Origin of the sequence: Legionella erythra (assembly GCF_001467615.1) — a bacterium.
In the GTDB taxonomy this organism is placed as follows: Bacteria; Pseudomonadota; Gammaproteobacteria; order Legionellales; family Legionellaceae; genus Legionella_C; species Legionella_C erythra.
On the sequence record NZ_LNYA01000018.1, the window covers coordinates 57,672 to 115,342 of the forward strand.

Genomic DNA, 57,671 nt, shown 5'->3' on the forward strand with positions numbered 1-57,671 from the left:
AGGCAGCTGCAATAGATTGTCGTGATGCAATTCAATGTTAATCCCGATAGAGGCTAAATGCGGGTAATTGGGGGAGTCGAAGGCATCAAAGCTTTGTGCACTGATTTTTCGCGAACGATTACCGCGCAGCAGGCGTTGGTTGAAGTAAATGCACACTTCATTGATGGGCTGATGCGCACAAAGCCAGAGTGATGTGACCACATTGTCCAGCGCGTCATTGCGCACTTCGGCTAAGGGAATTTGCGATCCGGTAATGATCACGGGTTTGGCTAAGTTTTCCAGCATAAACGATAAAGCGGATGCGGTATAGGCCATGGTATCGGTGCCATGAAAGACGACAAAGCCATCGTAATCATCGTATTCGCGGGCGATATCCTGCGCAATTAAATTCCAATGATTGAGCGTCATGTTGGAAGAATCAAGCAGCGGCTTGTATTCCTTAATGGTATAAGACGGCATTTCCTGATGACGCAAGGCCGGAACCAATGCCAGGGCGGCAGAAACATAGCCTTCCGCCGGTTCGTAACCGTGCTCGGTTTTTACGGAGCTGATGGTGCCTCCGGTATTAATGATAAGTATTCTTTTTTTCATGATGAGGACTGATTCATTCTTTCCTAATTATAGCGTTCATTGCCTTCTGTCTTCCAGAATGACGTGGTGTTTACGCAAAAATAATAATCGCCTTGACAGGCTTCGATGCGTAGTGATGAAATTACCGCCAGGGATGATGTGAAGGAGAGCGTGATGGCAAAAAGTAAACTGGAAGAATTGCACGACAAAATGGACAAGGTATCTTCACCGCTGGACCTGCGGAGAGAGAACTACTTAAACACCCTTAAAAAATTAAGGTTGCAACTCTGTGGCTATTTTTTTAATGACAAAAGCCAGGGTTTATTGGAAAGGGCGGCTAACGGGCAGCAATGGTTTGACTGGGAGAGTATGAAACCCCGTCTGGAAAACTGTCTGCCAGAAGAGCAATTGCTCGCTGAGCGTGCCGATGAATTGCAATCGCAATCGCCTACCCGAATCAGCATTACCGAGGCGCTGGATTACCAGATTGCCGAGAGCAAATTATCCCTCAACCCGGTAAAAATGGGGTATGCATTTCAACCGGAAAAACCCTATACCCCCAAGGCTCAGCTTTTTATGCAGCAATTTGCCGGTGCGTTGAGCATTTATCGGGTGTATCTAGGTATCTATGAAATTTACTGTCGTAATTATCCTTTTTTAAAGGTAGATGCGCACAAAGACTGCCTGGAAAAGGCAAAGGCTATGCAGAAGGAAATGCAGAAGGCCCAATACGATGCCGCTTTGCTTTTTCATGAGGCCAAAGCCAATGCCCGTGACATTAAAATGTTGCTGGCAGCTATTCGAGAGGGGCAAGACGACTTTGATCATGCCATGAAACTGCAGGCCGCTCACATGGCCAATCAATTTGAATCGGCTGCGCGGGCCATTGAGGATTGTTATAAACAACATCCCAACAATTCTCTGTTGTTCTTTGCGATGGATTCCGAATGGCAGCGTTTACTCAAAGGCATAGCAGCTGACTTATTCGATAATCAATACACCTATTCGTCATTAGCCGGGACACTGACCATTCTGCCGAAATTCATGGAGACGGTCATTGCCGAAATTACCCATTTTTATATGGCGGTTTGTGAAAATCAGATTCCTTATCGGGCGGAAATATTGCGGAATGCCTTGAGCCTAACGTCAGAGGTGATGACCAAACTGAGAGTAGACGCAGCCATACAGGATGTTTCTCTCGAGCTTGAGACGATCACCCCGACGCCTGCAGTCCAACCGTTAAACTTCCCCTCCTTGTATGCTCTGTATGGTGGTGGTCTGTACCGTAATTCAACAGGAATAGATGTTCCAGAGGGGACCTCGCATGCGTGGGATTCGGCCCCTTATCCGTCGAGTCAACAATAAAGCGCAGATTTATTTGCCAAGGTCTTGCAGTTTATGGAAAAATTGTGGCATTAGTGATTTAGTCTAAGCAGTGATGAGATGGTGATTGATCGTGCCGGGTATCGGCTGAATGTTGGGATCATCCTGGTTAATGACTCTGGGCGGGTTTTTTGGGGGCGGCGGCACGGTCACGATGCCTGGCAATTTCCGCAGGGCGGCCTGGCGCAGGGGGAAACGGCGCTGGATGCCATGTTCCGTGAATTGCGTGAAGAAGTAGGGCTTGATAAGGAAGACATTGAAGTCTTGGGCTCCACCCGCCGCTGGCTTAAGTACCGGCTCCCCAAACAATATTTGCGTCATGGCAGCGCACCCTTGGTCATTGGTCAAAAACAAAAATGGTACCTGTTACGGTTAGTTGCCAGTGAGCAAAAAGTCCGTCTGGATTTAAGCGATTCACCCGAGTTTGACAGCTGGCGCTGGATTGATTACAACGAGCCGCCGGCACAGGTTATTTTTTTTAAACGGCAAGTGTATGCTCAGGCCATGAAAGAGCTTGAGTATTTGTTAAAAAAACGCCGTAACCCGTTCAGCCACCGCCGCAAGCGAGGTAATCATAATCGATAAATGTTAAAAATTCTCAAGCGCATCGTACAGGACGTCACGACAGCCAACCATTTGACGGAGGCTTTGGATATATTGGTACAACGGGTTCGAAAGGCTGTTGATACTGATGCGGTCTCTGTTTATCTGATTGACAGCAAGCATACCGAATATGTCTTGATTGCGACTGACGGATTAAACAAGCAGGCCCAATTTCGGGTACGGGTGGGTTTAGACAGCGGGATCATCGGTTTGGTTGGCCGCCGTGAGGAGCCCATCAATGTCGAGGATGCGCCTAATCACCCTGATTTTCATCACGACCCCTTGCTGGAAGAAGAACAATTTAAAGCGTTCCTTGGCGTTCCCATTATTCAGCATCGTAAATTATACGGCGTGATCACGGTTCAGCAGTCCGAACGACGTTGTTTCGACGACGCCGAAGAAGCGTTTTTAATTACACTCGCAGCACAGCTTGGCGGCATCATTGCTCATGCCGAGGCAACCGGGGAGCTTGCAGAACTCACCCAACCCAAACCGATAGGCGCGCAGAAAGCCGATGTTGTGCAGACCTCGCTAAGCGGGATAGGCAGTGTCCCGGGCATCGGCATCGGCAGTGCCGTGGTTGTTTATCCACCGGCCGACATTGACGCTGTGCCGCGTATTCCGGTTGAGGGAGAGGACGTTGATGACGAAGTAACGGCCTTTTTTGATGCCCTGCAGATTGCGCGCGAAGACATGCAGCGTTTAAGCCGGCGCATGAAAAGCAATGTGGCGGAAGAAGAACACGCGTTATTTGATGTATATGTTCGCATACTCGATGATGAAAGCCTGGGTGCTGAAGTAGAGGACGTGATTCGCCAGGAAAAATTAAGTGCTCAGGCGGCTTTGTCTGTGGTGATTAAGAAACACGTGCAACAATTTGAAAGCATGGAGGACGAGTACCTGCGCGAGCGAGCCAGCGATTTTCGTGATCTTGGCCGGCGGGTGTTGGCTGAACTGCAGCGTTGCCAACGTGAAGAAATTACCTATCCCCGCCGTACGGTGCTCATCGGTGAAGAAATTCCCGCTTCCGCCTTAGCCGAAGTGCCGAAAGGCCAGTTAGTGGGGGTGGTGTCGGCGCGGGGTGCGAATAATTCCCATGTTGCCATTTTAGCACGGGCATTGGATGTACCGACGGTGATGGGTGTCAGGGGCTTAAAAGTCGAGCAGTTAAGCGGCCGTGCCGTGATTGTCGACGGCTTCCTTGGGCATATTTATCTGTCACCATCCAAATCAGTCCTGGCTGAGTTTAAAAAGCTGGCTAAAGAAGAAGAGGCTTTGAATCAGAGTCTGGTCAGCCTGCGCGACAAGCCGGCTGAAACCCTGGATAATTATCGTATTTCCTTGCAAGTCAATACCGGTTTGGCCATGGATGCGGGTCTATCCATGAGCGTGGGTGCGGAAGGAGTCGGTCTTTACCGGTCTGAAATTCCGTTTATGAGCCGCGACCGTTTTCCTTCCGAAGACGAGCAATACATTATTTATCGCCAAATTCTTAAAGCCTTCGCTCCACGTTGTGTCACCATGCGTACCCTTGATATCGGCGGTGATAAAACCCTGCCTTATTTTCCGGTGGAAGAGGATAACCCGTATCTGGGCTGGCGGGGCATTCGCATCACCCTGGATCATCCTGATGTGTTTTTGATGCAAATCCGCGCCATGATGCGCGCCAGCGAAGAGTTAAACAACCTTAAAATCATGTTGCCCATGGTGACGACCCTGGGTGAGGTGGAAGAAGCCACCTTACTGGTCGAGCAGGCTTACCGTGAATTGCTGGAAGAGGGGTGCAACATTGAAAAACCGCGCCTGGGCGTGATGGTGGAGGTGCCGGCTGCCGTTTATCTGGCAAGGGAGTTGGCTAAGCGGGTCGATTTTCTTTCTGTCGGCAGCAATGACTTAACACAGTACTTGTTGGCCGTCGATCGCAACAATGCTAGAGTGGCCGGCCTTTATGATTCGTTCCATCCGGCCATGCTGCAGACACTGATGAAAGTGGTGGAGGGGGGGCATGCCGCCGGGGTTGAGGTCAGCATTTGCGGCGAGATGGCAAGCGATCCCCTGGCGGTTATTTTATTGATGGCGATGGGTTTTGATATTTTAAGCATGAATTCGGTCAGTTTGCCCCGCGTGAAATGGGTGATTCGCAATTTCTCATTAGCCAACGCACGTAAAATCCTGGCTGAGGTGCTTGAGTTTGAGCATCCAGAGGCTATCCGCCTGCATCTGCAACGCGCGCTGGAAGCGGAAGGCTTGGGCGGCTTGATTCGTGCCGGACGGTCCTAGATGCAGGATTTTTGGTTAATCGTGCTTATTTATGTGGCCGCTGGTGTGTTTGCCGGTTTAATGTCTGGCATTTTAGGCATCGGTGGCGGGCTTGTTGTGGTGCCGGCGCTGCTTTACATCTTTCAGCATGATGCGCTGATTCCGCTGAAATTAAGCATGCATTTTGCTGCCGGCACGTCCCTGGCGGTGATGATTTTTACTTCACAAGCCTCTATCTATTCTCACCTTAAACTGGGTGATATTTTATGGCGGATTTATCATCGTTTATGGCCAGGGATTTTTGTTGGTGTGTTGGTTGGTTCTGTATCGGCCTATTTTATTCCAACACGGGTGCTTGAGATTATTTTTGGTCTTTTTTTATTGGTGGTTGGTTTTAAAATGCTCTGGGGTGAGGATGTGACGACGCCTCGTCAGTTTCCTGCCGGGTGGATAAATGCCCTGGTGACGTTTATCATCGGCTTCAAATCGGGGCTATTAGGTGTCGGCGGCGGTGTGCTGGTTATCCCCTACCTCACTTATTGCGGTATAGAGGCAAGAAAAATTGCAGCGGTATCCTCCCTGTGTACGTTGACCGTGGCTGTTTTGGGAACCCTCATTTTTATGCTAACCGGCCGTTGGGAGTCGGGACTTCCGGCTTATGCCACAGGCTTTATCTATTGGCCGGCGGTGATTGCTGTTGCTATCCCCAGCGTCCTGTTCGCACCCCTGGGGGCTAAGTTGAATTATATTTTGCCGGTCAAACAATTGCGATACGGCTTTGTGGTCATTTTATTTTTTACAGCATGGCATCTGCTGTTCTGATAATCAATAACGGAGGTCATTATGTTGACATTTCCCGCCATCAATCCGGTTGCTTTTTCTATTGGCCCTGTGCAGGTTCATTGGTATGGACTGATGTATCTTTTGGGCTTTGTCATGGCCTGGTTACTGGCGCACTGGCGGGCCAGACATTATCAACTGGATTGGAGCAGTGAACAAATCAGCGACTTGATTTTTTATGCGGCCATTGGGGTTATTTTAGGCGGTCGTTTAGGCTACATGTTATTTTATGGCACTCAGCAACTCCTGGCAAACCCCTTATCCCTGTTTAAATTATGGGAAGGCGGCATGTCATTTCATGGCGGATTGCTGGGGGTTATGCTGGCCTTGGCTTTGTTTGCCCGTAAAACCAAAAAAACCTTTCTTGAGGTGGGGGATTTTATTGCCCCCCTGGTGCCTTTGGGCTTGGCCGCTGGCCGGGCAGGCAATTTTATCAATGGCGAGCTGTGGGGGCGAACGGCCGATGTTCCCTGGGCCATGGTATTTCCTCATTCCGATGGCTTGCCGCGGCATCCATCGCAACTATATGAACTGGGTCTTGAAGGGATAGGTCTATTTATTCTGCTCTGGTGGTATGCTTCAACGCCGCGTCCGGCAGGGCGGGTATCGGCTTTGTTTTTAATCGGGTATGCTATTAGCCGGATGTTTGTCGAATTTTTCCGGGTGCCTGACGTCCAATTGGGCTATCTGGCATTGGGTTGGTTAACCATGGGGCAGCTTTTATCAATCCCCATGCTCATTTTAGGAATCTGGTTGTGGTGGCGGGCTGAATCATGAAAACATATCTTGAATTATTACAACATGTACTGGATTACGGGGTGAAGAAAGCGGATCGAACAGGCACTGGTACGCTGTCGGTGTTTGGTTATCAGATGCGTTTTAATTTAAAAGAAGGCTTTCCCTTAGTCACAACAAAAAAATTGCACACCCGAAGCATTATTCATGAATTGCTGTGGTTTTTAAAGGGAGATACCAACATTGCCTACCTCCATGAAAACGGCGTGACCATCTGGGATGAGTGGGCAGACAGTGAAGGAAATCTCGGGCCTGTGTACGGACAGCAGTGGCGGTCCTGGCCGACAGCGGATGGCCGTACGATTGATCAATTGAGCGATGTGCTTCAGCAGATTAAAAATAACCCTGATTCAAGACGACTGATTGTCAGTGCCTGGAATGTTGGTGAACTGGATAAAATGGCGTTAATGCCCTGCCATGCGCTTTTTCAATTTTATGTCGCCAATGGCCAGTTATCCTGCCAATTGTATCAACGCTCCGCCGATATCTTCCTTGGCGTACCGTTTAATATCGCCTCCTATGCCCTGCTGACTCACATGGTCGCACAACAGTGCAAGCTTGATGTCGGCGAATTTATTTGGACTGGTGGAGACTGTCATCTGTACTTAAACCACCTGGAGCAGGCGCACACCCAATTGGCACGCGAACCGCTGGCTTTACCGCAACTGCGCATGGCTCGCTGCCCTGACAGCCTGTTTGACTACCGATTCGACGATTTTATTATCGAAAATTATCAATGCCACGCAGCCATTAAAGCGCCCGTTGCCGTTTAATTGGCTACCTGCACGCATTCCATGCTATCAGCCTGAAAGACTTACCGCGGCAAGCCGCGGTATCCTGCTTTCAATAGGGGTTTAGCGAAAGCGTGGTTAAATCGACGGGTAAGGGTTCACGGGCTGAGCCGGTGTATCGACTTGACGGTACAACACACCGGTGGTTATAAAAAGTTGCGCCAGGTAGTAGGTAAGCATCACGGCCAAAGGCATCCAGCGTGAGGGAATCACAAACAGGCCAAGCCCCAGCAGGCTGTCTGATACCAGGAAAAGACAGGCGCCAGAAATAATCATGGCAGCCTGTTGTTTCACCTGAAACGCGGAAAAAACCATGGTGAGCAGGGCAATGAGGTAAACTAAAATGGGGATGGCCAGCTGCCCAAACGCGGTATGGAAATAACTGTAGCCGGCGACGGCTAAGCTTAAGGGAATTAAAAAAATCAGCAGACGATTGCGGTTAAAATGAAAATCGCGCAAAAAAAGATTAATGTACACGCAATGGGCCAATAGAAAACAAACCATGCCGATCATGAAGGCCAACTGGCTCGAATGCGTTAATACGACATCGCCGGCCAGAGAAAAACCCAAGGCCAGGCCGAGCAGGCCTTTTATTATGGATGCCTGCGGCATGATCTTCACCAGAATCAACAGGCAAATAATGGGCAAAGGCTTTAAAATGGTGGTCAGCGGGTAAGCAATAAAAGGCAGCAGTAAAAGATAAAGAAAGGAAAAGAATAAAAAGAGGTTTAAAATCCGTTTGGGCAGCTCGTGGGGCATTATAACCATCCAGTTTGGTATGATGGTCTTCATTTTAACGATTTCGTGGCCATGAAGATATCCCCTTCCTTCCATGAATAATGCTTAATATTTTGTCAATTGCGTCAAATTATGATTTAATATTGCCCGTGTTGTTTTACTATGGATCGTTATATGAAAAAAACAATCGTTCTGATCATCATGAGCCTTGTGTTTACTTCAGTCTATGCCAGCAAGCTCAGCCATTATTTTAAAAAAATGGAAGAGGAAGATCGCGCCAATCAACAGCGTGAATTACAACAAGACATGAATTTTGCTGATTTTGCTTTCCGTCTTGATAAACGCTACACCGATGAAAACGGTGAGCGCTGCCGCGATTATGTGTTCCGTTCCCGCAGCAACCCTTATCGTCACGGTTATTTTACCGTCTGTGACGAGCGATAATCCGAAACCCGGGTTGGGGTGTCATGCTGAAACCACAACCCGGAAAATCACCCCTCTTGTTTTAATTTCCGGGTAATTTACCGCTACTGGTGATAAGAAGTGGCGTCCCTGGATTGACTTCCATTGCCTGCTTAACCAGTACACCCCCATTGAGGGGCGTTCCAGCCCAATCGGCAATTAAAGTGGGGAAATCGGGTTTACCATCCTCTACCCACCAGGCCCAGGCGGTATAGTGAATCTGGTGATCACCAATGTATTTCAGAATGGCTGTGTAGGATTGTTTATAAGTATCCGGGATGGTATCTTTTGAGGTGGCCGGGAAGTGAGCCCGGATGTTATCGCCAAATTCAGTAAAAATGACGGGGTATTTGTTGATGACACCCTGTAAGCTTGCGCTGATTTGCTCATAGGACCGCTGATAAGGATGGGCGCCATAAACAATGTTTTCTCCCTTAATCGCATAATGGTAATTGTCGCTGGCATTCACAAAATCCAAATTAAACCCCCATTCCGTGCCATTCACAATGCAGATATTGTTTGCGCCGGTAGCCCGGATAGCGTCTACCAGTTCCTGATAGCCAACGTAGGTGGCGTTGCCTTTAAGCCACACGTCCTTATCAATGACGGGTTCATTAAATAATTCGAACATGACGGTGCCGTAATCTTTGTATTGACGGGCGACGTCTTGCCAGAATTGCACAGACGATCGTTTAAAAGCCATGTTGTCCTGGCCGTCTTTATCCAGCCAATGCAAATCGATAATTACCGCCATGCCGTTTTGGGTGGCGTGGTAAATGAGCGCATCAACGATTTGTTTGTAGGAGCCTTTGACATCCACCGATTCCGATTCAAGCCAGCTTTTTTGCTTAAGCGATAGTCGAATGGTGTTGGCTCCCCATTTTTTCATGTTCAAAAGGTCGTCTTCACTGAGAAACTGACCTTGCTTGTTCCATTCCAGCGATGGTCTGGCCATGCCTCTGATCATGATGACGTTGCCCTCATTATCGACAATTTGATTGCCTTTCACCGTTAAGATGTAAGGTTTGCCCGTATTCAGGGCATACACAGCCGGTGTGGCTCGCGGGGTATTGGCAAAGGGGCCTGCATCCGCTGGTTTATCCGGCGTGACAATTTTGCCCTTGTCTGATACGCGAATTATCCACTGATTGGGGTTGTGAGGTTCCTGTTTAACATCAAGACCATCAATGTAGTAACCGGTTTTCGCCTCATTGCTGTATTGTTCAAAACGGACGTTCGAACCATTGTTCAAGAGGGTCAGTGTGCCGTAATAGTTATTATTTTCATCATAGATATTCCAAACGCTCCATTGTTTATCTGCTTGTGGATGCGTGGGAATCCCGGCGCCTGCATCCGTTTGGCAGTTGCCATAACCGGCACGGTAGTGTCCCCAGGAATTTCCACCGTTGGCCTGCAATTGAAGGGTTAAATTGGGTTGCGAGCCTGTACCTAAATAATTACACAAGGATTGTTGAGCGGCGTAAGCAGTGGAACTTAACCAAAGTGTGAGTGCACTGACGAGTCGAAGGGTAATCTGCATGAGGTTTGGCATGGTTTGCATGATTGATGATGGTCCTTTTGATCAAATAATAATCTGTTTTCGAATAAGGTATAGCCAATCGACCCTGTTTGTTCATTGGTCTTGCTTGAGCTAAAAGGCTCATATTGTATCATTTTAATACTGTATTATCCAATTTTGTGGCGGGTTTTCTCTTAATAGCGTAAGAGTTACGCTTGCGTTGACCCAGTAAATTTGTTATTTTGGATGATGTTTGTATAAAAAACAGACATTGCTTGTTTGAGCAAGAACTGGCTAGATAGCCCGTATTTTTAGTAATTAACGAAGGATGTTATATGTCTTCTCATGATGTAGGGGTGGTAACAGCGGAGACTTCACTCAAAGTTTCTGAGTGGCAGAAGCAGGATACAATCTGGATGCTTGGCTTGTATGGAACAGCCATCGGCGCAGGCGTTCTTTTCCTGCCTATTGATGCCGGAATGAATGGTATTTGGCCGTTATTGATCATGGCCGTGCTGGCATTCCCAATGACGTATTTTTCCCACCGCGCCCTTTGCCGGTTTGTGTTATCCGGCTCAAAACCCAAAGCCGATATCACCGCGGTTGTCGATGAACATTTTGGGCCGCTGGCAGGCAAAATCTTAACGTTTCTCTATTTCTTTGCCATTTACCCTCTTTTGTTAATGTACAGTGTCGCTATCACCAACACAACGCAAAGTTTTTTAATTAATCAGTTGGGCATTACACCGCCGTCACGGGCTGTATTATCCATTGCGCTCATTCTGGCGTTAATGGCCATTATCCGGGTAGGTCAGCAATTTGTGGTTAAGGCCATGAGTGTTCTGGTTTATCCGTTTATCACCATGCTGATGCTGTTGGCGCTTTACTTAATCCCACACTGGAATGGAGCCATTTTACATCAGTCTGCCGCGATTGGGTCTAACGGGCATGGTTTACTGATGTGCCTGTGGCTGATTATTCCGGTCATGGTGTTTTCATTTAATCATTCGCCGATTATTTCTTCATTCGCGGTCCACCAGAAACAACAGTATGGCCATAATGCGGATCGCCGCAGTAACCAAATCCTGCGTTACAGCCACCTGATGATGGTGGTGACTGTGCTGTTTTTTGTATTCAGTTGCGTGTTCAGTTTATCGCCACAGGACTTGGCCGAAGCCAAGCGGCAGAATATTACCATCCTGTCTTATCTGGCGAATCATTTTAACAACCCGCTGATTGCCTATGCGGCGCCGTGTATTGCGTTTATTGCCATTTCCAAATCATTCCTGGGGCATTACCTGGGAGCCAGTGAAGGGATGCATGGCTTATTGATCAAATCCATGGGCAAGCGTAACGCGGCTGATGGCAAACGCTATCAATTATACCTGGCTATTGATATTTTCATCATTATCACTTGTTGGATCGTGGCGACCATTAATCCCAGTATTCTGCGGATGATTGAAACCCTGGGCGGCCCGGTGATTGCGATGATCCTGTTCTTATTGCCCATGTATGCGCTGTTAAAGGTTCCGGCAATGAAACCTTATCGTCACAGGATTACTGATGGATTTATCACCGTGATTGGTTTGATTGCTATTTCCGCCATTATTTATGGGTTGGTGACCTGGTAAACACCATGCTCTTTCATAAAAAAGGCGGTCATCCCGCCTTTTTTATTTAGTGTGCTTCATCCCAGTTGGCGCCTACACCGACTGAGACTTGCAAGGGAACAGACAGCTGAACGACATTTTCCATCAACGACGGGATGGCTTGCCGACACAGCTCAACCGCTTCTTCGCGTACTTCAAACACCAATTCATCATGAACCTGCATGATCATTCGGGCTAAAGGTTCCTTTTGCTGACTTTGCCAATCCGCTACCGACAACATGGCTTTCTTAATGATGTCGGCTGCGGTTCCCTGCATAGGCGCATTGATGGCTGCCCGCTCAGCCGCTTTCTGACGCATCAGGTTACGGGTATTGATTTCAGGAAGATGCAGCCGGCGTCCAAACAGGGTTTCTACATACCCCAATTGATGGGCTTGCCGACGGGTACGTTCCATGTAATCAAGGACCCCCGGGTAACGCTTAAAATAGGTATCCATGTAATATTGGGCATCCTGGCGTTCAATGCCTAGCTGTTTAGCAAGCCCAAAAGCCGACATGCCGTAAATTAGACCGAAATTGATCGCTTTGGCACGGCGGCGGTGTTCGTGGGTAATGTTATCAAGACTAACCTGAAAAATTTCGCTGGCGGTGGCTGCGTGAATATCCCAGCCCTGTGCAAAGGCCTTAAGCAAATTGGGATCCTGTGACAGATGCGCCATGATGCGCAACTCAATCTGAGAATAGTCCGCGGCCATGATACGATGATGGGGTGGAGCAATAAACGCTTTGCGGATAAGGCGACCCTCTTCTGTACGGATCGGAATGTTCTGCAAATTGGGATCGCTGGACGACAGGCGACCCGTTGCAGCCACGGCCTGATTGTAACAGGTATGGACCCGGTGGGTGCGTGCATTCAGGCGTTTGGGCAAGGCATCAATATAGGTTGATACCAGTTTGCTTAAACTGCGGTATTCAAGAATGACAGCAGGCAGGCGGTAATCAAAAGCCAGTTCCTGCAGAACTGATTCTGCAGTGGATGGTTGCCCTGTGGGCGTTTTGCTAAAAACCGGTAATTTCAGTTCATCAAACAGAATTTCCTGTAATTGTTTGGGGGAATTCAGATTAAAGGACCGTCCCGCCAATTGCACGGCCTCCATTTCCAGTGCAGCCATTCGTTCTTTCAAACGCTGTCCATGATGGCTTAATGCATTTTCATCGATAAGAACCCCGTGTTTTTCAATGTCTGCAAGCACCGTGATGAGCGGTATTTCAATGTCGTTTAAAACATGTTTTAGCGATTCACTGAGCTTGGGGTAAAGTGTTTGATGCAGTTGAAGCGCAACGGCCGCCGCTTCGGCGGCATAAGGTGCGGCTATTGTGATCGGGATTTGGTCAAAGGGTAATTGTTTACTGCCCTTGCCGGCAATTTCGTCAAAGTGTATGGTTTTGTGGCCCAAGTATTTCAACGAAAGGGAATCAAGATCGTGGCCAGTGTTGCTGCTGTTTAAAACATAGGATTCCAGCATGGTGTCATAGGCTAAGCCGCGAAGGGTGATGCCATGATTTTTAAGAATACAATAGTCGTACTTCAGGTTTTTGCCAATTTTACCAATGGCTGGGTTTTCAAAAATCGGCTTTAAGGCACTTAAGACCACATCCACAGCCAGTTGTTCACAGTGTTCGGTATGACGCAATGGAATATAGGCCACTTGTTCAGCATCAATAGCCAGAGCAATCCCCACCAGTTTCCCATCCACGGGATCAAAATGGGTAGTCAGGGTATCGAGGCTGAATTGGCTGCAGGCATGCAGTTGGGTCACCCACCCATCCAGGCTGGCTGTGGTCGTAATCAGATCATACTGGATGACAGAGGGTTGTTCTTCAAGTAGGTCAATTTGCAATTGTTGCTGGGGTTCTTTTACGCTGAGTAATTCTTTAAGCCACCCCTTAAATTCCAATTCCCGCACCAGTTCAATGAGCTGTTGTTGCTCAGGCGCCTGAATGACCAATTCCTCCAGGGTCATGGGCAGCTCAACATCGGTTTTGATGGTGACTAATCGTTTGGAAAGCGGCAAATCCTGTAAGGCTTCCCGCAGATTCTCTCCGATTTTGCCGCTGATGGCATGGGCATTAGCGACCAGGTTATCGAGCGTTTGATATTGCTCCAGCCATTTAGCGGCCGTTTTAGGGCCGCATTTGTTCACGCCGCGGATGTTATCGACGCTGTCCCCAATTAAGGTCAGGTAATCAATGATTTGGTCCGGCTTCACGCCAAATTTCTGATAAACCCCCTGGCTGTCTAATAATTGGTTGCTCATGGTGTTAATGAGGGTTACTTGCGGATTGACCAGCTGGGCCATGTCCTTGTCACCCGTGGAAATAACGACTTGGCGGCCCTGGGCGGTGGCCAGCACGGTCAGGGTGCCGATGACATCGTCAGCCTCTACACCATCAACAATCAGCAGCGGTAAGCCCATGGCTTTTAATAAGGTCAGCAAGGGTTCAAACTGGCAACTTAAATCATCAGGCATGGGTGCGCGATGGGCTTTGTACTCCGGATACCAGTCATCACGAAACGTTTTACCTTTGGCATCAAATACGACAGCCAGTTGCTGCGGTTTATAATCCTTGATGAGCCGCTTGATCATGTTGGCCACGCCATAAATGGCGCCCGTGGGTTTCCCTTTGGAATTGGTTAAAGGCGGCAACGCATGGAAAGCCCGAAAAAAATAGGATGAACCGTCAACCAGAATGAAAGGGGATGTCATTATTCACTCGCTTCATATTGAGCCAAACGCTCACTTAAGGCATTGACCTTCTCGCTTAAGGCTTTTAAATTTTTCCGCATCAACGGGATGCGTGTCACGGAAAGCTCCTGTTCAATGGCCTTGTCGCGCGGACGTGCCGGATTGCCCAGATAAATATTGCCTTCCAGCAAATGTTTTTTAGGTGGTACACCTGCCCGTGCGGCTAAAATGACGCCGTCATCGATGCGCACGTGGTCACTGACCCCGACATTGGCGGCGAAAATGACATGGTTACCGCTGGTGCTGCTGCCGGCGATGCCTGTAAAGGCACAGAGAATGTTATGCTGCCCCAGTTTAACGGAGTGCGCCACCTGAACCAGATTATCGATTTTCGTTCCTGCCCCGATAACGGTAGAGCCCAGTGTGGCCCTGTCAATCACCGTATTGGCGCCTATCTCCACATCATCTTCGATGACGACATTGCCAAGATGTGGCATTTTGAGGTGTTGTCCATCAACAAAAGTATAGCCGAATCCGTCCGAACCGATGACGGTGGCTGCATGAATGCATACGCGTTGACCGAGACGGCAGCCATCATAAATGGTGACATTTGGATGCAGGGTGGTGCCTGCCCCAATCGTGACCTGTTCACCAATGTGGACATGTCCTTTAATGATGCAATTATCGCCAATGACGGTGTGCGCACCGATAACCACATAGGGACCAATGAAAACGTGGTGACCAATGACAGCATCGGGGGCAATAACAGCGGTAGGATGAATCCCGGGGACGGGCAGTGGCTGCGGATAAAAATGATTGAGCAACTGGATAAACGCTTTAATGGGATTTTTAACCTGGATAACAGGTTTGATGCTGCTGGTGACAGACAGATTCACTAAAACAGCGGCAGCTTCCGATTGCTCGGCAATCTTTAAATTATCATTCCCGTCCGCAAAAACCAGCGAGCCGGGGAGGATATTATCAATAGGCGATATGCACTCGATAAGTAACTGGTTATCACCTACCACCGTGCCCTGGACCCGCTCTGCAATTTCAAATAAAGATGCCTTCATCAACTAACCTATATAAACCATGCAAAATAGCACGATTATACCGCGATGCGGGATTAGTTGCGAATCATGTTTTATCAATAAGCACTACCCTGATGATTAATCAGTTAAGAAGCGCTCCTCAGTAACAAGGCGGCATTGGCTCCGCCGAAAGCAAAATGTTGCGACAAGGCAATGTCGACTGGCTTTTTACGTGCTTCATTGGCGACATAATCCAGATCGCAGGCAGGATCCGGCTCGCTGAGATTAATCGTGGGCAGTAACAGATCCTCCTTTAGGCTTAACGCCGTGGCAATGATTTCCATGGCGCCCGCCGCGCCAATAGGATGACCGGTCATGGCTTTTTGCGCCGTAATGGGTATGTCATAGGCCCGCTCGCCAAACACACGCTTGATGGTTTCAGTTTCCGTGATATCGTTTAGTTCGGTACCGGTGCCATGGGCATTGATGTATTGCACGTCATTTAAGCTGAGACGGGCATCATCGAGTGCTGCCTGAATGGCCCGAATCTGCCCCTCCGAATCAGGTGCGGTGACATGGTAGGCGTCGCAACTGGCGCCAAAGCCAATGATTTCGCCCCAAATCAGTGCACCCCGGGCTCGGGCGTGGTGATACTCTTCGAGGATCAGTACCCCTGCGCCATCCGCCATGACCATGCCGCTGCGGTTTTTATCAAAGGGGCGGCAGGCTAATGCAGGATGTTCGTTTTGAGTTGACATGACTCGCAACTTGCACCAGGCGGCCATGATGGTTTCCCACAACAGGGATTCTGTGCCGCCGCAGAGTGCGACACTGAGTCGGCCGCTGGCAATTTGCTGATAGGCATTGCCAATGGCTTCTGCGGAGGAAACGCAGGCGTTGGAAATGGTGGAATTAGGACCGCCCAGACCAAAGGCGATGGCAATGTGATTGGCAACGGAATTCGGCATGCCACGGATGACGCTCAACGGCGGTATTTTTTTCCATCCTTCATTAAAAAAAGCCTGATAGGCGGATTCAAGCTCAGGGGTGCCTCCCAAGCTCGTGCCAATGTAGGTGCCGGCTTTGGCCAGTTCAGCCTTGTTTAAGCCCGCGCGTTCAATGGCATGGTGACTGCAATAAAGGGCGTATTGAGTCGCCCGTGGGTAGCGCTTGCTTTTATCGAATTCGGGAAGATGGGCTAAAGAAAAGTCGTGAATTTCACCCGCAATCCGGGTGGGGTAGGGGCTAGGGTCATAATTTTGAATGGGTTTTATACCGCATTGGCCTTTCACTGCTGCCGCCCAAAAATTTTCCAATCCGTTACCGATGGACGACACGATCTCCATGCCGGTGATCACCACGCGCTTTTTCATTCCATACCCTTAGGGCTTTCCGTAAGCAATAAAAAGCAATACTAAAGGGGGGCAAGAAAATCTGTCAAGCCGAATTGATAAATCTTTCGCAGGGGTTAGCCTGCCTAACGCAGGCCTTTGTTTTAATAATAATTACTGTTGGCCACGCGCCATGCTCGAAACCAGCATAATACGCAATGAATTGACCGGGATAAACCAGTAATCGTGCTCATAAAGGACGTTAAAGCCATGACGGAGATACAGATCAAGCGCGCCGCGGTTGGTTGTTTCAACATCCAGTTCCTGCCGGTCTTTCCCCAGGGTTAAGGCATGATTGATGCAATAAGCGAGCAATTCGCTGCCTAAGCCCTGACGTTGATAGGCCGGGAGAATGGCGATGTCGGAAAATAATGCAAGGGTTTCCTGCCAGCGGATGTGGGCCTTTCCAACCGGTTTCTCATCAATCAGGGCAATAAAAATGGTGTAGTCATTGTCATCAAGCAGGGTGATGAATCGCGACGGCATGCTCACCTGCCCGTCTTTAAAGCAGGCATCGTCGATAGCGCACAGCGTCTCGACGTCCTCGAATATGGCTTTCCTGACGGTCAAGCGGGGCTGGTTAAGAAGAATCGGCTTATACCCATTGCGCTGCATATGGTATTCCGTTTGCTGATAATTAAAACCCAAATTGGCAAGCCAGGATGAGTTTAAGTTCGACGGCATGGAAAAAATAACAAAATCCACCTGTTTGGCAGTTAACAGCGGAAATACCGTTTCCAGCAACAAGCGGGATAATCCCTGCCGGCGGTGGGAGGGCGCAACCAGCAGACTGATTTCACAGGCATTGGAATAGAAAAAATAAACACTTAAAAACGCAACCAGTTTGTCTTTCTCATAATAAAGTACATTGCTTTCCGTGTCTCTTTTCTGGGTGAGAATATGACGGTAAAAGGCCGGCAACCCGCCGTCAGCCTGCCTGCACACGTCAAGCAGGCCATCAAAGTCATTCAGTTGTTGTCCGGTGATTTGGCGGTTGCAAATTAGCATAGGAAATCTTGTTAAAATAAAATAATTATTGCACAAATTAAGGTCGTTTTGTGACGCACCTGCACAATGGCGGGCGGTGAAACGGGTGATTTCTTTCTTAACCCCCGGTAAATTAACATATTCCTATTCAAATGTATCGTCATTGGCCGCTTTTAAAGAAGACGATTTATTGAGCCAGTATTTATAAAAAACAGGCAACAGGATAATTAATCCCAGGCAAAGCAGCGGTAAAAAAATGTGAGGATGAAAAATGATGGTCAGATCGGGCGCTTTATTGCGAGCAAATAAATAATTTAAACTGCTGCCGACGCTTGCATAAATCAGGGTGCCGGGAAGAATGCCGATAATGGTAGCGGCAATGTAGGTTTTAACCGGGACATTCAGCAAGGCGGGTACAATATTGACCAGCCAGAAAGGAAATAGCGGGATGATGCGTAAAACCAGCAGGTAGGTAAAGGCATTTTGTTGAAATCCCTGACGCATTAAAGCCAGTTTTCCGCCAGCTTTTTTATTCATTAAATCCATAAAAGCAAAACGCACGGCAAAATAAAGCAGCACCGCACCGGCCGTGGCACTGAAGGCGACATAAACACTGCCGAGAAAGGTGCCAAACAAAAGCCCCCCCGTCAATGTCAGTAACAAGGCGCCCGGAATGGAGATGGCAACGGTGACAATGTAGGTTGCCATAAACAGCAGCGTGACCGCGGCATAATGGGAGGAAGTCCAACGCTGCAGCGTTTGATGATGGCGCTGTAACTGCTCAAAGCTTAAGTATTGATATAAACCCAGGCTTAAAAAAAGGCCTGCTGCAAGAAGGAGCAGGAACAGGGGTAACAACCGGTATAGCCAGGTTTTAATGATTGAATAAGTAGAGGTATTGTCCATATCCCTCCTTTTCCATGTCCTGCTTTGGAATAAAGCGCAAGGCGGCAGAATTCATACAGTAACGTTGTTTAGTCGGTTCCGGTCCGTCGTCAAAGACATGGCCTAAATGCGAATCGCCATACCTTGAGCGCACTTCGGTGCGCTGAAAAAATAACCAGGAACGCTCTTTTTTTAAGATCACGGCATTGGCAGTAATGGGCCGGGTAAAGCTCGGCCATCCTGTTCCAGAATCGTATTTGTCGGTGGAACTGAATAAGGGTTCACCGGAAACCACATCCACATAAATTCCTTCCGCCTTGTTATCCCAGTAGGGATTATCAAAGGCTTTTTCGGTCGCGTTTTTCTGAGTCACCTGGTATTGCAGGGGCGTTAACTGCTTAAGGCGGCTGGCTTTATCGAATGACGGCGCCGCCAGGGCGAGACTGCTTGAAAGCAAGAGCAAGAGCAGCGATTGCATAGTCCTCATTTGTTCCATACCTCATCAATACGTGCATCGCGTCCGCAGCGGTAACGATAATATTTGTAGCGCCAGTTATGTTTCAGATAATAATTCTGGTGATAATCATCGGCTGCATAAAACTGGGTTGACGGGACGACCTCGGTGTACACGTGTTTAAACCGTTTTTCCATGGCCTTTTTACTGGCTAAGGCAATTTTTTTCTGTTCTTCATTTAAATAAAAAATCGCGCTGCGGTATTGTCGGCCATGATCGCAGAACTGGGCATCCTTGACAGTTGGGTCAATGTGGTGCCAGAAAAAATCAACCAGTTGCCTGTAACTGACCACATCGGGATTATACATGACTCTCACTGCTTCGGCATAGCCGGTTCCCCCGGCGGATACCTGTTCATAGGTTGGGTCTTTACTGCTGCCGCCGTCAAAGCCGGCGACGGTGCCAAGCACACCCTTCACTTTATCGAAATCGGCCTCCACGCACCAGAAACACCCTCCTGCAAAAATAGCTTCTTCCACCTTGGCATAGGCTAAATTAAAAATAAGCATCAACGCACACACGAACCCTTTGTACATGGGAGCCTCTTTGTATACTTTATAACAACAAGTCTAGCAGCTTTAGGGCAGGGGATTGGTTTGCGAACGAAATAAAGCCTCGTGGCGAGCAAACTGGACGAGGCGAATGACGGCGGTCAGGCAAACCAGCGTGGTGAAAACGGCAGCCAAACCATTGAACCATTGCGGCAGCAACACCATGGCAATAAAAAAACAGAAGGCTTCCGCCCTTTCCATCAACCCCGGGCTGTAATGAAAACTTTTATGGGATTCATTCTGGCTGAAAATGCCAACCACGAGAAAGCTGGTGATGCACAAAAGCATACTGCCCAACATCAGGATAATGGCGAAGGCCCGCTCCGGATTTATCCAATACAGAGCAAAAACCACCGCGAACTCAACCAGCCTATCCATCATGATATCCAGCACTGAACCAAGGGGCGACGCCTGGTTTTGATGGCGTGCCAGGGAGCCATCCAGCGTATCGCAATAACCGGAAATCAGCAAAAGAAAAATCGCCAGTTTGTCATAGCCCCCGCACAGCGCGGGGATAAAGGCCAAGCCAAAAAAACCCGACAGCCAGGTAATGGCCTGTGGCGTGATGCGTCGATCCAGGACCCTCACTAAAGGATCAACGAGCCGTTTTTGATAATGATGACGCAGCGTTTGTTCGAGCATGATATCCCTTAAGCCGCAAGAATACCGTAGTGTAATTAAAAATAACCAGAAAAACACACATGAATAATGGTTAGACAACATGTACAATACTATTCTTTTTTTGTGCAGCAACTCATGCAAAGAAAAGACAATTCATTAATCAATGCCTGGAATCCCAGCCAACAGGACACCTGGAAGGTGTTGAAACAGGAGGCTATGACCAAGGCCAAAATGTTATTTATCAAAGAAAAGCCATCGTTTCTGACCTTGTATCGTTTTCTTGCTGATGCAAGACACCAAATAGCGGTCTCCCTGAAGCAGGAGTCACTTGAATACCTGGGTATTCTTCGCGATGAGCACTGCGAATACATTGATACGCCTATAACCTTGTTGCATCCCGACCAAGGCCGATATGCCAGTTTCTTCCCTTGTTTGGCAGACCGTTACCAGTCATTAAGCCAATGCTTGCCCTTAAATCAGGAGAGCGTCGGGCTTGCGTATCTACTGTTGGGAGCAAAGCAAGAACAGGATATTCAGGGGGTCGATTATTTAAACCTTGAACACAATGCGCTGCAGTTAACCTGTTTTTATACCGTCAGGGGTATGAAAGGCAAAAATCCCATCGCCTGGTATGCGCTGGTGCACACCCCGCGGACTCAACTGCAGGCTATTTTTGAGCGATTAGAAGCGCTCTACCAACAGCTTGACATAGATAACTCGGCGGGTAACGGCAAGGTTTTAAAAGAAATAATCTGGTATTTAGCTCATGCCATGCCTTGTGTTCGCGGCAGCGCGGCTATTCTTGAAATGATGATTGGCCTGCTTGCGGAAACATTCGCCATTGATTTTGATTACCCCGAGCACGCAGTTCCTATTGATTTAATTGCATTGTTTACTCCCTCACCCGACGCATTCAATGCCTGCTTTCATTTAACTCCGATGGCCGACTTAAAAAAAGAATTGCGTCAAATTCTTGAGGAATGTAAACACAGCGCTTTCTTTTGCAACCAGAATCCTCAGTTAGCTGCCGCCAGAAAATTACTGAACTGGATTAATGGCTCGACAGACCCATTTAGCCCGGAAGAAATGACCTGCATAAACACCCCGGGTTCCGCATTAAACGAGCGGGTCAGGCATTACCAGTTAAACGGCAGTTTACCGCTGCTTACGCGATCAAACGGCACGGCATTGACATCCCCAGGTCTTTAAGCCGGAGACTTGTCCGCCCGCCACTGCCAAAGGATAACCGCTAAGGTCACCGCTGCGAGCAGGCTTAAATACACACCCGGCATGATTAAAACACCGGTGTAATGCACCAGCGTGGTGGCCACGAATGCACTCGTGCCGCCAAACAGGGCATTGGCCAGGTTATAGGTCAGCGACAGGCCGGTGTAGCGAAGGGCTGGCGGGAACAGGGCCATCAGCACTGCGGGAATAACGGCATAACTTAACGTCACCATCACAGCAAAAAGAATCTGGGTGATAACGATAGCATGTGTCGTGGTGCGGCCAAGCCAGTAATAAAGCGGGGTGGACAGCAGCATGAAGGCCAGCGCCCCTATCATCAACACCCGGTAACGGCCAATTTTATCCGCTGAATAACCGATGAGGGGGCAGCACAGGATGATAACGGCCAGCGTGACAGTGTTGATGGTCAACGTATGCGGCAATTGAATATGATAAAAATGATGCAGGTAAGTCGCTAAATAAAGGAAGGACAGATAAAAACCAGTCGATGGCAGCATGACTAGCCCAATGGCTTTGATCATGGTGGTGAGATGATGATTAAACAAATGCGAGAAGGTTACGCCACGGGCTTTTTTATCGGCCAGCAGGTCGGCAAAGACGGGTGATTCCGGCATATGATGCCGCAGATACAAGCCAATTACGCCCAGAAACAGGCTGAAAAGAAAGGGAACCCGCCAAGCCCAGGGGACGGTAAAGTAATCGGTCACGGCGGCTGTGGCTGAGCCGAGCAGCAGGCCGAAAAAAGCCGAGGCCATGGCGAGTGATCCATAATAAGTGGCTTTATCCGCAGGCGCATGCTCCAGTAAATACACAATCGAACCAGTGAATTCACCGCCGACAGCGAGGCCTTGCAACAGTCGGCACAGGATTAACAGCAAGGGTGCCGCCAGGCCGATTTGGTGATAATCCGGCAAAAGGCCGATGAAAGTAGTGGGAATGGCCATCAACAGAATGGCTGAAGACAAAGCGGTTTTTCGCCCGTAATTATCACCGATGTAGCCAAAAATGACTGCACCCAGCGGCCGCATGATAAAGCCGACAGCAAAGACCGCATAGGTCGTCAGTAAAGCCAGCGTCGCATTGTCATTGGGAAAAAACAGCGGCGTAATAGTCGCGGCAAAATAGCCGTACAGGGCAAAGTCATACCATTCCAGAATATTGCCAAGCAGTCCGGGTACGACAATGCGATGCAGAGAAATCGGTTTGTTCATGGCGTTTGGCGGCAAGAATCAATGATAGTATGATGCTGGTATTTCTCCTGGTGGGTCAATAAAAACATGTCAAAGGCTTTAATCTGGTTTCGAAGGGACTTACGCTGCCGTGATAACCCAGCTTTGGTCAAGGCTTGCCAACAGCATGATTGTCTCCTGCCCCTGTATCTTTTCGATGAACAATGCCCTGATTTGGGTGCTGCACAGCACTGGTGGCTGCACCACAGTTTGTTGTCGCTTGAGCAGCAATTGCAGCAGCAGGGTTTAAGTTTACACCTTCGGCGCGGTGATCCTCTGACCTTGCTGCAACAGATAATCCGTGACTTTCAAATTGACAGTGTGTATTGGAACCGCTGTTACGAGCCCGCAGCCATCGAGCGTGATCAGCGGATCAAAGCAGCCTTGCAGGCCATGGGCGTTCACGTGGAGAGCAGTAATGGCAGTTTGTTCAATGAGCCCTGGACGGTAAAAAATCAAAGCGGTGATTACTTTAAAGTCTTCACCCCCTACTGGAAGCAGAGTTTAAAACAAATCACCCTGCCCCCGCCGGTAACCGTCAGCCGCTGGCCAAAGCCGGTTACCGGAGTGAGCAGTGAGACGCTTGACAGCTGGCAATTACTCCCTTCAAAACCCAATTGGGCTTCGGCATTCAGCGATTTCTGGCAGCCAGGTGAAGAAGGGGCTTTGCAAAAACTGGAACGCTTCGTTCACCAGGGATTGCAAGGCTATAAAGAGAAGCGCAACCAGCCGGCACTCACTGCGTCGACGTCCCGACTTTCCCCCCACCTTCATTTTGGCGAAATTAGTCCCTGGCAGATTGCACGGGCCATTGAGCAGGCACGGCAAACCCCCGCCTGTGATCACGAGGCAGCGGATCATTTTTTGTCGGAATTGGGTTGGCGTGAATTTTCCTATCACCTGCTCTACCATTTTCCCGAGTTACCCAACCGTAACGTCAAAGCGGCGTTTGACGCGTTTGCCTGGCAGAATGAAGAACGCTTGCTGCACGCCTGGCAACGGGGTAAAACCGGGTATCCCATTGTCGATGCCGGCATGAGGGAGTTGTGGCAGACGGGGTATATGCACAATCGGGTGCGTATGATCGCGGCGTCCTTTTTGACCAAGCATTTACTGATTGATTGGCGCCTGGGCGCCTCCTGGTTCTGGACGACGCTCCTGGATGCCGATTTGGCTAACAACTCCGCGAGTTGGCAATGGGTGGCGGGCAGCGGTGCGGATGCCGCTCCTTATTTTCGTATTTTTAACCCGGTGCTGCAGGGTGAGAAATTTGATGCCAAGGGAGAGTATGTACGCCGTTGGTTGCCGGAATTGCGTGGCCTCGATAACAAATGGATTCATCAACCCTGGCGTGCCCCCGCTTCGGCCCTGAACCTGACGCTTGGCATGGATTACCCTGTCCCGCTGGTGGATCACGACCACGCCCGGACAAGGGCGCTTGCCCACTATCACCAGTTGAACGCTTAACTGATAATAAAAAACACCACAAAAATAAGGGTCAGGAGAATGACCCAGGCATTGATTGCCTGCCGGGTGATTAATTTTAGCAGCGTGTACAAAATGATGCCGCTGCCAATCCCGTCAGCAATCGATGAGGTGAATGGAATCATCATGATAGTAAACATGCAAGGGGCTGTTTCGGTCATGTCTGTGAGTTTTAATTCACTGACATGTTTCATCATGCAGCACGCCACGTACAACAAGGCGGGACCCACGGCATAGCTGGGAATCATTTGAGCTAACGGGAAGAAAAACAGCATCAACAGAAAACCGGCGGCAATGACCAGGGCCGTAAGCCCCGTGCGCCCGCCGCTCTCAATGCCGGCGGCCGATTCGATATAAGGCGAGGTGCTGGCGGAGCCCAAAACACCGGCTAAGGTCGAGGCGGCTGCATCGGCCGTCAGGCTGCGGCTTAAGCGCTGTGGGTAATCTTTTTCATGTTTAAACAGTGATTGATTCAGTAAACCTATCAGCGTACCGGTCGCATCAAAGACGGCGATAAGGAAAAAGGTAAAGGTCGCTTTGATGGCGGCAATCGAGGAAAGGCCAGAAAAATCGAGCGCTAGAAATGTCGCCTGCATGGAGGGCGGTAATGCCACAATGCCTTGCCAATGCGTCAAACCAGCAATCAGGCTTAAAAGGCTGATGCTGAGGATGCTGATGATAATCGCCGCCGGTACTTTAAAATAATCGAGGATGAGAATGAACAGAAAGCCAAGAAAAAAAAGCAGGCTTTCAATGCGTGTGATGTCGCCGAGGCGCATCATGGTGTGTGCATCGCTGACAATAATCTGGCTGCTCTTTAAAGCAATCAGTGCAATGAGCAGGCTGATGCCGATGAGGATGGCGATTTGCAGATTTTGTGGAATGGCTTCAAGCAGCAAACGCCTGAGGGGTGTTAAGCTGACGATAAAAAACAGCAGACCGGAAATGAATACCATGGCCAGGGCATGCGGCCAGTCAATGCCCATGCTAAGCACGACGCTGTAGGTGAAATAGATGTTTAACGCCATGCCTGGCGCGACGCCAATGGGGGTGTTGGCCCACCAGCCGGTGAGTGCGCAGGCAAAGGCCGTCACCAGGCAGGTGGCGGTAAATACAGCACCCTGATCCATGCCGGCTTCATGGAGAATGGCCGGGTTGACAAAGGCAATGTAGACCATGGTCAGAAAGGTGGTTATGCCGGCGATAATTTCTTGAGTGATTGAAACCGAAGCAACATCCTTTTTGGCTTTTTCCATGGTTCTAAGGGTACTTGGGGTAAAACGCAATCGTACACAACGAACACCGGGCTTGGCAATCTCAGATGTGGAGATTTAATACGCTGAAAATGATTTCAATGGTAATTAAAACAATAATGATCACTTCCAAACCATGAGAGTGGCGATTTTCCAGGTAACTGTTAAACATGTCAAAAATTTCGTTTAAGGTGTCTAAGCGATGGTTCAGGGCATTTACCCGGCGCTGGATATGAAGGTAGCGCTCCAGCATCGTGTAGTATTCTTCAAGCGTTGGATGCTGCCAGAAATATTTGGGATGGTAGAGGAAATTACTGATTAAATTCATTTCAGTAATGGTCCCTAAAATTTCGCCGATAACCTGCCTTATCTGATTGCGGGTGATTCGCATCTGGCCTTTATTGGAGATGCTTTGGATCATGGGGGTGTATTTTTCAATCAAGGCTTCAATGACCGTTTCAAAATACTGCAGTTTGACTGATTGCGAAAAACCATAAGAAAGGCTCAATTTCAGTTCTTCATTATCGCCTTCGATGATGAGGCAATCCACATCAAAAAAATCATGGGGCTCAATGGCGGTACGATCACCGATTTGATAGCTGAACTCATCACGAACACGGAAGGGGACCGGTTTGTCGACAAACAGGCGAATGGTATCAAGGTAATTGCGTATGCGGTGGCGTTTAATCCCCCAGGAGACCACTGTCCCGTTTTTAAAAACAAACAGGGTATAGGTATTGGCGTCAATGGGGCTTAGTTTTAATACATCGCGGGAACGAACGGATGAATAGCCAACCAGCGCTGTTTTAAAATGATGATCCAGACGGGTCAGATCAATGGTATTACCGATACAATAACTTAGGCATTCCATAATAGGTTCTCAAAATGGCAATAGCACCCATGAGCACTGTGCACATGGGTTTGCCTGCAAGTATACCGCAAACGCTTAAAAACTACTCGGTCTCCGCCGTTTCTTTACCAGAATATGCTTTTTTGCGATCGGTCACACCACTGAGCCATTGTGGACAAACTTCAAGAATTTCAGCGATCTTGTCCAATTGCTCCGGTGACGGCAGCAAATGGCCAAAGAGCATGGCATTGGCCAAATGGCGGGTGACACCGAAAACCTTGGCCACGGCCTTGGTCTTTTCTGTAATATCTTCTGGGAAATCCAACAACGCCAATTCACGATTGAAACGTTGTGAGAATACTTTATTATTCATTCTTCACTCCATGAAATCGTCCTGCCAGCATCTACGGATGCTGTCCACTCGCCTGTCAATCCTTGATACAGGGTTAATCTGTTATAACTTATTTTTTTTACGAGGCAAAGTGTTTTTGCCTGAAGATGGCATTTTTTTCAATATTATCCAGATGTTGTGTCAAGTCATGCGGACTTAATCCAGTAATTGCATCACGTGATTGGAATATTCAATGCCATCGAGGTAAGCAGAAATGAAGCTGTCGGGTGGGAAATTAAAGTCCCTCAGTTTTTCAAATTCTCCCCGTTCATAAAATTCGACCGCCGACAGGATGTGCCCTATACCGCCTTTACGATGCAGCAGGGCTTTATTTAATTCCTCACTTAAAGAAATTTTGGCGAGCAGGGTCGGCATGGGTTCATTTAAAACAGCGTCCAGGGTCGATAACATCCCCACCGTGTAAGCCTGATGCGGCGGGGCAATTCCGGTTTGCCGAGCCAGGGATTGGCACATTTTGGCACGAATCAAGGTTTGTTCAAGCACGCTGTGGGCGACATCATCGAGGCTTGAAACCAGTAAAAGGCTTATCCAGTCGCGGATTTGAATCAGCCCCAGTTGTTGAATGGCATCCATGAGGCTATCAATTTTTTTCCCTGCGTATAAGGCGGCTGAATTGGCCAGCCTTAAAATACGGTAACTTAATTTGGGAATCTGCAGAATAATTTCTTCCACACGCTCCATGTGGATATCGGGATTATGCAACTCCGTGAGCAGTCGCAGTAAATGGGTTTTATTTTCTGAAATTTTTTCACCGCGGATTAAATCGGGGCGATTAAAAAAATAACCCTGAAAAAGATGAAATCCCAATTCCTGGCAGCGGGTAAAATGCGGCCTGGTTTCGATTTTTTCAGCAAGGAGTTTGCCTTTAAATTTAAGGTTTTTTAACAGTGCCAGTTGCTCAATGACCTCGGCTTCCGATAAATTCAACACATCGATTTTGATGACATCGGCAATCGCGATTAGAGGCAGTAACTCGTCTTTGTAGACAAAGTCATCAAGTGCAAATTTATACCCGCGCTTGGCCAGCGCGTGAACAACCCCAATCAGTTCGTCATCCACATAGGTGTCTTCCAGAATTTCAATGACGATTTTATTGCTGGGTAATAATTTGGGGATTTGTTCAATCAGGTGCTTGCGGGTGAAATTAATGTAAGCGGGGTAACTGCCAATAATTAATTCCAGATCAAGATGGGCAAATAAATGCGAAATGACGAAGGAGGTGGCTTTATCCCCTTCGAAGGAATTGGCGGGACTAAGATTGGCCTGTAAGCTGTCGCCATCACGATACAGCAATTCATAAGCGCATACCGTGCCGGAACTATTAAAAATCTCTTGTCGCGCAAATAAAGTTCCCAGAACTGGCTCCATCAATTTCTTACCGCGTCTAAGCTAAGTATAATCGACAAATAACGACTTTCTATTGGTTTTCAATAAAAAGATTGCACCGCCGGGAATTAATTTTCCCGGCCGTAAAAATTCAAATCCAGCTCGCGCGCGGCCCGGACATCATCGAGACGTTTAACCGGCATGGTATGCGGTGCGTTCTGAACAAGCTCTGGATTTTTCTGCGCCTCCTCCCGAATGGCCTGCATGGCCGCAATAAAACGGTCGAGCTCAGCCCGACATTCGGTTTCGGTGGGTTCGATTAACAGGCATTCCGGCACCAACAGCGGGAAATAAGTTGTGGGCGCATGGAAGCCGTAGTCGAGCAGGCGTTTAGCGAGATCCATGGCGGTAATGCCAAAATTTTTCTTGTCCTGACTTAAGGTTAAGATGAATTCATGGCTCGCGCGTCGTCCGGGATAGGCCGCATGAAATCCTGCTTTGGTTAAAGAGGCCAATAAATAATTGGCGTTCAAGGTGGCCAGGTCAGCCACTTCCGACAAACCTTCTTTACCCAATACACGGATATAAAAGTAGGCGCGCAACAGAATGCCGGCATTGCCCATGAACGTTGAGAGACGGCCGATGCTTTGCGGGTAATCGGCGCGGGCTGCCCAACGGTACTGATCCTGCTCTTTAATCACAATGGGCAAGGGTAAATAGGGCAGCAGGCGGTTGCCGACTGCAACAGGGCCTGCACCCGGACCTCCGCCGCCATGTGGGGTGGCGAATGTTTTATGCAGGTTTAAGTGCATGACGTCAAAGCCCATGTCGCCCGGACGCACTTTACCCAGGATGGCATTAAGATTGGCGCCATCATAGTAGAGTAATCCACCGGCCTGATGGACAATCGTCGCGATGTCTTTAATCTGACGCATGAACAGACCCAGTGTGGAGGGATTGGTTAACATAATCCCCGCGGTTCTCGGTCCGACTTTGCTTTTCAGCACATCCAAATCGATATCGCCGTCTTTCGATGTTTCAATTTCAACCACCTTAAAACCGCACATGGCTGCGGAAGCGGGATTTGTACCATGGGCCGCTTCGGGGATGAGAATTTCATCCCTGGCCGTATCGCCACGGGATTGATGATAGGCTTTAATCATGGCTACCCCGGCAAATTCTCCCTGGGAGCCTGCCATCGGTGTTAAGGAGACGCCGGGCATGCCCGTTATTTCGGCAATATACGTTTGCAACTCATAGAGCGCCTGTAAAAATCCCTGGCTGTTTTCGGCGGGCGTCAGCGGATGGCGATTGTTGAAGCCTTCAAGCATGGCGGCCTTGTGGACACCACGGGGATTGTATTTCATGGTGCAGGATCCGAGGGGATAGAAATGGGTGTCGATGGAGAAGTTTTTTTGCGACAAACGCGTGTAGTGCCTGACCACCTGTAACTCAGAACAGGATGGCAGACGCGGTGGATTTTTACGTAAAAATCGCGCCGGGATATCCTGAGAGGGGCGCTGCGGCCCCGGGGCTTGCGCGGTGGCTTGCCGATGCGTTTGCGAACGCTCAAAAATCAACATAATTTTCCCTCCGAATTTTGAATGATCGCCTTTAATTCGTCACGGTGCTTCACAGGCGTAAATTCAATGATGTGATAGTCGGCAATTTCAGCCAGGTAATAGGGATCCTGTTTCAGCACGTCTTCCAGATGTGCCTTGTTTTTGGTGGTAGCGATGATGATGCCGCCGGTGCGGGGTACCATGGGACCTGAAGCCAGCAGCAGCCCCTGCTTGTAGTGATAGTCAAGAAATTCACGATGCGCCTGCAGGTATTTGTCGACTTCGCTAATCGGGGTTTTATACGTTAATTGCACAATAAACATCAGCTGCCTCGCTTACTCAGAATGTGGGTTAACGCCTCTTCATACTGCTTGATGTCCTCTTGAGTACGCATTTCGGTGGCGCAGATTAACAGGGTGTCTTGCAAGGCCGGGTAATGGTTTGCGGCCGGATAACCGCCTGCAATCCCCCGTTCAGCTAACGCATGAAGCACATGATCGACCGGTTGATTGACTTTCAACAACACTTCATGAAAAAACGGTGCGGCAAAAACACGCTCCACCCCGGGGATACGGCACAAGGCGTCTGCCAGTTCCTGCGTATTCTGATGACAGCTTGATGCCACCTGATAAAGTCCGTCTGGACCAAGCAGACTCATATGGATGGTGGCGGCGGTGACCAACAAACCTTGGTTGGTGCAAATATTAGACATCGCTTTGCCGCGGCGGATGTGCTGCTCACGGGCCTGCAGGGTCAAAGTAAAGCCCGTTTTTCCGTCTTTATCGACTGTTCTGCCGATAAGGCGTCCAGGCATTTGCCGTACATATGCCATGCGAGTGCTGAAAAAACCGAAATAAGGGCCGCCTGAGGCCATGGGCGATCCCATCGGCTGGCCTTCGCCGCAAACGATATCAACCCCGTTGGTTCCCCATTCGCCAGGTGGCTTTAATAAGCCTAAAGAAACCGGATTGACGCAGGCAATGCTGATAACCTGATGCTGAGCGGCCCAGTCACACAAGCCGTCGACCTCTTCAAGACAACCAAAAAAATTGGGTTGGCTTATCACCAGTGCCGTGATGTCTTCCTTGTTGTATTTTTCAACGGCTGCAAGCGGCGTAATCCCTTGCTTGTCATCAAAAGGCAGGGTAATGACTTCAATGTGCTGATTGCGAACGATGGTTTCCAATGTTTCACGGTAAAAAGGATGAACCGTACCAGCAACCAGAATGCGGTTGGCTTTGCTGTGCTTGTTAATCCGTACGGCCATGAGTACGGCTTCAGCCAGGGCTGTTGCTCCATCGTACATGGAGGCGTTGGCTACCTCCATGCCGGTTAACTCGGCAATCATGGTTTGATATTCATACAATAACTGCAGCGTACCCTGGCTGGCTTCGGCCTGATAAGGCGTATAGGCCGTTAAAAACTCACCGCGTGAGGTAATGTCCCAAACGGCTGCGGGGATATGATGCTCATAACAACCCGCACCGATAAAACAGCAAGCATTGCTGTTTTTAGACGCGAAGTCTCGAGCCTGCCGCAGCATGGCCATCTCGTTCATGGCCGCAGGGATATTTTTTAATTCCTGATAGCGAAGATCGGCAGGAATTTCGTCAAACAGGTTCTCAATACCGGTGTCGCCGATGGTTTTAAGCATCGCCTGGATGTCATCTTGCGTATGCGGTGTGTAAGGCATGTTAATGATCCTCTGCTATCTCTTGCTGGTATTGCTCGGCGTTGAGCAGGTTCTCCAGCTCTGCCAGATTATGAGCCTTCATTTTGACCAGCCAGCCTGCTCCGTAAGGATCGGCATTCACCAGCGCAGGATTGCTGTTCACCTCCTCATTCACGGCAATGACCGTGCCGCTTAAGGGGGCATAAAAATCCGAAGCAGCTTTGACGGATTCAACCACGCCAAGCTCATCCCCGGCATTGACTTCATCCCCTACTTCGGGCAACTCGACAAAGACCATGTCGCCGAGCAACTGCTGGGCATGATCAGTAATGCCCACAATCATTTCCCCGTCACCTTGCTTTAACCATTCATGGGTTTGGGTAAATTTTAAATCGTTCATTCTTTTTCCTTTTTTTGATACAAGCGTTGCCCATGCCCTCAGATTGGTTTGCCCTGCTTGATAAAGCGGGGTTTCGTGACCTGGGCGGGAATCAGTTTGCCGCGAATATCCACCGTGACCTCCTCGCCGGTTTCCACAGGCACGCGGGCCAAAGCAATGGACTGTGCCAGGGTAGGGGAGTAAGTGCCGCTGGTGATTACGCCGTCTGCATGACCATTGACGACCACCCGTTGACCGGGTCGCATAATGCCTTTGTCCTTGAGGATAAGGCCCACCATTTTGCGTTTAATTCCTTGCTGCTTTTGGGATAACAAGGCGCCTGAGCCGATAAAATCACGGTCTTCTGGTTGCCATTTAATTGTCCAGGCGAGGCCGGATTCCAGGGGGGTGGTGGTTTCGTCCATATCCTGGCCGTAAAGTAACATCCCGGCTTCGAGCCTTAAGGTATCGCGTGCTGCGAGCCCGCTGGGATTAACACCCGCCTGGCGCAGGGCTTCCCAGAGATGACCGATTTGTTTGGCTGGAAGCACAATTTCCAGACCATCTTCGCCGGTATAGCCGGTACGGGCAAAGAAATAATCGTCGACATCAACGCATTCAAAGCTGGTCAGGGTGGAGATGGCATCAATTTGTGCCGGTGTTAATACACTCAGGGCCTTGGCAATGGCGTTGGGGCCTTGCACAGCCAGCATGGACAGTTCAGGGCGTTCAAGTAAGCCAACTGAAAAGCCGCTGCTTTTTGCCCGGATCCACTTTAAATCATGATCGCGGGTCGCTGAATTTAAAATAAGGCGGTAATTATCCGATGTGCGCTGATAGACAATGAGATCGTCAATGATGCCGCCATGCTCATTGCACATGCAACTGTAGAGTGCACGGCCGGTGTGCTGCAGCTGGTCCACATCGTTGGTGAGCAGCCTGCGTAAAAATTGCCGTCCACCCGCACCCAGCACGTCCACGATGGTCATGTGAGAGACATCAAACATCCCGGCGTCCTTGCGTACAGCATGGTGCTCGTCGAGTTGCGAGCCGTAGTGCAGCGGCATGTCCCAACCATGAAAATCAACCATCCTGGCGCCCAGAGACAGGTGCGCGGCGTGCAACGGTGTCTTTGCGATCATTATGACTCCTTCCTTTTCTCGCACGGGGGTGCGAATGATTATACTCAGTTCAGTTTTGGTAACAAGAGGTACAGCCAATGAACATGGGCAGGGGAAGGAACATTTCCCCTGCAACAGCATGACCAACAGTCTTTAAATCTAGTATAGCCAAGCCAGGGGCTATTGTTTGGCGAATAGTGCAGCGGCACGGCGTCTGACTTCGTCTTCAGACACGTCTTCCACATGCGTGGCGACATACCAGGTGTGGCCGAATGGATCTTTAAACGCCCCGCTGCGAGCGCCATAAAATTGATCCGCCACTTCACGGCACAGCGTACCGCCGGCTTTAATGGCTTCCCCCATGGTGTCATCGACATTATGGACATAGATGTGAATTCCGACAGGCGAACCGCCATAATTGTCCGGTGCATGAATTTCCATCTCAGGGCATTCATCGGCCAGCATGATTTTAGAATCGCCGATTTTAAGTTCAGCATGGCCAACTTTGCCATCCGGATTATCCAGGCGCATCACGTCCACCGCACCAAAAACCTGCTTGTAAAAATCAATGGCCCGGCTGGCATTGTCGACAATAAGGTAGGGGGTAATGGTGCTGTATCCTTCTGGTGCAGCAGATACTTGGTTAGTCATAGTTCTCTCCATGTTCTATTTTGTTATCAGGTAAACCAGGATGACAGAATGACAATAACTGGCATAAAATTAAACATGAGGTTTACACGAGGCAACGATCATGTTTAATCCCAATCAATTAATCATGGTTTTAATTTGTGCCTTGCTATTATGGCTGGTGAATGGCTATGTTGTCATTGCTCCCTTGATCAATTTGTTATTCAACATGTTTCTGTTGGCCTTGCTGGTTTTATATATCATGCAGTTCCTGGGCGTAATCCGCGGCTGGTTACCTGTTCCAAGGCTCTTTAAGTAGTATATACCGTTCCTTTGCGTCGTCACCTGCTTCGTACCGGATTACAGGCACTCGACCATGGCATATTTTCTGCAAGCCTTCTACACTGAATTATAAGAAAAATAAAGGAGAGGGATATGTACAAAGCGTCAAGTCTGGCCGTGCTGATCGCCATCAGCCCATGGGCTTTTGCCGATGACCTGGGACAAAAAACCTATGAGGCGGCCTGTCAAAACTGCCATGCTCCTAATCTGGCAAGCGGTCTTAAAGCACCGGCGGCCTTTGATGAAAAAGCCTGGGAAGCTGTCTTTAAAAACGCGGCCTTAAAGGCAAAAGAAAATCCCTCGCAATTTAAAACACCGGTCGATTACCTCCTGTACAATGTCAAAATTGGTAAAGGATTAATGCATCACAATGGATTATGCAATGAATCCGTAAGCACCAACTGCTCCGATGAGGCATTGACGCAAGCTATTTTGTACATGAGCAAAAAGGATTAATGCATTTATTCTCTTAGGGAGAAGTGTTCATGACTGAAGAAATAACGACGCGTTCATGGGGAAGCCGCCTTAAAGATGCACTGGTAGGTATTTTAATTGGTATTGTGTTGATTGTGGCGGCTATCGCGTTGTCTTTCTGGAATGAAAGCCATAGCCTGCACACGGCTCAATCGCTGGAGCAGGCGCAAAAAGTACTGGTTTCAGTACCCAATGCCCCTATTGATGAAAAAAACAACATGAAGGTGGTTTACCTGAGTGGGGAAGCGGCCACGGAGGACAAACTGACCGATTCAGTGCTTGGCATCACCGTGACGGCTATCCGCTTGAACCGTCAGGTGGAGATGTATCAATGGCAAGAAAAAACCGAAACCCGTACCGAGTCACAGATGGGCGGCTCGGAACGAACGGTTAAAACCTATACCTATAATAAAACCTGGTCAGACAGCGTCATTGACAGCAGCCGTTTTAAAGAGCCGCAGGGGCATCAAAACCCTTCCTCCATGCCCATTCAGCCGCAGCAGCAATATGCCAAACAGGTCAAGGTCGGGGATTTCTCCCTGCCGGAGTCATTGATTACCCAAATCGATGTCAGCAAGCCCATTGATTTAAAGCCGGTGAATGCCGATGCACTGAAAAACCAGTACAACAAACCGGTCCATGTTAACGGCGACCAGATTTATCTGGGACAGGATCCACAAAATCCTGCACCCGGTGATTTACGCATCAATCTCAATGCGGTCTACCCGCAGACAGTCAGCATTGTTGCCCAACAAACGGGCAATACACTGCAACCTTATCTGGCGCCAGCCGGTGAAACGGTTTTGTTACTGGTGACCGGGCAGCAATCCCCCGAGCAAATGTTTAAACAGGCTCAATCCGAAAATACCATGCTGGCATGGATTCTTCGCGGTGTTACACTGTTGATGTTAATTGGCGGTTTTTCGCTGATTTTAAATCCGCTGGTGGTTTTAGCTGATGTCTTACCATTCCTGGGCACGCTGGTTGGTTTTGGTACGGGGTTTGTCGCGTTCCTGCTGGGACTTTCCGTGTGGATTATCATCACAGCCATCGCCTGGTTTGCGACACGTCCCCTGATGTCGGTGGGTCTTATCGTGTTGCTTGTGGTGGGTGCATACCTGCTCATTAAAGCACGCGCTAAAAAAGCAGCGGCCGTGCCTGCCCCTTCCCCTGAAGGATCGCAGGCACCCTGATAAATAGAAAGGAAAATAATGGGTGTTGTCGGACATGTAATGCTTGATTTGGTCTGGTTGCTTTTCCTGTTGTTCATGCTGTTTTATTTCTGGCAGGAAAGGCGTCAGCTGAAGAAAAGCCTGCGATGGCCCCAGACCACAGGTCATATCACGCAGTTTAACTGGACCAAAGAAGGGCATCAGTTGTGGCCAAAAATTACCTATGCCTATTGGGTTAATGAGCGGGAATACATCGGGGAATCCTTGCTGTTAAACAGTGCCCATACTTCTTTTTCCAGCGTGCATGCCCGCAAAGTCGCCTACCGGGCTGCGATGGCTTTCGAGCGTAACGAAGCCATTGATGTCTATTATAATCCAGAAGCGCCTGAGCAGGCGGTCCTTGATATCAGGCTGCCGAAGAAACTTGATGTTATCATTCTCCTGCTGTTGTTTTTTATTGCACTGCATTTGATGGTTGTGGGCTATCGCTGGCTGCATTAGCATCCTCTTCCTCCATATCGCAACGACAGGCCGGTTTTTTAATTTTGGCTTGCAAGGTATTGATGGCTAAACCCCGAATCCCTTGCCCTGAAGGGGCCTGACTAAACGTGATGCTGACTTCCAATGCCTGCTTTTGCTGATATTGAGGATTTTTATACACCACTAAAAGCGGCATAACCGCTTGCCATTGCTGATCGCTGATGGCTTTAACGACGGGCGGCGACAAGGCGACCGCACTGACAAAATAGGCGTTTTTCTGCACGGCTTCCGGCAAGCCCGAAGCATTGAGCGCCGCGCTGTACTGCGTCCATCCCTGGGCACTGAAGTATTTGGCAATGGCACGCTGCTGATTCAGGTAATTTTTATAATCATAGGTATAGGTAGCGACAATGGCTTCATTGGCCCAGACGGATAATTGCGCCTGGTCAGGAATAGAACTTTGCGCGGTCAGCGGCAATAACAGAAGTACGAACAGCCAGAGCGGGGCAATACGCGGCATGATTTATCCTTAAACGTGACTCTTGATGGATTACTACGAGGAGTATAGACAGGTTTTAACTGCAAAAAAACCCCGGTAAAAATACCGGGGAAGTTATTGCGCTCCATGAGCGCATTCCCGCAAAAGAGGGCAATGCGGGAATGAGCATTCGGGGAAATGCTCACTTGTTAGACACCCTCTGTCAGCAAAAGTTCCGCAAAAATCAAAAACCTTCTTTCCCTGTGGGGGGCGGGTAAAGATGTCTATCTACCTATTTGTTAAATAACGAAAATTTATGATAGATTAAAAATCTAATTATCACAGGGAGGAGAGAATGAAATATTTACTATTGGGTTTGGGCGCGTTGACTACCATTTCAACGGCGACTGCTTATTCGACTCCCCCGCCGGCTAACATTCAGCCTATCGCCTGTATTATGTCCCAATTTACTGCCACAGGTAATCAACATTGGAAATCCATTAATCTAAAATTAACCAACAGTTGCGGGCAGCCAGTTGATTTTCAAAACTCAACCGTCACTTTTCAGACAACCACGGCCTTAAATACCTCGTTCTGGGGCGATTTCGGACCCTTGTCTTACCCGGACAACACGCTCAATATCAGTTCTCAGCCGCAACCAGGCGGCAATTATTTAGCCACCTTGACCCTGCATTTCCCCACATTCCCTGGCGCCAAAAGTCAATTACCCGCTGGCAGTTCCATTACGCTTCAATACGGCGATTTTACTGACAGCCACATAGACGGGACAGTGAATGTTTATTCAGGCACGGCAGTCAACACGGGTAGTCTGCAGTTGACAAACAGCGCAGCCAAACCGGCAAATGTGGTTAATAATTATGCGCTGGTTCATGTGACCTTAAACGGCCAACCTGTCCGGGATGTGCAACTGCCCTGGAGCAATACCCAATTAATCAGCGGTCTTGCCGCCGGGACGTATGGGCTCTCTGCGGAAACAGTCACCGGTACCGACGGTAACACCTATCAGGGTACGGCTGTTCCGAGCACCGTGTCGGTTGTAGCGAACCAGACAGCCAATGCAACAATCAGCTACGCGTTGATTCCACAGACAGGGAAAATTAGTATCAATCTGCAAGCCCTGCCAGCTGAGTTGACGGGTTATACGGAAAATCCCGCGGTATTACTGACCAATACGCAGACAGGTGCTTCACAATCACAAGCCCTGACCTGGGGGAATGCCGTGACGGTGACGCAATTGAAAAACGGGGCATCCTACCAGTTTTCAACAGCGCCCATTTCGTTTAACAATGCGCATTGCCAGCCTGTTTTTACGCCGGCGACTGTCATTGCTAATGAAACCACGGTTCCAACCACCAACCTCACCTATCAGTGCGTGCAGGTTGTACAGGATTCTGTGACTCTGAATGTACAGGGTGCGCCTGCCTCATTAACAACGCTGAATATAACCTTTACACCCAATAATCAATCCGCGCCGGTTGTGCAAACGGTGGATCTGGTGAATGGCAGCGGGACTGCCGTGGTTTCCTTGATTGATGGCGTGATTTACACCGTATCAGGGCAGGCGGTATCTGGCTACAGCGTGAGTTTTTCACCCCAGCCGCTGACCGCCACAGCCAATGCCGTTGAAACCGTCACCTTAACCGCGAATCCGGTCAGTAATGGACGCATCATTGGCTATCTCCCTGGCTGGAAAACACCGCCGACTGCGCAAGCGCTTGCCGATGCGGGTTATACCCACATGATGGTCGCTTTCGGTGTCTTCAGCACCAGTAATCCAGGCCAGATTACACCGGCGTTTGATACGGTAACCAAACCCTATATCCAGTCGCTGCATGAAAAAGGCATCAAGGTCATCCTGTCATTAGGCGGTGCATTGACCAGCTTGCCGAACACCACCGTGGATTTCCATCAGGCATTAACCGCTGCCTCGTCACCGGATGCCTTCAAACAAACCTTCATGGCCTCATTGCGGGGTTTGATGGATGAATACGGGTTTGATGGTTTTGATATTGACATCGAGCACGGGTTGAATGGCGGCGGTACGTTTAGCAATCCGCAAGGGGATATTGCCGTCTTAGCGAGCATTATCAATACCATGTATAGCCAGGATCCCAATTTGTTGATTACCATGGCCCCGCAAACGGCCAATGTGGCGGCAACCAGCGGATTTGATGGCGTCTGGGGTAACTATGCCTCCCTGATCATGCAGACGCATGATGCCTTAGCCTGGGTGGGTATTCAGCTTTACAACACTGGCTGCATGTTCGGCATCGACATGGTGTGCTACGGTCCAACGCCGACCAGCAACCCTGATTTCAGTGTGGCCATGGCCGCAGACCTGTTGGAAAACTGGCCAGCACAATTACCCAATGGCAGCAATACAGGCTTTAAGCCCTATATCAGTTACTTAAATCCTTCCCAGGTTGTCATTGGTTACCTTGCCGCCAATGCCAATGGCAGCGGTGATGGCTCGCCTGTTATCCCGACAAGCACCATCAAGCGCGCCATCGAGTGCCTGAAAACGGCAACGGCCGGCAGCACCAGTTGCGGCTCGTATGTTCCTCCCCGCGCTTATGGCACTCTCGGCGGCGTGTTTAACTGGGAAGTGACGTTCGATCAAAGCAACAACTTTCGGTTTGCCACCGATCTTAGACCTTGCGTTATCAATGGTGTCTGCAGTTGATGTAGCGTGCGCCTCTTTCGAGGCGCATTTTTTTAATGTCATAACAGGATGAATGATGAAAAAACTAGTAGGAAGTATTGGTCTTGCAATAGCCAGCTTTTCGCTGTTTGCCCACGGGTCTTTGGAAACACCCATTTCCAGAACCTATCAATGCTACAAAGAAGGGCCTGAAAGCCCCAAGTCAGCTGCCTGTAAGGCGGCGGTGCAGGTGGGAGGGGCACAACCCTTGTATAACTGGCACGAAGTGAATCAGGGCGCGGCTAACGATCAACACCGTGCATTGATTGCCGATGGGCAGTTATGCGCTGGCGGCAGGGACTTTTTCAAAGGATTTAATTTGGCACGCAGCGATTGGACGACGTCTGTGGTACATCCTGATGCCAATGGACATTTTCAATTTGTTTTTGTGGCGACGGCGCCTCATAAAACCAAGTATTTCAAATTTTATGCCACGAAAGACGGGTATGATTTCAATACCCCTTTAAAATGGTCTGATCTTGAAGACAGCCCGTTTTGCACCATCACCAGCGTGACGTTGGCGAATGGCCGCTATCAAATGGATTGCCCCCTGCCGGCCAACATGACCGGGAAACGGATTTTTTACATGATTTGGCAACGCGAAGACAGCCCTGAAGCGTTTTACGGGTGCAGTGATGTATTTATCGACGGAGCCGCACAGGCGCCAACCTGGCACGAGCTTGAGAATTTTTACGGAACCGGTGATATTGCGGTTAATACCAAAGTCACTTTGCGGGTGTTTAAACACGAAGTGGAAGTAGAAAGCAAGAGCATTACGGTCAACGCCAGCAACCATACCGGTACGCAATGGCCCCTGGCTTTAGGCACGGCTGTCAATAACTCGTCTTCACTGGTGCGTATTGGTCTGTTTGATCCGGAAAGCGGTCAAGTGGTGCTTGCGGCCAACCAAGCCAACAAAATTTACCTCAGTGATGCCGATACAGGCAGCTATCATGTGATGGTTGATTTTACCGAGCCTTCCACCAGCACGGATTTGGTCTACCCGGACGGAATCAGCACGTACACGGCCGGCACGATTGTTTTAGGCCGTCTTGATCACAAACGCTATCAATGCAAACCCTGGCCTTATTCCGGCTGGTGCACGCAGTCAGCTGCCTACTATGAACCGGGTGTCGGTCTTGCCTGGTCGCAAGCCTGGACCTTACTGGGCTAAATCGCAAAAATCCCCGCCAAGCGGGGATTTTTTTGCCTGAAAGCACTAGGGCTCCTGGTTTATGAATTTTTAAACATTTATGCTATTTTATAGCTTGCAGGATACGGAGAATCGGTTTTTGTATGCAGCAATTTCACCAGGCTGTCTTGCCGTTGCGCATGTCGTTTCATGCCCTGAGACAGCCTCGCAAAATTGCCAGATCTTAAATTGACAGTCTTCATTCCGATCCGAGGGACAATAACAAGAGAAGGACGTTAGGGTTTTGGGGTTTTTTTTAATCCCGGCAAAGGCCTGTATAGTCGCTAAAACAACGCGTCATTTAATTGATTATTAATCTCAGACAGTTTTTGGTGAGGTTATCAATCGGGGGAGATTTCGTGCGCAATAGTCGTTTTTATTTTGCCAATCGCGAAAACGTCAGCCGTTTTTTTAACCGCTGGGATTTCTTTCTGCTGATTCTCATTTTTTCAGTGATTTATTTTTTAAGCTGGGCCGGCCAGCAAATGGCGAGTCCGTATCAGTTGGGCGATCCGCTGCCTATTTCTTTGGATCCGCAAAAACTACCCTTTTATGCCTTGCGTACCGTATTGCGCATGTTTATCGCTCTTATCCTGTCGATTATCTTTACGTTTATTGTGGGAGCCCTGGCGGCTAAAAACCGGCGAGCTGAGCAAATCATTGTTCCTGCGATTGATATTCTGCAGTCGGTGCCGGTATTGAGCTTTCTATCCATTACCGTCACTGGATTTATCAGCCTGTTCCCAAATAGCCTGCTCGGGCCAGAATGCGCGTCTATTTTTGCCATTTTTACCGCTCAGGTGTGGAATATTACCTTTGGATTCTATCAGTCGCTGAAAACCCTGCCGCATGACCTGAAAGAAGCCGCCGCCATGTTTCAACTGTCCGCCTGGCAGCGTTTCTGGAAAGTGGAGGTCCCGTTTTCCATGTCGGGGCTTATCTGGAATATGATGATGTCCATGTCGGCGAGCTGGTTTTTCGTGGTTTTGTCTGAGGCGATTGCCGTGGCGCATCAGGATATCCGGTTGCCGGGTGTGGGTTCTTATATTGCATTGGCGATAGAGCGCCGTGATTTGCATGCGGTAGGCTATGCCATACTCACCATGGTGATCGTCATTTTTCTTTATGACCAGATTTTATTTCGACCGCTTATTGCCTGGTCAGAGAAATTTAAAATGGAACAATCTCCTGATGAAGAGGAGTACCAATCCTGGCTAGTCGACTTGATTCGCCGCAGCCGCCTGATGAAGCGTCTGGGGCGCGGTACAGCCATTGTGAAAGATAATTTTGTCAATGCCCGCTGGTTTAGCCGTTTAGGTCCTAAGGCCATTAAAGAAATCGACTTTCGCCGTCAGAAGCATTGGGACTGGATTTGGAACGGCCTGCTGGTTTTAGCTATTATGGCCGGTGCATGGTTCCTGCTGCGGTTTATTCTGACTAAATTGCATTTAAGCGATGTCTTGCATGTTTTTTTGCTGGGGGCGGCCACGGGTACGCGGGTTATTGTCCTTATTATCTTTAGTTCCCTGCTCTGGATTCCGGTTGGGGTGTGGATTGGTCTTCGCCCGCGCCTCGCCCAGAAAATTCAACCGGTTATTCAATTTGCCGCTGCCTTCCCTGCTAACCTGTTTTACCCATTGTTTGTCATCGCCATTGTCCAGTTTCATTTAAGCGTCGAGATTTGGGTCACGCCTTTGATGATTTTAGGTACACAATGGTATATTTTATTTAATGTGATTGCCGGCGCCTCGTCCATCCCCCGCGATCTATACCTTGCCGCGGATAATTTTGGATTGAAAGGCTGGTCCTGGTGGAAGCGTTTAGCCCTACCGGGGATTTTCCCCTTTTATATAACCGGCGCCATTACAGCAGCAGGCGGAGCGTGGAACGCCAGCATTGTGGCGGAGTGGCTTAGCTGGGGAAATACCACCCTGCGTGCCACGGGCCTTGGGGAATACATTCAAGCCAGCACCATTGCCGGGGATTTCCCGCGTATCGCCCTGGGCACCATGATGATGTGTGCTTATGTGCTGGCATTCAATCAACTAATCTGGCGCCCGCTATACCGTCTGGCGGAAGAGCGCTTTAATTTCAACTGAGGCATCCTATGGCAGAAACGATTATCGCCCTTGAAAATTGCCGCAAATCCTTTAAAAAGGCTTCTGCACAGGATTTATTGGTTCTGGAAGATGTGAACTTCAAATTACGGGAGGGGGAAATTGTCGCCCTGCTCGGCAAATCGGGTTCCGGCAAATCGACGTTGCTGCGCATTATTGCAGGCCTTGTCCCGCCGTCTTCGGGTACCGTGACTTATCGGGGGCAACCCGTGACCCGCCCCGTTCCGGGCATCGCCATGGTGTTTCAATCCTTTGCGTTGATGCCCTGGCTTACCGTCCTTGAGAATGTGGAATTAGGCCTGGAGGCGCAGGGAGTTGGTCGTGAGGAGCGCCGGCAACGGGCTATTGATGCCATTGATATTATTGGTCTTGACGGGTTTGAATCGGCGTTTCCCAAAGAATTGTCAGGCGGTATGCGCCAACGCGTGGGGTTTGCCCGGGCCTTAGTCATTAATCCCGACGTATTACTGATGGATGAACCTTTTTCCGCCCTGGATGTATTGACCGCGGAGAACCTGAAATCGGATTTACTTGAGCTGTGGCAGGAGAAAAAGACCAATACCAATGGCATTCTGTTAGTGACCCATAATATCGAAGAAGCCGCGATGCTGGCCGACCGCATTGTCATTTTTGGCAGTGATCCAGGTTATATCCGTGCCGAATTGCAGGTTTCCCTGCATCAACCCCGCAACCCCGAAACGCCGGAATTTCACGATTTGGTCGATACTATCTATACTTTAATGACAACGGGTCCAAAAGAAAAAACCAAGCGCGCCCAGCGGGAGCGTCAAATTGGCTTAGGTTACCGCTTACCGGACGTCGAGCCGTCGGAATTGTCAGGATTGATTGAGACCATGACGTCGTTTGAGGAACGCATTGATTTGCCGGAACTGGCCGATGAATTAATGATGAACATTGACGATTTATTCCCGATTCTTGAAACGCTGGAAATTTTAGGTTTTGCCAGGGTATCGGATGGGGATATTCAATTGAGCGACCTGGGCAAGCAATTTTCGGAGGCGGATTTGCAGGAGCGTAAAACGCTGTTTGCCCGCCGATTGTTAGAAAACGTGCCCTTAGCCCGCTATATTCGTCGGGTTTTGGATGAGAAAGTCGGGCATCGGGTGTCGGAAGAACGCTTTTTATCCAAGCTTGAAGACTATTTAAGTGAAAAAGAGGCAGAACGCGTATTGCGTACCATGATTGACTGGGGGCGTTATGCCGAGATATTTGCCTATGACTTTAATACAGGAATTTTGAGTCTGGAAAACCCAGGTATTTAAGATTCTGCTAAAGTTAATTAAGAAACGGGCGAAAACAATGTCAAAGAGGTATTGTTTGATCGAAGCGTCTTCTTTGAGGAGCAACTATGGGATTCGTCATCGCGGTAAGTCAAGCAAAGGGGGGTAGTAGCAAAACGACTACCACTGTCAATCTGGCGGGAGCGCTGATTGAACAGGGATATAAAGTCATTGTCGCGGATATGGATAAAGACAAACCTGACGCCATTCGCTGGTCACAACAAGGGACGGCCATTAAATTCATTGAGCCATTATTTGATGATAAGCCCATGGATAAAATTGAGCATCTGCGTAAACAATACGATTTTGTCCTTTTAGACACACCGCCCAACTACATGCCAGCTGCGTTTAAAGCCATCATGCTGTCTGATTTCGTCATTTTGCCCTGTTCTCCGAGTTTTCTTGATCAAAACAATTTAACTGATGCGATTGCTGTCCCAAGGATGTCTCAGAAACCGTTTAAAATTTTAGGCGTTAAAATTAAAAAGCGGCAACGGTTATCGGATCAGTTGATTGAGGAATTAAACAAGTCGGGCCTTGCGTTTAAAACCATGATCTCATCAAAAACAGCCATTCTGGAAGCAGCTTTTGAAGGTAAATGGGTTGGGGATTTTGATAAAAACAGTGATAGCCACAAGGAATTTAAGAAATTGGCTGAAGAAGTATTAACCTTCTTCAATCATCAAAAACAAACAGATACACAAAAAGTGAATTCAACAGCACCATCTCGCGCAGTGAATGAGAGGATTTAGTATGAAGGGTTTTTGTTTGTCGGCGACGTTGCAAGAGAGGTTACATAAAGTCGAGCAGGAGTGTCATCTGGATGAAAAAATAGTCTCTCTGCACTGTGATTTATTGGATACCTGGGAGTTTCGTGACCGCAAAGGCTTTGAATTAGGTGATATCGCCGCACTCGCCACCAGTATTCGTTCGAAAGGGCAGTCACAACCCATTGTCGTAGTCAAGGCATCCGATGAATTCAAACCCCGTAATAATCCCCAGGCGCAATATGTTGTTATCGCTGGTTATCGCCGCTGGCTAGCCTGTAAAACCCATCATTTTCCGGTGGAAGCAATCATCAAAAACTTAAGTTTTGATGAAGCGATTGCCTGTTTGGTTTCTGAAAATGAAAAAGAAGACGTTTCGGATTATTCCAAAGGATTCTTTTACGCCAGTATTCTTAAAACGGAGCGTATGACGCAGGAGGTGCTCGCTGAAAAGCTCGGCATCAGCAGCAGCCGTCTAAGCCAATACCTGGCCTTTCCGCAAATCCCGGAAGCACTCTGGCAGGCTATTGGCGATATTTCCAGAGTCTCTGCCCGCACGGCTGCGGCCCTGCGTTCGCTCATGAACCATGGCGAAAGTTATCTTCAGGCCTTGTACAAACTGGCTCCTCTGATCGCGCGTGGTTGTGGTGAAAAGCGACTGCGTGAGGAAGTCGAAGTGCTCGTACTTAAAAATACCATGCAGGCGAGCAATGAGCCCTATCAGGTGTTTTTTAATAACAAGAAATTAATGACTATTCGGCGGGGCCAGATTCATTTTGATAAATCGGTCGTTAACCACCCCGATTTTCCTGAATTCTGCAAAAAAATTGAAGTGGAATTGCTTCATTTCGTTAAGGGCCGGTTTGCAGCCGGCTAAGCCTGCATCAAGGTTTGTTTGCCAAGCCCTGATGCAGCGAAGCGCATAAGGATTAGGAATGCGTTTCCTTTTTAGCGGCTTCCTGAACTAAATAGGAAAGAATTTTAAATAATCGGTCCTCATTTTGCGCCATTTGCAGATCCGTTTTATATTGGCCATTAATGACCAAGGCAGGGACCGCAGCAATGTGAAATTGTGCCATTTGAGCGCTGCCTTGATTAAGCTGCATGTCAATGGTGGTGGAGTGTTTAAACGCGCTTTCCGCCGTGGCTTTGTCAATGCCCTGACTGGTTAAAAATTCAATCATGGAATCGTTGCTGTTTAAAGTGCCATGTTTGGCTTGAATGGTTTTAAACAGGACAGGATTTAATTTTGCTCCCTGGCCCAGCAAATTCACCGTATAATAAGCCTTGGCGTAATAAGACCAGTCTTTATTGAATACGACCGGCACGCGAGTAAACTGGATATGCTCTCCCTGCTGTTTCACCCACTTCGTCAACGAAGGCTCAAGACGATAGCACCAGGGACAACCATAACTAAAAAACTCTGTGACGGTGACAGGGCCTGATTTGGCCGCCTCATTACCGCTTTTGATGAGTTCATAATCTTTTCCAGCAACAAAGGTTTCTGCCCATGCCCCCAGGGGCAATAGCACAGCAAACAGAACTAAAACACGTCGTAACATACGTCTATCTCTCTTGGTTAATTAATAAAGGCCCTGCATATAATAGGCAACAGCCGCCATGTCGTCATCACTCATGCGGGCGCTGATGTCCTGCATGATCTGGTTTAAGTCGTTACTGCGTTTATGATCCCTGAATGCCTGGAGCTGTTGAATGACATAGGGCGCATGCTGACCTGAAACCACGGGAAAACCGGCCTGCGCGTTACCGGTGCCTTTCGGGCCATGGCAGGCAATGCAGGCGGTAATGTGCTGATTGAAATCGCCGCCTCGATAAAGTTGTTCGCCGCGTTTCAAGTATTTTTCCGGCGTACTGTTTTCAGCCAGGGGCATCTCGGCATAATACTGGGCCAATTCTGCCATATCTTCGTCGCTCATGCCAGCGACGATCGCGGTCATGGCAGGTACATTACGGGTTTTTGCTGCTTTGAAGTCTTTAAGCTGTTTCAGCAGATAACCGGCATGTTGCCCGGCTAAATTGGGCCATTGTGGATTGGCGCTGTTTCCTTTTTCACCGTGACAAGCCACACAAACGGCTGCTTTTTGCGCGGTGGTTTTAACGGAAGTGGTCGCCGTGTCCGTTGTTTCTGGCAAAAGCGGGGCAGCCTGAGCCATGGACAAGCTCAGCAATGCGACAACAAATACCATTTTTTTCATGTTTCCCCCGAGGGTTCTTCCTCATTTAATGGTACACTGCCTGAGTAAAAATCCCAAAATGAAATTGAAAATAATGTTAATCAATCGTTACTCCCAGGCTGTCTTTTTAAAAAGCGCCGCCCGTGTCAACCAGCTACCCGATGATGTTGGTTATGAAGTGGCTTTTGCCGGCCGTTCCAATGCGGGAAAATCGAGTGCCCTAAACTGCCTGACCGGCATCAAACAATTAGCGCGCACCAGCAAAACCCCGGGCCGTACCCAGCTCATTAACCTGTTTAGCCTGGATGAATCCCGCCGGCTGGTGGATCTTCCCGGATATGGCTATGCCAAGGTGGCATTGCAGGTGAAAGAAGATTGGCAAAAACACCTGGCCCATTATCTGGAGGTCCGTCAATGTTTAAGGGGGTTAATTGTAGTCATGGATTGCCGTCATCCTTTGAAGGAATTGGATCAAATGATGATCGATTGGGCTTTGGATCGCGAAATTCCCGTGCATGCCTTATTAACCAAAGCCGACAAATTAAATAAAAGCGAGGCTAAAAATGCTGTTGCTAAAGTAAAGCGGCAGTATCAGCTGCTGGGTGATTTGGTGTCGGCGCAGACGTTTTCGTCGCTGAAAAAAGAGGGGGTGGATGAATTGATTACCCGTCTGGACAGTTGGTTTGAATGGCCGGCTACTTAATGAAAAGAAGCCCGACGGCCATTAATGCAGCAATTCCTTCATCAATTCCTCTACAATCTGCGGATTGGCCAGGGTAGACAGATCGCCTAATTCATCCAGGCTGCTGACATTACGGCAGGCAATCTGGCGTAAAATGCGGCGCATGATTTTGCCCGATCGGGTTTTAGGCAAATCCTGAACCCACTGCAACACATCGGGTTTAGCAATGGCGCCAATGGAATTTTTAACCTGCTCCATGAGTTGATCATATAACTCATCACTGGGTTGAAAGCCACTTTTTAACGTGACAAAGACATGAATGCCCTGTCCCTTTATTTCATGCGGCACGCCGACAGCGGCCGCTTCAGCCACATAGGGATGGGCGACAATGGCGCTTTCTATTTCCGCTGTTCCCAACCGGTGTCCGGCCACGTTTAATACATCGTCTATACGCCCGGTTATCCAATAGTCTCCATCCTGATCGCGTCGCGCGCCGTCACCGGTGATGTAATAACCGTTGGCTAAATAGCCCTTCAAGTAACGCTCATGATTACCGGCAATGGTTCGAGCGATCGATGGCCAGGGGTATTTTATAGCCAGCGCTCCTTCCCCGGAGCCCAGAATTTCATGCCCGTCTTCATTGAGAAGCACAGGATGAATGCCGGGTAAGGGTTGGCAGGCCGCGCCCGGCTTTGCAGTGGCTGCGTCTTGCGGACATATCATAATGGCCCCGGTTTCAGTTTGCCACCAGGTATCCACAATCGGGCAGCGATTTAGGCCCACTTGCTCTTTATACCAAAGCCAGACCTCTGGATTAATGGGCTCACCCACCGAACCCAACAGGCGCAGGCTTTGACGCGAGCTGCCGTTAAGCCATTCATCGCCGGCCCTTTTCAGGGCCCGGATGGCAGTTGGGGCAGTATAAAACACATTAACGTGGTACTTATCAATAATTTTCCAGCAGCGTGATGGATTAGGCCAGTGAGGGACACCGCCAAACATCAGGGTGGTTGTGCCATTGCATAAGGGGCCATAGAACACGTAACTATGACCGGTAATCCAGCCTACATCGGCGGTACACCAGAAAATTTCATGGGGCTTGCAGGCAAAAATATGGCGATGACTGAATGCGGTTTGCACTAAATAGCCGGCGGTGGTATGCACCAGCCCTTTGGGTTGGCCTGTGCTGCCCGAAGTATAAAGAATGAACAGTGGATCCTCGGCATCCATCGGTTCTGGTTCACAGTGAGAGTTAACGGTGTCCCGTAAAGCATGCCACCAATAATCGCGCTGGTCATCAAATATTACCGGGGTATGGTTATGCTGAATGACGAGTGTTTTCAACGGCAACCCGCGGCTGGCTTCATCCGCCTGGGATTTAAGGGCATAAAGCTTGCCGCCCCGGTGATAACTGTCGGCCGTAATCAGCAGTTTACAAGCGGAGGCTTCGAGTCGCTGTTGCAAGGCTTGGGCTGAAAAACCGGCGAATACCACGGTATGTACCGCGCCCAGACGGGCACAGGCCAGCATGGCAATAGCGGCTTCCGGAATAAGCGGCAGGTAAATACCCACTTTATCGCCTTTTTGAATGCCTAAGGATTTCAGCACATTGGCCATGCGGCAGACTTCCTCATACAGCATGGCAAAAGTCAGGATACGTTGTTGATGCTCTTCATCCCCTTCCCAGATAATCGCTGCCTGATTGGCTTTTTGCGGAAGGTGCCTGTCGATGCAATTGAAGCAGGCATTGAGTTTGCCATGCACAAACCAGTTAAGATTGCCAAATTCGCCGCTAAAAACCTGCGTCCAGGGCTGTTGCCACGTTAAAGTATGGGCCTGCTTCTCCCAAAAATGTACTATCTCGGCTGGCAGGGTATGGGTCACGGATTTGCTCATGGTTCAATGGGCTCCAGTGACTTAATGATGGCTGAAAAATCCAGATCGCCAAATCCCTGTTGGCTAAAATGCTGGTATAAGGCCGTCGCTTGTGCCGCGAGTGGTGTTTCCACCCCGGCCGCTCTGGCGCTTTGCTGGGATAGCTTAAGATCTTTTAACATCATGGCGGCGCTAAATCCGGGTTGATAGCCGCGGTTGGCCGGGACGTCAGGCAGCAGATTCGGCACGGGAGCGTATCGGCTCATCGCCCAGCATTGGCCGCTGGAACTGTTAACGACTTCAAATAATTTATCAGCGCTGAGGTGGAGCTTGTCAGCCAGAACAAAGGCTTCCGACACGGCAATCATGGAGATGCCAAGAATCATGTTGTTACAGATCTTGGCCGCTTGCCCGCTTCCGGCTTGGCCGGTGTGAATAATTTTTTTCCCCATGGCGGTTAAAATCGGCATCGCCCGGTCCAATGTTGCGGCATCGCCGCCAACCATGAACGTGAGTGTGCCTGCTTGAGCACCGGCCACACCGCCTGAAACGGGGGCATCCAGTGCCAACACCTGATTGGCTGAGGCATGCTGGTGCAGGTCGCGGGCGCTTTGGACATCGATGGATGAGCAATCAATGTGTAACGCACCGTTTGCCTGGGCATAAAGCCCTTCATCACCGAGACAAACGCGCTTGACCTGCTCGCCGGTTTGAAGCATGGTAATTAAAAATTCATTTTCACGTGCGGCCTCCTGGATGGATGACGCATGCAGACCGCCTGCGCTGGTGAGCGCCGCGAGTGCCTCCTGTTGTAAATCAAAACCGGTTACTTGATGTCCGGCTTGAATCAAACGGATGGCCATGGGTAAACCCATATGACCCAGACCGACAAAACCAATCCGTGCCATGTTCCTCTCCCTCGTTAATGACCGGTTTTTAAACCGGTCTTCGCTGTTAATTAATCATGTGTCGGCATGACAAACGCGCTGGTATTCAGTTGGCTGATGGCCCATTTGCTGGTCACGGTTTTTCGCCTTGTATAAAAATTGACGCTTTCCAGGCCATGCATGTTGGTATCACCAAACGATGAATGCTTCCAGCCGCCAAAAGGATGGTTGGCAACCGGCACTGGAATGGGGACATTAATACCGACCATCCCGGCCTGCACCCGCTGACTGTATTCGCGTGCGCTGTAGCCGTCGCGTGTGAAAATGGCGGTGCCATTGCCATATTGGTTGCGATTGATCAGGGCCAACGCTTCGTCCAACGTATCAACACGAACAATACACAAAACCGGTCCAAAGATTTCATCTTGATAAATGGACATGGTTTCCTTCACATGGTCAAACAGGGTGGGGCCCAAGAAATAACCCTGAGGGTATTTTGCATGCCGAAAAGCGCGCCCGTCGATGACCGCGGACGCCTGCTCATGGATCCCGGCCTCAATGGCAGTGATCACACGCTGTTTATGTGCCTGACTAATCAGGGGACCCATTTCACTGTGGGGACTGTCGCCGGTGTCGATACGAATGGCCTGGATGAGCGGCGTTAACTTGTGAAGTAACCGATCAGCGGTCTCATCGCCCACCGCGACGACAACCGAGATGGCCATGCAGCGCTCGCCCGCTGAGCCGTACGCGGCACCCACAATGGCCTGTGATGCCTGATCCAAATCCGCATCCGGCATCACCACGCAATGATTTTTAGCGCCGCCAAACGTGTGGGCCCGTTTGCCATTGGCTGTGGCTGTGCGGTAAATGTATTGTGCCACCGGCGTTGAAGCCACGGCGGTAAAGGCTTTAATGTCCGGGTGATTCAACAAATAATCCACCGTTGATTTGTCGCCCTGAACGCAGTTGACAACCCCGGGGGGGAAGCCTGCATCGGATAGCAATTCCAAGAGGCGAAGCGGCGCGGAAGGATCCTGCTCTGACGGTTTTAAGATGAATGTATTACCGCAGGCAATGGCCGGGATCATCATCCATACCGGCACCATCACCGGGAAATTAAAGGGCGAGACCCCGGCACAGACACCCAGGGGTTGCCTGAGGGTATGGCAATCCATGTCGGTGGCCACATTGGCAGAAAAACTCCCCTGCAGCTGGTTGACAATGCCGCAATGCAATTCCACTACTTCGATGGCTCGGGCAATCGACCCTTTGGCGTCTTCTAATGTTTTGCCGTGTTCCCGGGTGACGATATGGGCCAGATCGGTGTGATTTTTTTCCAGCAGCTCCCTGAATTTAAACAGCAGACGGGCCCGTTTTACAGGGGTGGTTAACGACCAGGATTCCCAGGCTTTTTGAGCGGCCTGAACGGCAGCGCGGCAGGTGTCTTCCCCGGCAATGGGCACCTGACCAATGGCCTCACCCAGGGCAGGATTATAAATGGTGAGCAAACGCTCATTACTCGGGCTATAACGTGTTCCATTGATGTAATGATCTACTGAGTAAACCATGAATAAACTCCTTGTAACATTGTTATTTCAGCAAGACTCAGTCTTTATAAGCAGCAATTGTGACCTGGTAGGATTTATTTTCTTCAGTGATGTGGGAGCTGCGTGTTTCAATGACTTCAACACGCTGGTATTCACCCGCTTTTTGCAGCGCCTGAGCCAGGGCATCTTCCAAACCGGACTCCGAGTGGCCGGTGAAATCTTTATTCTTAACGATGGTCATCCTGTTATGCCTGTTTGCGGAAGTGATGATCAGTGTAGCATGAACAAAATGATTTTCTTAATAAAAACTCGAACAATAAATTGTTTATGGGTTTGATTTATTCAATAATAAAGGACCAGTGCAGGTAAAGGAATCATAGCGATGGGAAAAAAAACAATATTACGCGTAGAGGATGGCGTCAATCTCAACGAAAAGTTATTAACTCATTTAAAAGATGCGACAGACAGCGAGTTCACTATCCAGACGGCCTCCCTGACTGCCGATTTGCAACGCAGCTATCAATTGCGTGCCGACTCATTTAAGGATGCATTTTCTCTGATAGTCAAGTCCATTCCCAGGCAATCCAAATTATCATTTGACAGTGCGTCCTATCTGAAGTGGGCTGAAAGTGAATTTATTTTCAGCAAGGGGCTTTCAAGGGATCAATACGAAGAAATCCTGAAGAAATACACCCGCAAATTGCTCGAAGCATTAGTGACACACTGGCTCTGTCACGTCAAGGAGGAGCACCGTTGGAGTGAGGCCATCGAACTGCTTAATAAAGCGGAACAATACCATATCATGATGAAAGGGCGCCCGGATTTGGCCACGCTGACACCCGTCGATATTCAGGGGGAGCCCCATGTTATTCTGCAGTGGGACAGGCAATTACCGCCGCTTGCCCAAGAGACGCTCGATGAACTTGGAAAAATAAAATCATTCCCGTTGCCGCATACCCCGGACTGGTTTCGCAACCTGCCTGTCCACCAACAGGTTTACCTCCATGGTCTGCGGCCAACGCCGACCAAACTCGACATGCTAAAAGGCAGTGTGAATGATTTTATCCTGTTGTGGAACGACATTAAAAAAGATAAAAGCATAGATAGCGATTTATTGAAAATTAAAAATCAAAGCGACGTCGTTCCGTCCTGGTTTTCGTCCCTGCCTTTGGCGCGCCGGGAATTTATTGCGGCAGTGATTAAATCATCCGTCAACCCCTTGATGGATATGAGTCAGGCTTTATCCGGGCTGAATCAAATGGTGGATGAAATGCAGTCTGGTAAACGCGTCAGCCCTCATCATCTGGCTGGGATGGCCGAACTGCCTTTCTGGTTTGTGTGTCTGCCGGATTATGAACAGCAATTACTGAAACATGTATTGGACAGCAATAAAAACATAGCTGAAGTCACTTCGTTTTTACCCAGTCGTTTGCGGACCTTGCCGGGCGTACCCAATTTTTGTGAACATAGGTTCATAATTATTAATCAAGGGGGCGATATTGTGCAGCATGTGGATGGACGTTACCGTTCGAGCCACGTTGGATCACGGGAAGTGAAAGGCTATCCTGAACAAGTCAGCCGCTTGCATACCCAGCGCAATGGTACCAGGATTCGAGAAGAAACCGGAAGAAAAGCCGGTAGAAAAAACATGCTGTTGCAAACGTTAATCAGTCCGGTTCCTTTTTCAGATGGTTTTATACCGGATCGCTATCTCGAAGCGCAACGTTTAAAGGTTGTTGATGCCCTGAGGCAGGAGAGCAAGGATAAAGGGGTTAAAATATTCACTTCCAACCATCCATTTAATGTGGCCCGCTATATTTTATGGACGTCGTCCGAAGATGGCGAGTGCAAGTGCCTGCTGGACAGTGCTCGTGACTATTTAAAATTGTCCGACTATGAAAAGGATATAGACGGTTTAAAATTGCAGGATCATGAAAAACAGGCGTTGATTTCCCTGTTGAATCAGCGTGTTGCTTTCATTGCAGCCAATAAGAATCCCAAAGATTACCCTCTATTGAGCAATCTGGTGAATAAACTGGATGTTAGCCAGGTGAATTTCTCGATCGCTGAATGGCAGGATGTGGTCAAACAAGCGTTTAATGAAAGCAGGACGCTCATTCAATTAAAGCAGGCGCCGACCGCTGTTCAAGGCTCACTCACTCAGGCTGCTCAAATCAAGCAGGCTCTGATTCACCTGTTTTACCATGAGAAAGACAATTTAAAATGGCTGGATTGGCAGCCACTCATTGCTGAAGAGCTTCATTGGCAGTCACTGGCCAACAAGAACAAAGGCGCTTCATCCCTGCTTCAGGAAATAACCGATCTGGCTTTATTGGCGAATGAATACGAAGCCGCACTGAATTCCGGTTGGGGGACGGCAACCTTTTTCGATTACAACGGCCGTGAACTTTATCTAAGCTCCCTTGAAAACCTTCTGATTATCAAGATGAAGGGGATAAGTTACGGCTCCTGTGTCAGCGGAAAAGATCGCAAGGCAATCGAGGCCATGCATACGGATGCCATGTTGCTGTATCGACACATTTACGGCTATTGGCCCAGTTATAATGATACGGGGCTTGAACGCAGTCGTTTTGTGAATCTGGTAGCCAGGATTTATTTAAGCCGGCACCAGCATGCGCACGCCGGACAGAATGCCCCCGGTTCCGAAGGATTGAAAACGCCGGATGTTTATTTACCCTCAGACATAGCGCAGGCTATCCGTGAATTATCAGGGCAGCCGGATATTCTGACACGTGATGATGTTCTGGCCAGCAATAACGAGGTCAAACGCGTTGTTGAGGGCACAAAACGGCATAATGATAAGATGCCTATTGACATTGAAGCGGCAAAAAAACTGTCAGATACTAGTCGTGTGGCTCTGTTGACCAAGTTGAAGGTCTTGATGGGGCAAATGAAATATTGGCACAGCAAGACAACCGGTTTGGGTTGGAGCTGGAGTGCGCCGGCAGGGGTTACCAAAATTAAATCCATCCTTGATCGGTTTGATTCCAGCCAGCATATCTCCGCTTCTGAAACGGTTTTAGCCGAGATTTATGCGGTGGTTAGGGAGAGGCCAATGACCAATCCCAAGCGCGACCCAACAACGCAGAAAGTTTATGCCCTGCTGCGGGAGCTTTGTGTCAGCAAAGACCCTCAGTCAGTTATTGATGCGGTGTTGGAGATACTCGATTCTATTAAAGAGGAGTCCTTCTCGCCGAGCAGCGATGTCATAAGGGGGATAAAATTATAGCCCCGCTGCTCTGACTTCAGCGCCTGACGACGCCAGCGTCATCAGAGGATGTGTTCGAGGCCATAGTACAGGCCATCGAGCTGTTGTACCTTTTGACAACAGCGTACGATGCCCAGCATAAAACAGGCGCGATCAATGCTGTCATGGGTAATTGACAGGGTTTCACCCAGGGAGCCAAAAGTGACTTGCTGACGGGCAATGACCCCGGGCAGTCTGAGTGAATGAATACGAACGTCCTGATGTTGGCAACCACGGGCACCTGTAAGCAGTTCGTGCCCCGCTGGTGGTGCAGCGCTGGTTTCCCTGGCCTTGGCTATCATTTCGGCCGTTTTTAATGCAGTACCAGACGGCGCGTCGTATTTTTGCGGGTGGTGCGTTTCAATAATTTCAACGTCGCCAAGGTAGCGCGCTGCCTGCGCTGCGAAACGCATCATCAAGACCGCACTGATAGAAAAATTCGGCGCAATGATGCCGCCAAGCTTTTTGGCATGACTTCGTTCTGTTAAGTCCGCGATTTGTTTATCCAGTAAGCCTGACGTACCAATAACCGGATGGGCGCCGCTTTCAATGATGGCCAGGGTATTTTCAAATACACTGTCGGCGCGTGTGAGATCAATCACTATACTGGCCTGCTTCTCAGCAATGGCTCGGCGCAGATCATCCTGACGGGACAAGGCGCCCACCAGTTCAAAATCAGGATGCTTGGCGATGGTTTCGCAGGCCAGGGCGCCCATTTTGCCCAGGGCGCCATTTACAATAACGCGAGCCGTCATGTGTTTTCTCCGTGAATAAATTAGAATGAGTGAGCGGTTATCGAGCGGAAGCCGGTTTTTTTTCGGATTCTTTAAGGACGCGCATAGCCCACATGCTCGCCGGTATCCAGCCAATGATAGAGGCTTGCATAATCAGAGCCATGACAGCACCGCCTGGGTTGTCCTTAATCAGCAGGACTAGCCATGGGAAAGCCATTGATAAAAGGAAAAAAAACAGTCGTTTCATCGAACAATACCCTGGAACATAGATAAATAAAGTATACACTGATCAAATTTCATTTGGCGAATCCTCCATGAAATAAGGCAATATCTTGCAATTAGCCGCCAAACATTGTACATTGCATGCGCATTTTGCAATGAACGTGGTATTCAATTATTTTTGCAATAGGCCACTCGCAACTTCAATAAAGTCTCTCGACAAACAGGCGGAATTGTTCCTGTTTTTCGATTATTCAACAAGGTTTTAGCATGAGAAGGCAAGCGCTTCATCCTCTGACAGCAGTAATTAACAAATCTCAAAAAAACCAATCCAAACGAGCGCGGCACGAGGCGTTAAACTGGCTGGGCAGGAAATTCCCTGAGGCATTCGATAACAGCCAGCGCATTCAGCCGTTAAAGTCTGGCATTATGGATGATATTCTCGCCTATGCTGATGAAGCGGCTGAAGCCGGTTTATCGAAAAGTAAATTGCGTGAAGCGGTGGTTATCTTTACGCGCCGTCTTGATTACCTGGCTTGTCTTAAAGCGCGGGAAATGCGAATTGATTTGCAGGGTAATCCGGTTTCTGTTGTCACAGAAGAAGAGGCGGAGCGTGCAGCAGTCAAAATCAAGCGGCGGATTGAAAAGGGACTTAAAAACGCCCGCAATGCGGCAGAAAATAAAGCAGCACCCACCGCAACCTTGAAAAGCGAAGCCCCGGCGTACCCGTCTTATCCTCAACAGGCTACCGATTACGCATCACAATATGCCGAACGTTTATCGGCTTACAGCGCATCGGGTCCGGCGGGTGTGATGCAAACCAACCGCAGTGCAGCCGTGACGGTGACGCATCGCAACACCAAAAAGGCTTACGATCCCGAGGCTGTTGCCCGCCTGAAGGAAAAATTGGGATTGTCCCGGCGCGAAGAAGAGAAAGAATCCACCAGTTAATAGCAAACGAAATCGCCTTACCCCGTGCGTTATACACAACCATCTTGAATCGAGGTATGTACTGGATTCCGCGCATAAAGCGCGGAACGTCGGCAATTGGTATTGATTGTGGTTGAATTTCAAGACCAGCGCATCGTCAGGCTGAAGTGAGCACATCGCTCAAGGAACGCATCGCCCTGTGATAGCTAAACTGCCTTTGCCTACGTGCTGTGCTTTATGCACAGCATCCATTCGATCTTGAATCGAGGGTACTGAATTTTGTGCATAACGCGGGTAGTCGTTCTGGTTGAATTTTCAAGGCAAACGCCCTGGTTTGCATGCAGTGTCTTTTATTTAAAGCGCAAGGAATTGAAAAGCAATCGCGCCCCTAAATAAAAACGGTGTGATGGTGATAACATGGGTTTATTGACGGGCCAGAATTCCTCGGCATTGATGCGATAGATGAGGCCATGAATATTATGCCAGTTCCAATTTGATGCTGAGCCGATGCGCATCCTGTAGGTGTAATGCTTTTTGACATAGCGGTTAACGCGATTATTCATGCTGCCGTAAGGGTAGATGAAGGTGTCTGGTGTGTAGCCGGTTTTTTGCTCAAGGAGGTGTTTGGCCGCCACGACCTCGGTTTCCAGGCAGGTATCCTGAGCGGTCAAATGGCGATGAGTCATGCCGTGAACAGCTGGAATGACAAGGCCTGAAGCCACCATTTCGTTAATTTCTTTCCAGGTACACAAGGTCGCATAACTTTGATAAGAGGCCATGGCTTCCGCATAAGGCACACCCAATCGTGTTGCGTCATCAAGTGTCG

The 57,671-nt window shown here is 49.1% G+C and carries 55 protein-coding genes (2 of these 55 cut by a window edge); 23 read left to right on the forward strand and 32 right to left on the reverse strand.

Going from position 1 to position 57,671, the window contains the following annotated elements; translation table 11 throughout:
* Positions 1-591 carry the 5' portion of an asparaginase gene (ansA, locus tag Lery_RS03920; protein WP_058525951.1) on the reverse strand. Its footprint begins 420 nt before the window's first position, so only the first 591 of its 1,011 coding nucleotides appear in the window; the start codon lies at positions 589-591; its stop codon lies off the left edge, out of view.
* Positions 592-744: 153 nt separating this feature from the next.
* On the opposite strand from ansA, the gene Lery_RS03925 reads away from it, so the two are divergent.
* The 6 genes from Lery_RS03925 to thyA all read left to right on the forward strand — a co-directional run bounded on the left by Lery_RS03925 (position 745) and on the right by thyA (position 7,223).
* Positions 745-1,935: a hypothetical protein gene (locus Lery_RS03925; protein ID WP_058525952.1), complete on the forward strand. Its 1,191-nt coding sequence runs from the start codon at positions 745-747 to the stop codon at positions 1,933-1,935.
* A gap of 78 nt (positions 1,936-2,013) precedes the next feature.
* On the forward strand, positions 2,014-2,538 hold the full coding sequence (locus Lery_RS03930; RefSeq protein WP_058525953.1) for an RNA pyrophosphohydrolase: 525 nt from the start codon (positions 2,014-2,016) through the stop codon (positions 2,536-2,538).
* Positions 2,539-4,836, forward strand: coding sequence for a phosphoenolpyruvate--protein phosphotransferase (ptsP, locus tag Lery_RS03935; protein WP_058525954.1), 2,298 nt, complete (start codon positions 2,539-2,541; stop codon positions 4,834-4,836).
* Entirely contained in the window at positions 4,837-5,637 is an 801-nt protein-coding gene (locus tag Lery_RS03940; RefSeq protein WP_058525955.1) for a sulfite exporter TauE/SafE family protein, read from the forward strand.
* 21 nt (positions 5,638-5,658) lie between these two features.
* Positions 5,659-6,432, forward strand: coding sequence for a prolipoprotein diacylglyceryl transferase (gene lgt, locus Lery_RS03945; protein WP_058525956.1), 774 nt, complete (start codon positions 5,659-5,661; stop codon positions 6,430-6,432).
* Positions 6,429-7,223 carry a thymidylate synthase gene (gene thyA / locus Lery_RS03950; RefSeq protein ID WP_058525957.1) on the forward strand — a complete coding sequence of 265 codons (795 nt, stop codon included), beginning with the start codon at positions 6,429-6,431 and terminating at the stop codon, positions 7,221-7,223. The genes lgt and thyA overlap by 4 nt, the downstream gene beginning before the upstream one ends.
* 96 nt (positions 7,224-7,319) lie before the next feature.
* On the opposite strand, the gene Lery_RS03955 is transcribed toward thyA, so the two are convergent.
* Positions 7,320-8,000, reverse strand: a complete 681-nt coding sequence (locus Lery_RS03955; RefSeq protein ID WP_058525958.1) for a lysoplasmalogenase — start codon at positions 7,998-8,000, stop codon at positions 7,320-7,322.
* A gap of 153 nt (positions 8,001-8,153) precedes the next feature.
* Here Lery_RS03955 and Lery_RS03960 point away from each other — a divergent pair, with 153 nt between their 5' ends.
* Positions 8,154-8,423, forward strand: a complete 270-nt coding sequence (locus Lery_RS03960; protein WP_058525959.1) for a hypothetical protein — start codon at positions 8,154-8,156, stop codon at positions 8,421-8,423.
* A gap of 61 nt (positions 8,424-8,484) precedes the next feature.
* Here the strand turns inward: Lery_RS03960 and Lery_RS03965 are convergent, their stop codons facing one another.
* On the reverse strand, positions 8,485-10,002 hold the full coding sequence (locus Lery_RS03965; RefSeq protein ID WP_058525960.1) for a glycoside hydrolase family 5 protein: 1,518 nt from the start codon (positions 10,000-10,002) through the stop codon (positions 8,485-8,487).
* Between the two features lie 293 nt (positions 10,003-10,295).
* Here Lery_RS03965 and Lery_RS03970 point away from each other — a divergent pair, with 293 nt between their 5' ends.
* Positions 10,296-11,591 (forward strand): serine/threonine transporter, encoded by a 1,296-nt coding sequence (locus Lery_RS03970; RefSeq protein WP_058525961.1) that lies wholly within the window; start codon positions 10,296-10,298, stop codon positions 11,589-11,591.
* A gap of 46 nt (positions 11,592-11,637) precedes the next feature.
* Here Lery_RS03970 and polA read toward each other — a convergent pair whose 3' ends face one another.
* The 8 genes from polA to Lery_RS04010 all read right to left on the reverse strand — a co-directional run bounded on the left by polA (position 11,638) and on the right by Lery_RS04010 (position 20,317).
* A complete protein-coding gene (polA, locus tag Lery_RS03975; RefSeq protein ID WP_058525962.1) occupies positions 11,638-14,337 on the reverse strand; it encodes a DNA polymerase I in 2,700 nt (899 codons plus the stop codon).
* Positions 14,337-15,389 (reverse strand): UDP-3-O-(3-hydroxymyristoyl)glucosamine N-acyltransferase, encoded by a 1,053-nt coding sequence (lpxD, locus tag Lery_RS03980; RefSeq protein WP_058525963.1) that lies wholly within the window; start codon positions 15,387-15,389, stop codon positions 14,337-14,339. The genes polA and lpxD overlap by 1 nt, the downstream gene beginning before the upstream one ends.
* 104 nt (positions 15,390-15,493) lie before the next feature.
* Positions 15,494-16,720, reverse strand: a complete 1,227-nt coding sequence (locus tag Lery_RS03985) for a beta-ketoacyl-[acyl-carrier-protein] synthase family protein (RefSeq protein WP_058525964.1) — start codon at positions 16,718-16,720, stop codon at positions 15,494-15,496.
* Positions 16,721-16,852: 132 nt separating this feature from the next.
* Entirely contained in the window at positions 16,853-17,746 is an 894-nt protein-coding gene (locus Lery_RS03990) for a GNAT family N-acetyltransferase (protein WP_058525965.1), read from the reverse strand.
* 123 nt (positions 17,747-17,869) lie between these two features.
* Positions 17,870-18,631 (reverse strand): TVP38/TMEM64 family protein, encoded by a 762-nt coding sequence (locus tag Lery_RS03995; RefSeq protein WP_058525966.1) that lies wholly within the window; start codon positions 18,629-18,631, stop codon positions 17,870-17,872.
* A complete protein-coding gene (gene msrB, locus Lery_RS04000) occupies positions 18,600-19,097 on the reverse strand; it encodes a peptide-methionine (R)-S-oxide reductase MsrB (RefSeq protein ID WP_131751023.1) in 498 nt (165 codons plus the stop codon). Before msrB ends, Lery_RS03995 begins: the two co-directional genes overlap by 32 nt.
* Positions 19,094-19,660 (reverse strand): peptide-methionine (S)-S-oxide reductase MsrA, encoded by a 567-nt coding sequence (gene msrA / locus Lery_RS04005; protein WP_058525968.1) that lies wholly within the window; start codon positions 19,658-19,660, stop codon positions 19,094-19,096. Before msrA ends, msrB begins: the two co-directional genes overlap by 4 nt.
* Positions 19,661-19,702: 42 nt before the next feature.
* Positions 19,703-20,317 carry a CDP-alcohol phosphatidyltransferase family protein gene (locus Lery_RS04010; protein WP_058525969.1) on the reverse strand — a complete coding sequence of 205 codons (615 nt, stop codon included), beginning with the start codon at positions 20,315-20,317 and terminating at the stop codon, positions 19,703-19,705.
* Positions 20,318-20,431: 114 nt separating this feature from the next.
* Between Lery_RS04010 and Lery_RS04015 the strand changes: the two genes are divergently transcribed.
* Positions 20,432-21,505 (forward strand): hypothetical protein, encoded by a 1,074-nt coding sequence (locus tag Lery_RS04015; RefSeq protein ID WP_193392298.1) that lies wholly within the window; start codon positions 20,432-20,434, stop codon positions 21,503-21,505.
* Here Lery_RS04015 and Lery_RS04020 read toward each other — a convergent pair.
* Complete coding sequence (locus Lery_RS04020) at positions 21,502-22,755, reverse strand: MFS transporter (protein ID WP_058525971.1); 1,254 nt, start codon at positions 22,753-22,755, stop codon at positions 21,502-21,504. The genes Lery_RS04015 and Lery_RS04020 overlap by 4 nt on opposite strands.
* 66 nt (positions 22,756-22,821) lie before the next feature.
* Here Lery_RS04020 and Lery_RS04025 point away from each other — a divergent pair, with 66 nt between their 5' ends.
* Positions 22,822-24,240: a cryptochrome/photolyase family protein gene (locus Lery_RS04025; RefSeq protein ID WP_058525972.1), complete on the forward strand. Its 1,419-nt coding sequence runs from the start codon at positions 22,822-22,824 to the stop codon at positions 24,238-24,240.
* On the opposite strand, the gene Lery_RS04030 is transcribed toward Lery_RS04025, so the two are convergent.
* The 10 genes from Lery_RS04030 to Lery_RS04075 all read right to left on the reverse strand — a co-directional run bounded on the left by Lery_RS04030 (position 24,237) and on the right by Lery_RS04075 (position 33,484).
* Positions 24,237-25,514: an NCS2 family permease gene (locus Lery_RS04030; RefSeq protein ID WP_058525973.1), complete on the reverse strand. Its 1,278-nt coding sequence runs from the start codon at positions 25,512-25,514 to the stop codon at positions 24,237-24,239. The two genes, Lery_RS04025 and Lery_RS04030, sit on opposite strands and share 4 nt — an antisense overlap.
* 61 nt (positions 25,515-25,575) lie before the next feature.
* Entirely contained in the window at positions 25,576-26,382 is an 807-nt protein-coding gene (locus Lery_RS04035; RefSeq protein ID WP_058525974.1) for an RMD1 family protein, read from the reverse strand.
* Positions 26,383-26,464: 82 nt separating this feature from the next.
* A complete protein-coding gene (locus Lery_RS04040; RefSeq protein ID WP_058525975.1) occupies positions 26,465-26,734 on the reverse strand; it encodes a hypothetical protein in 270 nt (89 codons plus the stop codon).
* Between the two features lie 174 nt (positions 26,735-26,908).
* The gene (locus tag Lery_RS04045) at positions 26,909-28,141 is read right to left on the reverse strand and encodes an EAL and HDOD domain-containing protein (RefSeq protein ID WP_058525976.1); all 1,233 of its coding nucleotides are present in this window, start codon (positions 28,139-28,141) and stop codon (positions 26,909-26,911) included.
* A gap of 86 nt (positions 28,142-28,227) precedes the next feature.
* Positions 28,228-29,682: an aminomethyl-transferring glycine dehydrogenase subunit GcvPB gene (gcvPB, locus tag Lery_RS04050; protein WP_058525977.1), complete on the reverse strand. Its 1,455-nt coding sequence runs from the start codon at positions 29,680-29,682 to the stop codon at positions 28,228-28,230.
* A complete protein-coding gene (locus Lery_RS04055; RefSeq protein ID WP_058525978.1) occupies positions 29,676-29,984 on the reverse strand; it encodes a YciI family protein in 309 nt (102 codons plus the stop codon). The genes gcvPB and Lery_RS04055 overlap by 7 nt, the downstream gene beginning before the upstream one ends.
* Entirely contained in the window at positions 29,984-31,354 is a 1,371-nt protein-coding gene (gene gcvPA / locus Lery_RS04060) for an aminomethyl-transferring glycine dehydrogenase subunit GcvPA (RefSeq protein ID WP_058525979.1), read from the reverse strand. The genes Lery_RS04055 and gcvPA overlap by 1 nt, the downstream gene beginning before the upstream one ends.
* Before the next feature lies 1 nt (position 31,355).
* Entirely contained in the window at positions 31,356-31,733 is a 378-nt protein-coding gene (gcvH, locus tag Lery_RS04065) for a glycine cleavage system protein GcvH (protein ID WP_058525980.1), read from the reverse strand.
* A 38-nt stretch (positions 31,734-31,771) separates the two neighbouring features.
* Positions 31,772-32,854: a glycine cleavage system aminomethyltransferase GcvT gene (gene gcvT / locus Lery_RS04070; protein WP_058525981.1), complete on the reverse strand. Its 1,083-nt coding sequence runs from the start codon at positions 32,852-32,854 to the stop codon at positions 31,772-31,774.
* Positions 32,855-33,013: 159 nt separating this feature from the next.
* Entirely contained in the window at positions 33,014-33,484 is a 471-nt protein-coding gene (locus Lery_RS04075) for a VOC family protein (RefSeq protein ID WP_058525982.1), read from the reverse strand.
* Between the two features lie 100 nt (positions 33,485-33,584).
* Between Lery_RS04075 and Lery_RS04080 the strand changes: the two genes are divergently transcribed.
* The 4 genes from Lery_RS04080 to Lery_RS04095 all read left to right on the forward strand — a co-directional run bounded on the left by Lery_RS04080 (position 33,585) and on the right by Lery_RS04095 (position 35,949).
* Positions 33,585-33,779: a hypothetical protein gene (locus tag Lery_RS04080; protein WP_058525983.1), complete on the forward strand. Its 195-nt coding sequence runs from the start codon at positions 33,585-33,587 to the stop codon at positions 33,777-33,779.
* A 116-nt stretch (positions 33,780-33,895) separates the two neighbouring features.
* A complete protein-coding gene (locus tag Lery_RS04085) occupies positions 33,896-34,258 on the forward strand; it encodes a c-type cytochrome (protein ID WP_058525984.1) in 363 nt (120 codons plus the stop codon).
* Between the two features lie 29 nt (positions 34,259-34,287).
* Positions 34,288-35,469, forward strand: coding sequence for a TMEM43 family protein (locus Lery_RS04090; RefSeq protein WP_058525985.1), 1,182 nt, complete (start codon positions 34,288-34,290; stop codon positions 35,467-35,469).
* Positions 35,470-35,487: 18 nt separating this feature from the next.
* Entirely contained in the window at positions 35,488-35,949 is a 462-nt protein-coding gene (locus tag Lery_RS04095; protein WP_065230241.1) for a DUF3592 domain-containing protein, read from the forward strand.
* Here Lery_RS04095 and Lery_RS04100 read toward each other — a convergent pair.
* Positions 35,903-36,448, reverse strand: a complete 546-nt coding sequence (locus Lery_RS04100; RefSeq protein WP_058525986.1) for a DotI/IcmL family type IV secretion protein — start codon at positions 36,446-36,448, stop codon at positions 35,903-35,905. The two genes, Lery_RS04095 and Lery_RS04100, sit on opposite strands and share 47 nt — an antisense overlap.
* A gap of 313 nt (positions 36,449-36,761) precedes the next feature.
* Between Lery_RS04100 and Lery_RS04105 the strand changes: the two genes are divergently transcribed.
* The 6 genes from Lery_RS04105 (at position 36,762) to Lery_RS04130 (ending at position 45,382) form a co-directional block, all read left to right on the forward strand.
* The gene (locus Lery_RS04105) at positions 36,762-39,110 is read left to right on the forward strand and encodes a glycosyl hydrolase family 18 protein (protein WP_058525987.1); all 2,349 of its coding nucleotides are present in this window, start codon (positions 36,762-36,764) and stop codon (positions 39,108-39,110) included.
* Positions 39,111-39,162: 52 nt separating this feature from the next.
* Complete coding sequence (locus tag Lery_RS04110; protein ID WP_237759139.1) at positions 39,163-40,302, forward strand: lytic polysaccharide monooxygenase; 1,140 nt, start codon at positions 39,163-39,165, stop codon at positions 40,300-40,302.
* 377 nt (positions 40,303-40,679) lie between these two features.
* Positions 40,680-42,419, forward strand: coding sequence for an ABC transporter permease (locus Lery_RS04115; RefSeq protein WP_058525989.1), 1,740 nt, complete (start codon positions 40,680-40,682; stop codon positions 42,417-42,419).
* An 8-nt stretch (positions 42,420-42,427) separates the two neighbouring features.
* Positions 42,428-43,720 carry an ABC transporter ATP-binding protein gene (locus tag Lery_RS04120; RefSeq protein ID WP_058525990.1) on the forward strand — a complete coding sequence of 431 codons (1,293 nt, stop codon included), beginning with the start codon at positions 42,428-42,430 and terminating at the stop codon, positions 43,718-43,720.
* A gap of 86 nt (positions 43,721-43,806) precedes the next feature.
* A complete protein-coding gene (locus tag Lery_RS04125; protein ID WP_058525991.1) occupies positions 43,807-44,490 on the forward strand; it encodes a ParA family protein in 684 nt (227 codons plus the stop codon).
* 1 nt (position 44,491) lies between these two features.
* The gene (locus tag Lery_RS04130) at positions 44,492-45,382 is read left to right on the forward strand and encodes a ParB/RepB/Spo0J family partition protein (RefSeq protein ID WP_058525992.1); all 891 of its coding nucleotides are present in this window, start codon (positions 44,492-44,494) and stop codon (positions 45,380-45,382) included.
* A gap of 52 nt (positions 45,383-45,434) precedes the next feature.
* On the opposite strand, the gene Lery_RS04135 is transcribed toward Lery_RS04130, so the two are convergent.
* Both Lery_RS04135 and Lery_RS04140 read right to left on the reverse strand, forming a co-directional pair.
* Positions 45,435-46,067 (reverse strand): thiol:disulfide interchange protein DsbA/DsbL, encoded by a 633-nt coding sequence (locus Lery_RS04135; RefSeq protein ID WP_058525993.1) that lies wholly within the window; start codon positions 46,065-46,067, stop codon positions 45,435-45,437.
* A 21-nt stretch (positions 46,068-46,088) separates the two neighbouring features.
* The gene (locus Lery_RS04140) at positions 46,089-46,721 is read right to left on the reverse strand and encodes a c-type cytochrome (RefSeq protein WP_058525994.1); all 633 of its coding nucleotides are present in this window, start codon (positions 46,719-46,721) and stop codon (positions 46,089-46,091) included.
* Positions 46,722-46,794: 73 nt separating this feature from the next.
* Between Lery_RS04140 and yihA the strand changes: the two genes are divergently transcribed.
* A complete protein-coding gene (gene yihA / locus Lery_RS04145; protein WP_058525995.1) occupies positions 46,795-47,403 on the forward strand; it encodes a ribosome biogenesis GTP-binding protein YihA/YsxC in 609 nt (202 codons plus the stop codon).
* A 21-nt stretch (positions 47,404-47,424) separates the two neighbouring features.
* Here yihA and acs read toward each other — a convergent pair whose 3' ends face one another.
* The 4 genes from acs to Lery_RS04165 are packed head-to-tail and all read right to left on the reverse strand — an operon-like array spanning position 47,425 to position 51,935.
* Positions 47,425-49,278, reverse strand: coding sequence for an acetate--CoA ligase (gene acs, locus Lery_RS04150; RefSeq protein ID WP_058525996.1), 1,854 nt, complete (start codon positions 49,276-49,278; stop codon positions 47,425-47,427).
* Entirely contained in the window at positions 49,275-50,165 is an 891-nt protein-coding gene (gene mmsB, locus Lery_RS04155) for a 3-hydroxyisobutyrate dehydrogenase (RefSeq protein ID WP_058525997.1), read from the reverse strand. The genes acs and mmsB overlap by 4 nt, the downstream gene beginning before the upstream one ends.
* Positions 50,166-50,215: 50 nt before the next feature.
* Positions 50,216-51,715, reverse strand: a complete 1,500-nt coding sequence (locus Lery_RS04160; RefSeq protein WP_058525998.1) for a CoA-acylating methylmalonate-semialdehyde dehydrogenase — start codon at positions 51,713-51,715, stop codon at positions 50,216-50,218.
* Positions 51,716-51,752: 37 nt separating this feature from the next.
* The gene (locus Lery_RS04165) at positions 51,753-51,935 is read right to left on the reverse strand and encodes a dodecin domain-containing protein (protein WP_058525999.1); all 183 of its coding nucleotides are present in this window, start codon (positions 51,933-51,935) and stop codon (positions 51,753-51,755) included.
* A gap of 141 nt (positions 51,936-52,076) precedes the next feature.
* Between Lery_RS04165 and sidP the strand changes: the two genes are divergently transcribed.
* Positions 52,077-54,944 carry a Dot/Icm T4SS effector PI-3-phosphatase SidP gene (gene sidP / locus Lery_RS04170; RefSeq protein WP_058526000.1) on the forward strand — a complete coding sequence of 956 codons (2,868 nt, stop codon included), beginning with the start codon at positions 52,077-52,079 and terminating at the stop codon, positions 54,942-54,944.
* Positions 54,945-54,985: 41 nt separating this feature from the next.
* Here the strand turns inward: sidP and dapB are convergent, their stop codons facing one another.
* Complete coding sequence (dapB, locus tag Lery_RS04175; protein WP_058526001.1) at positions 54,986-55,717, reverse strand: 4-hydroxy-tetrahydrodipicolinate reductase; 732 nt, start codon at positions 55,715-55,717, stop codon at positions 54,986-54,988.
* A gap of 37 nt (positions 55,718-55,754) precedes the next feature.
* Positions 55,755-55,943, reverse strand: a complete 189-nt coding sequence (locus tag Lery_RS04180) for a hypothetical protein (protein ID WP_058526002.1) — start codon at positions 55,941-55,943, stop codon at positions 55,755-55,757.
* Between the two features lie 242 nt (positions 55,944-56,185).
* Here Lery_RS04180 and Lery_RS04185 point away from each other — a divergent pair, with 242 nt between their 5' ends.
* Positions 56,186-56,866 (forward strand): ProQ/FinO family protein, encoded by a 681-nt coding sequence (locus tag Lery_RS04185; protein ID WP_058526003.1) that lies wholly within the window; start codon positions 56,186-56,188, stop codon positions 56,864-56,866.
* Between the two features lie 329 nt (positions 56,867-57,195).
* Here Lery_RS04185 and Lery_RS04190 read toward each other — a convergent pair whose 3' ends face one another.
* On the reverse strand, positions 57,196-57,671 hold the 3' portion of the coding sequence (locus Lery_RS04190) for a polysaccharide deacetylase family protein (protein ID WP_058526004.1). Its footprint extends 262 nt past the window's final position; only the last 476 of its 738 coding nucleotides appear in the window; the start codon falls outside the window, past its right edge — the gene reads right to left on this strand; it ends in the stop codon at positions 57,196-57,198.

Bases quoted from the DNA above. Each gene is read 5' to 3' on its own strand.
- Lery_RS03990 (WP_058525965.1), bottom strand. From the start codon at position 17,746: ATGCTAATTTGCAACCGCCAAATCACCGGACAACAACTGAATGACTTT.
- Lery_RS03930 (WP_058525953.1), top strand. From the start codon at position 2,014: ATGGTGATTGATCGTGCCGGGTATCGGCTGAATGTTGGGATCATCCTG.
- Lery_RS03955 (WP_058525958.1), bottom strand. From the start codon at position 8,000: ATGCCCCACGAGCTGCCCAAACGGATTTTAAACCTCTTTTTATTCTTT.
- Lery_RS04180 (WP_058526002.1), bottom strand. From the start codon at position 55,943: ATGAAACGACTGTTTTTTTTCCTTTTATCAATGGCTTTCCCATGGCTA.
- gcvT (WP_058525981.1), bottom strand. From the start codon at position 32,854: ATGATCGCAAAGACACCGTTGCACGCCGCGCACCTGTCTCTGGGCGCC.
- Lery_RS04135 (WP_058525993.1), bottom strand. From the start codon at position 46,067: ATGTTACGACGTGTTTTAGTTCTGTTTGCTGTGCTATTGCCCCTGGGG.
- Lery_RS03940 (WP_058525955.1), top strand. From the start codon at position 4,837: ATGCAGGATTTTTGGTTAATCGTGCTTATTTATGTGGCCGCTGGTGTG.
- Lery_RS04130 (WP_058525992.1), top strand. From the start codon at position 44,492: ATGAAGGGTTTTTGTTTGTCGGCGACGTTGCAAGAGAGGTTACATAAA.
- gcvH (WP_058525980.1), bottom strand. From the start codon at position 31,733: ATGAACGATTTAAAATTTACCCAAACCCATGAATGGTTAAAGCAAGGT.
- Lery_RS04035 (WP_058525974.1), bottom strand. From the start codon at position 26,382: ATGGAATGCCTAAGTTATTGTATCGGTAATACCATTGATCTGACCCGT.
- Lery_RS04045 (WP_058525976.1), bottom strand. From the start codon at position 28,141: ATGGAGCCAGTTCTGGGAACTTTATTTGCGCGACAAGAGATTTTTAAT.
- Lery_RS04120 (WP_058525990.1), top strand. From the start codon at position 42,428: ATGGCAGAAACGATTATCGCCCTTGAAAATTGCCGCAAATCCTTTAAA.
- Lery_RS03965 (WP_058525960.1), bottom strand. From the start codon at position 10,002: ATGCAAACCATGCCAAACCTCATGCAGATTACCCTTCGACTCGTCAGT.
- Lery_RS04185 (WP_058526003.1), top strand. From the start codon at position 56,186: ATGAGAAGGCAAGCGCTTCATCCTCTGACAGCAGTAATTAACAAATCT.
- Lery_RS04100 (WP_058525986.1), bottom strand. From the start codon at position 36,448: ATGCCGCGTATTGCCCCGCTCTGGCTGTTCGTACTTCTGTTATTGCCG.
- thyA (WP_058525957.1), top strand. From the start codon at position 6,429: ATGAAAACATATCTTGAATTATTACAACATGTACTGGATTACGGGGTG.
- lpxD (WP_058525963.1), bottom strand. From the start codon at position 15,389: ATGAAGGCATCTTTATTTGAAATTGCAGAGCGGGTCCAGGGCACGGTG.
- polA (WP_058525962.1), bottom strand. From the start codon at position 14,337: ATGACATCCCCTTTCATTCTGGTTGACGGTTCATCCTATTTTTTTCGG.
- Lery_RS04075 (WP_058525982.1), bottom strand. From the start codon at position 33,484: ATGACTAACCAAGTATCTGCTGCACCAGAAGGATACAGCACCATTACC.
- msrA (WP_058525968.1), bottom strand. From the start codon at position 19,660: ATGTACAAAGGGTTCGTGTGTGCGTTGATGCTTATTTTTAATTTAGCC.
- acs (WP_058525996.1), bottom strand. From the start codon at position 49,278: ATGAGCAAATCCGTGACCCATACCCTGCCAGCCGAGATAGTACATTTT.
- Lery_RS03970 (WP_058525961.1), top strand. From the start codon at position 10,296: ATGTCTTCTCATGATGTAGGGGTGGTAACAGCGGAGACTTCACTCAAA.
- Lery_RS04025 (WP_058525972.1), top strand. From the start codon at position 22,822: ATGTCAAAGGCTTTAATCTGGTTTCGAAGGGACTTACGCTGCCGTGAT.
- Lery_RS04030 (WP_058525973.1), bottom strand. From the start codon at position 25,514: ATGGAAAAAGCCAAAAAGGATGTTGCTTCGGTTTCAATCACTCAAGAA.
- Lery_RS03925 (WP_058525952.1), top strand. From the start codon at position 745: ATGGCAAAAAGTAAACTGGAAGAATTGCACGACAAAATGGACAAGGTA.
- Lery_RS04055 (WP_058525978.1), bottom strand. From the start codon at position 29,984: ATGTTTATTGTGCAATTAACGTATAAAACCCCGATTAGCGAAGTCGAC.
- Lery_RS04165 (WP_058525999.1), bottom strand. From the start codon at position 51,935: ATGACCATCGTTAAGAATAAAGATTTCACCGGCCACTCGGAGTCCGGT.
- Lery_RS04090 (WP_058525985.1), top strand. From the start codon at position 34,288: ATGACTGAAGAAATAACGACGCGTTCATGGGGAAGCCGCCTTAAAGAT.
- sidP (WP_058526000.1), top strand. From the start codon at position 52,077: ATGGGAAAAAAAACAATATTACGCGTAGAGGATGGCGTCAATCTCAAC.
- Lery_RS04095 (WP_065230241.1), top strand. From the start codon at position 35,488: ATGGGTGTTGTCGGACATGTAATGCTTGATTTGGTCTGGTTGCTTTTC.
- Lery_RS04140 (WP_058525994.1), bottom strand. From the start codon at position 46,721: ATGAAAAAAATGGTATTTGTTGTCGCATTGCTGAGCTTGTCCATGGCT.
- dapB (WP_058526001.1), bottom strand. From the start codon at position 55,717: ATGACGGCTCGCGTTATTGTAAATGGCGCCCTGGGCAAAATGGGCGCC.
- Lery_RS03995 (WP_058525966.1), bottom strand. From the start codon at position 18,631: ATGGACAATACCTCTACTTATTCAATCATTAAAACCTGGCTATACCGG.
- Lery_RS04110 (WP_237759139.1), top strand. From the start codon at position 39,163: ATGATGAAAAAACTAGTAGGAAGTATTGGTCTTGCAATAGCCAGCTTT.
- Lery_RS04125 (WP_058525991.1), top strand. From the start codon at position 43,807: ATGGGATTCGTCATCGCGGTAAGTCAAGCAAAGGGGGGTAGTAGCAAA.
- Lery_RS04085 (WP_058525984.1), top strand. From the start codon at position 33,896: ATGTACAAAGCGTCAAGTCTGGCCGTGCTGATCGCCATCAGCCCATGG.
- Lery_RS03985 (WP_058525964.1), bottom strand. From the start codon at position 16,720: ATGAAAAAGCGCGTGGTGATCACCGGCATGGAGATCGTGTCGTCCATC.
- Lery_RS04010 (WP_058525969.1), bottom strand. From the start codon at position 20,317: ATGCTCGAACAAACGCTGCGTCATCATTATCAAAAACGGCTCGTTGAT.
- gcvPB (WP_058525977.1), bottom strand. From the start codon at position 29,682: ATGTTGATTTTTGAGCGTTCGCAAACGCATCGGCAAGCCACCGCGCAA.
- gcvPA (WP_058525979.1), bottom strand. From the start codon at position 31,354: ATGCCTTACACACCGCATACGCAAGATGACATCCAGGCGATGCTTAAA.
- Lery_RS03960 (WP_058525959.1), top strand. From the start codon at position 8,154: ATGAAAAAAACAATCGTTCTGATCATCATGAGCCTTGTGTTTACTTCA.
- yihA (WP_058525995.1), top strand. From the start codon at position 46,795: ATGTTAATCAATCGTTACTCCCAGGCTGTCTTTTTAAAAAGCGCCGCC.
- Lery_RS04020 (WP_058525971.1), bottom strand. From the start codon at position 22,755: ATGAACAAACCGATTTCTCTGCATCGCATTGTCGTACCCGGACTGCTT.
- Lery_RS04080 (WP_058525983.1), top strand. From the start codon at position 33,585: ATGTTTAATCCCAATCAATTAATCATGGTTTTAATTTGTGCCTTGCTA.
- Lery_RS04105 (WP_058525987.1), top strand. From the start codon at position 36,762: ATGAAATATTTACTATTGGGTTTGGGCGCGTTGACTACCATTTCAACG.
- Lery_RS04040 (WP_058525975.1), bottom strand. From the start codon at position 26,734: ATGAATAATAAAGTATTCTCACAACGTTTCAATCGTGAATTGGCGTTG.
- msrB (WP_131751023.1), bottom strand. From the start codon at position 19,097: ATGAGGACTATGCAATCGCTGCTCTTGCTCTTGCTTTCAAGCAGTCTC.
- ptsP (WP_058525954.1), top strand. From the start codon at position 2,539: ATGTTAAAAATTCTCAAGCGCATCGTACAGGACGTCACGACAGCCAAC.
- mmsB (WP_058525997.1), bottom strand. From the start codon at position 50,165: ATGGCACGGATTGGTTTTGTCGGTCTGGGTCATATGGGTTTACCCATG.
- lgt (WP_058525956.1), top strand. From the start codon at position 5,659: ATGTTGACATTTCCCGCCATCAATCCGGTTGCTTTTTCTATTGGCCCT.
- Lery_RS04015 (WP_193392298.1), top strand. From the start codon at position 20,432: ATGCAAAGAAAAGACAATTCATTAATCAATGCCTGGAATCCCAGCCAA.
- Lery_RS04160 (WP_058525998.1), bottom strand. From the start codon at position 51,715: ATGGTTTACTCAGTAGATCATTACATCAATGGAACACGTTATAGCCCG.